At 61.1% G+C, this 52,971-nt stretch carries 43 protein-coding genes, 1 rRNA gene and 3 pseudogenes (1 of these 47 cut by a window edge); 29 read left to right on the top strand and 18 right to left on the bottom strand.

Features of this window, described 5'->3' with window-relative positions:
- Window positions 1-2: 2 nt before the first annotated feature.
- The 7 genes from rrf (at window position 3) to yfiB (ending at window position 11,926) form a co-directional block, all read left to right on the top strand.
- Window positions 3-118 (top strand): 5S ribosomal RNA (gene rrf, locus TX24_RS14370).
- Window positions 119-278: 160 nt separating this feature from the next.
- Window positions 279-3,731 (top strand): exodeoxyribonuclease V subunit gamma, encoded by a 3,453-nt coding sequence (recC, locus tag TX24_RS14365; RefSeq protein ID WP_057710559.1) that lies wholly within the window; start codon window positions 279-281, stop codon window positions 3,729-3,731.
- Entirely contained in the window at window positions 3,728-7,399 is a 3,672-nt protein-coding gene (gene recB / locus TX24_RS14360; protein WP_057710558.1) for an exodeoxyribonuclease V subunit beta, read from the top strand. The genes recC and recB overlap by 4 nt, the downstream gene beginning before the upstream one ends.
- Window positions 7,396-9,465, top strand: coding sequence for an exodeoxyribonuclease V subunit alpha (gene recD / locus TX24_RS14355; protein ID WP_057710557.1), 2,070 nt, complete (start codon window positions 7,396-7,398; stop codon window positions 9,463-9,465). Before recB ends, recD begins: the two co-directional genes overlap by 4 nt.
- A 141-nt stretch (window positions 9,466-9,606) precedes the next feature.
- Complete coding sequence (yfiR, locus tag TX24_RS14350) at window positions 9,607-10,173, top strand: regulatory sequestration protein YfiR (protein ID WP_044268525.1); 567 nt, start codon at window positions 9,607-9,609, stop codon at window positions 10,171-10,173.
- Window positions 10,170-11,432, top strand: a complete 1,263-nt coding sequence (gene dgcN / locus TX24_RS14345; RefSeq protein WP_057710556.1) for a diguanylate cyclase DgcN/YfiN — start codon at window positions 10,170-10,172, stop codon at window positions 11,430-11,432. The genes yfiR and dgcN overlap by 4 nt, the downstream gene beginning before the upstream one ends.
- A gap of 5 nt (window positions 11,433-11,437) precedes the next feature.
- Window positions 11,438-11,926 carry an outer membrane lipoprotein YfiB gene (gene yfiB / locus TX24_RS14340; protein ID WP_032895308.1) on the top strand — a complete coding sequence of 163 codons (489 nt, stop codon included), beginning with the start codon at window positions 11,438-11,440 and terminating at the stop codon, window positions 11,924-11,926.
- Between the two features lie 143 nt (window positions 11,927-12,069).
- Here the strand turns inward: yfiB and TX24_RS14335 are convergent, their stop codons facing one another.
- A complete protein-coding gene (locus tag TX24_RS14335; RefSeq protein WP_044268516.1) occupies window positions 12,070-13,017 on the bottom strand; it encodes a LysR family transcriptional regulator in 948 nt (315 codons plus the stop codon).
- A 131-nt stretch (window positions 13,018-13,148) separates the two neighbouring features.
- Here TX24_RS14335 and TX24_RS14330 point away from each other — a divergent pair, with 131 nt between their 5' ends.
- Together TX24_RS14330 and mmsB are read left to right on the top strand one after the other, a co-directional pair.
- Window positions 13,149-14,666 carry a CoA-acylating methylmalonate-semialdehyde dehydrogenase gene (locus tag TX24_RS14330; protein ID WP_044268513.1) on the top strand — a complete coding sequence of 506 codons (1,518 nt, stop codon included), beginning with the start codon at window positions 13,149-13,151 and terminating at the stop codon, window positions 14,664-14,666.
- Between the two features lie 15 nt (window positions 14,667-14,681).
- Window positions 14,682-15,569 (top strand): 3-hydroxyisobutyrate dehydrogenase, encoded by an 888-nt coding sequence (gene mmsB, locus TX24_RS14325; RefSeq protein ID WP_056845950.1) that lies wholly within the window; start codon window positions 14,682-14,684, stop codon window positions 15,567-15,569.
- A 47-nt stretch (window positions 15,570-15,616) separates the two neighbouring features.
- On the opposite strand, the gene TX24_RS14320 is transcribed toward mmsB, so the two are convergent.
- A complete protein-coding gene (locus TX24_RS14320; RefSeq protein ID WP_003230905.1) occupies window positions 15,617-15,961 on the bottom strand; it encodes a cupin domain-containing protein in 345 nt (114 codons plus the stop codon).
- A gap of 366 nt (window positions 15,962-16,327) precedes the next feature.
- Here TX24_RS14320 and kynB point away from each other — a divergent pair, with 366 nt between their 5' ends.
- On the top strand, window positions 16,328-16,978 hold the full coding sequence (gene kynB, locus TX24_RS14315; RefSeq protein WP_047711778.1) for an arylformamidase: 651 nt from the start codon (window positions 16,328-16,330) through the stop codon (window positions 16,976-16,978).
- Window positions 16,975-17,847 (top strand): tryptophan 2,3-dioxygenase, encoded by an 873-nt coding sequence (kynA, locus tag TX24_RS14310; RefSeq protein ID WP_044274392.1) that lies wholly within the window; start codon window positions 16,975-16,977, stop codon window positions 17,845-17,847. Before kynB ends, kynA begins: the two co-directional genes overlap by 4 nt.
- A gap of 142 nt (window positions 17,848-17,989) precedes the next feature.
- On the opposite strand, the gene TX24_RS14305 is transcribed toward kynA, so the two are convergent.
- The 4 genes from TX24_RS14305 to antA form a co-directional block, all read right to left on the bottom strand.
- Window positions 17,990-19,390, bottom strand: a complete 1,401-nt coding sequence (locus TX24_RS14305) for an amino acid permease (protein ID WP_005791366.1) — start codon at window positions 19,388-19,390, stop codon at window positions 17,990-17,992.
- Between the two features lie 71 nt (window positions 19,391-19,461).
- Window positions 19,462-20,469: an anthranilate 1,2-dioxygenase electron transfer component AntC gene (gene antC / locus TX24_RS14300; RefSeq protein WP_057710555.1), complete on the bottom strand. Its 1,008-nt coding sequence runs from the start codon at window positions 20,467-20,469 to the stop codon at window positions 19,462-19,464.
- A 149-nt stretch (window positions 20,470-20,618) separates the two neighbouring features.
- On the bottom strand, window positions 20,619-21,110 hold the full coding sequence (antB, locus tag TX24_RS14295; protein WP_057710554.1) for an anthranilate 1,2-dioxygenase small subunit: 492 nt from the start codon (window positions 21,108-21,110) through the stop codon (window positions 20,619-20,621).
- On the bottom strand, window positions 21,110-22,501 hold the full coding sequence (gene antA / locus TX24_RS14290; RefSeq protein WP_047711775.1) for an anthranilate 1,2-dioxygenase large subunit: 1,392 nt from the start codon (window positions 22,499-22,501) through the stop codon (window positions 21,110-21,112). The genes antB and antA overlap by 1 nt, the downstream gene beginning before the upstream one ends.
- A gap of 311 nt (window positions 22,502-22,812) precedes the next feature.
- Between antA and TX24_RS14285 the strand changes: the two genes are divergently transcribed.
- On the top strand, window positions 22,813-23,805 hold the full coding sequence (locus TX24_RS14285) for an AraC family transcriptional regulator (RefSeq protein WP_057710553.1): 993 nt from the start codon (window positions 22,813-22,815) through the stop codon (window positions 23,803-23,805).
- A 132-nt stretch (window positions 23,806-23,937) separates the two neighbouring features.
- Here TX24_RS14285 and TX24_RS14280 read toward each other — a convergent pair whose 3' ends face one another.
- On the bottom strand, window positions 23,938-24,813 hold the full coding sequence (locus tag TX24_RS14280; RefSeq protein WP_003194107.1) for a LysR family transcriptional regulator: 876 nt from the start codon (window positions 24,811-24,813) through the stop codon (window positions 23,938-23,940).
- Between the two features lie 114 nt (window positions 24,814-24,927).
- Here TX24_RS14280 and TX24_RS14275 point away from each other — a divergent pair, with 114 nt between their 5' ends.
- From TX24_RS14275 to catA, 3 genes are read left to right on the top strand one after another with little or no spacing between them, the layout of a single operon-like run.
- Complete coding sequence (locus TX24_RS14275; RefSeq protein WP_057710552.1) at window positions 24,928-26,055, top strand: muconate cycloisomerase family protein; 1,128 nt, start codon at window positions 24,928-24,930, stop codon at window positions 26,053-26,055.
- Between the two features lie 12 nt (window positions 26,056-26,067).
- The gene (catC, locus tag TX24_RS14270; RefSeq protein ID WP_003194105.1) at window positions 26,068-26,358 is read left to right on the top strand and encodes a muconolactone Delta-isomerase; all 291 of its coding nucleotides are present in this window, start codon (window positions 26,068-26,070) and stop codon (window positions 26,356-26,358) included.
- 39 nt (window positions 26,359-26,397) lie between these two features.
- Window positions 26,398-27,327 (top strand): catechol 1,2-dioxygenase, encoded by a 930-nt coding sequence (gene catA, locus TX24_RS14265; RefSeq protein ID WP_057710551.1) that lies wholly within the window; start codon window positions 26,398-26,400, stop codon window positions 27,325-27,327.
- Window positions 27,328-27,433: 106 nt separating this feature from the next.
- Here catA and TX24_RS14260 read toward each other — a convergent pair whose 3' ends face one another.
- On the bottom strand, window positions 27,434-27,907 hold the full coding sequence (locus TX24_RS14260; protein WP_003194103.1) for an Lrp/AsnC family transcriptional regulator: 474 nt from the start codon (window positions 27,905-27,907) through the stop codon (window positions 27,434-27,436).
- A gap of 144 nt (window positions 27,908-28,051) precedes the next feature.
- On the opposite strand from TX24_RS14260, the gene kynU reads away from it, so the two are divergent.
- Complete coding sequence (gene kynU / locus TX24_RS14255; RefSeq protein WP_003194102.1) at window positions 28,052-29,302, top strand: kynureninase; 1,251 nt, start codon at window positions 28,052-28,054, stop codon at window positions 29,300-29,302.
- A 132-nt stretch (window positions 29,303-29,434) separates the two neighbouring features.
- Window positions 29,435-30,841: an amino acid permease gene (locus TX24_RS14250; protein WP_057710550.1), complete on the top strand. Its 1,407-nt coding sequence runs from the start codon at window positions 29,435-29,437 to the stop codon at window positions 30,839-30,841.
- Here the strand turns inward: TX24_RS14250 and TX24_RS14245 are convergent.
- On the bottom strand, window positions 30,787-31,677 hold the full coding sequence (locus TX24_RS14245) for a LysR substrate-binding domain-containing protein (protein WP_057710549.1): 891 nt from the start codon (window positions 31,675-31,677) through the stop codon (window positions 30,787-30,789). The genes TX24_RS14250 and TX24_RS14245 overlap by 55 nt on opposite strands.
- Before the next feature lie 189 nt (window positions 31,678-31,866).
- On the opposite strand from TX24_RS14245, the gene TX24_RS14240 reads away from it, so the two are divergent.
- The 4 genes from TX24_RS14240 to TX24_RS14225 all read left to right on the top strand — a co-directional run bounded on the left by TX24_RS14240 (window position 31,867) and on the right by TX24_RS14225 (window position 36,211).
- Window positions 31,867-32,631: a sulfite exporter TauE/SafE family protein gene (locus tag TX24_RS14240; protein WP_003194099.1), complete on the top strand. Its 765-nt coding sequence runs from the start codon at window positions 31,867-31,869 to the stop codon at window positions 32,629-32,631.
- A gap of 42 nt (window positions 32,632-32,673) precedes the next feature.
- A complete protein-coding gene (locus tag TX24_RS14235; protein ID WP_003194098.1) occupies window positions 32,674-33,570 on the top strand; it encodes a LysR family transcriptional regulator in 897 nt (298 codons plus the stop codon).
- 103 nt (window positions 33,571-33,673) lie between these two features.
- Window positions 33,674-34,567, top strand: coding sequence for an NAD-dependent epimerase/dehydratase family protein (locus TX24_RS14230; protein WP_057710548.1), 894 nt, complete (start codon window positions 33,674-33,676; stop codon window positions 34,565-34,567).
- A 198-nt stretch (window positions 34,568-34,765) separates the two neighbouring features.
- Window positions 34,766-36,211 (top strand): SulP family inorganic anion transporter, encoded by a 1,446-nt coding sequence (locus TX24_RS14225; protein WP_034128761.1) that lies wholly within the window; start codon window positions 34,766-34,768, stop codon window positions 36,209-36,211.
- A gap of 141 nt (window positions 36,212-36,352) precedes the next feature.
- Here the strand turns inward: TX24_RS14225 and TX24_RS14220 are convergent, their stop codons facing one another.
- Window positions 36,353-36,727, bottom strand: coding sequence for a lysozyme inhibitor LprI family protein (locus tag TX24_RS14220; protein ID WP_057710547.1), 375 nt, complete (start codon window positions 36,725-36,727; stop codon window positions 36,353-36,355).
- Window positions 36,728-36,916: 189 nt separating this feature from the next.
- Here TX24_RS14220 and TX24_RS14215 point away from each other — a divergent pair, with 189 nt between their 5' ends.
- Genes TX24_RS14215 through TX24_RS14200 form a run of 4 tightly spaced genes read left to right on the top strand, consistent with a single transcriptional unit; the run spans window position 36,917 to window position 41,064 of the window.
- Window positions 36,917-38,320 carry a GntT/GntP/DsdX family permease gene (locus TX24_RS14215; RefSeq protein ID WP_057710546.1) on the top strand — a complete coding sequence of 468 codons (1,404 nt, stop codon included), beginning with the start codon at window positions 36,917-36,919 and terminating at the stop codon, window positions 38,318-38,320.
- A gap of 20 nt (window positions 38,321-38,340) precedes the next feature.
- Window positions 38,341-39,201: a MurR/RpiR family transcriptional regulator gene (locus TX24_RS14210; protein ID WP_003194093.1), complete on the top strand. Its 861-nt coding sequence runs from the start codon at window positions 38,341-38,343 to the stop codon at window positions 39,199-39,201.
- A 1-nt stretch (window position 39,202) separates the two neighbouring features.
- Window positions 39,203-40,666: an N-acyl-D-amino-acid deacylase family protein gene (locus TX24_RS14205; protein WP_057710545.1), complete on the top strand. Its 1,464-nt coding sequence runs from the start codon at window positions 39,203-39,205 to the stop codon at window positions 40,664-40,666.
- Window positions 40,667-40,695: 29 nt separating this feature from the next.
- Window positions 40,696-41,064 (top strand): glyoxalase superfamily protein, encoded by a 369-nt coding sequence (locus TX24_RS14200; protein WP_057710544.1) that lies wholly within the window; start codon window positions 40,696-40,698, stop codon window positions 41,062-41,064.
- A 640-nt stretch (window positions 41,065-41,704) separates the two neighbouring features.
- On the opposite strand, the pseudogene TX24_RS32940 reads toward TX24_RS14200, so the two are convergent.
- From TX24_RS32940 to TX24_RS14180, 5 genes and pseudogenes are all read right to left on the bottom strand, one after another.
- Window positions 41,705-42,301: pseudogene (locus TX24_RS32940) on the bottom strand (methyl-accepting chemotaxis protein); the annotation flags it as partial.
- 258 nt (window positions 42,302-42,559) lie between these two features.
- A pseudogene (locus tag TX24_RS32935) lies at window positions 42,560-43,624 on the bottom strand (methyl-accepting chemotaxis protein); the annotation flags it as partial.
- A 166-nt stretch (window positions 43,625-43,790) separates the two neighbouring features.
- Entirely contained in the window at window positions 43,791-45,620 is a 1,830-nt protein-coding gene (locus TX24_RS14190; RefSeq protein ID WP_057710542.1) for a CocE/NonD family hydrolase, read from the bottom strand.
- Between the two features lie 19 nt (window positions 45,621-45,639).
- Window positions 45,640-47,055 (bottom strand): YfcC family protein, encoded by a 1,416-nt coding sequence (locus TX24_RS14185; RefSeq protein ID WP_057710541.1) that lies wholly within the window; start codon window positions 47,053-47,055, stop codon window positions 45,640-45,642.
- A 107-nt stretch (window positions 47,056-47,162) separates the two neighbouring features.
- Window positions 47,163-48,059 (bottom strand): LysR family transcriptional regulator, encoded by an 897-nt coding sequence (locus tag TX24_RS14180; RefSeq protein ID WP_034133650.1) that lies wholly within the window; start codon window positions 48,057-48,059, stop codon window positions 47,163-47,165.
- Window positions 48,060-48,244: 185 nt separating this feature from the next.
- On the opposite strand from TX24_RS14180, the pseudogene TX24_RS14175 reads away from it, so the two are divergent.
- Window positions 48,245-49,468, top strand: a pseudogene (locus TX24_RS14175) (OprD family porin).
- Between the two features lie 103 nt (window positions 49,469-49,571).
- Entirely contained in the window at window positions 49,572-50,189 is a 618-nt protein-coding gene (locus tag TX24_RS14170; RefSeq protein WP_003194089.1) for a BamJ family beta-barrel-assembly machinery protein, read from the top strand.
- A 60-nt stretch (window positions 50,190-50,249) separates the two neighbouring features.
- Here TX24_RS14170 and TX24_RS14165 read toward each other — a convergent pair whose 3' ends face one another.
- The 3 genes from TX24_RS14165 to TX24_RS14155 form a co-directional block, all read right to left on the bottom strand.
- The gene (locus TX24_RS14165; protein ID WP_003194088.1) at window positions 50,250-50,507 is read right to left on the bottom strand and encodes a PA4570 family protein; all 258 of its coding nucleotides are present in this window, start codon (window positions 50,505-50,507) and stop codon (window positions 50,250-50,252) included.
- Between the two features lie 160 nt (window positions 50,508-50,667).
- Entirely contained in the window at window positions 50,668-51,009 is a 342-nt protein-coding gene (locus TX24_RS14160) for a zinc ribbon domain-containing protein YjdM (protein WP_057710540.1), read from the bottom strand.
- 170 nt (window positions 51,010-51,179) lie between these two features.
- A complete protein-coding gene (locus tag TX24_RS14155) occupies window positions 51,180-52,148 on the bottom strand; it encodes a polyprenyl synthetase family protein (RefSeq protein ID WP_003194086.1) in 969 nt (322 codons plus the stop codon).
- A 239-nt stretch (window positions 52,149-52,387) separates the two neighbouring features.
- Between TX24_RS14155 and rplU the strand changes: the two genes are divergently transcribed.
- Both rplU and rpmA read left to right on the top strand, forming a co-directional pair.
- Window positions 52,388-52,702, top strand: coding sequence for a 50S ribosomal protein L21 (gene rplU, locus TX24_RS14150; protein WP_007950961.1), 315 nt, complete (start codon window positions 52,388-52,390; stop codon window positions 52,700-52,702).
- A gap of 34 nt (window positions 52,703-52,736) precedes the next feature.
- On the top strand, window positions 52,737-52,971 hold the 5' portion of the coding sequence (rpmA, locus tag TX24_RS14145) for a 50S ribosomal protein L27 (protein ID WP_003176049.1). The gene runs 23 nt beyond the window's last position; 235 of the gene's 258 nt are visible here — the first part of the coding sequence; the start codon lies at window positions 52,737-52,739; its stop codon lies off the right edge, out of view.

Below are 52,971 nucleotides of genomic sequence, written 5' to 3'. Positions count from 1 at the left end.
TTCTTGACGACCATAGAGCATTGGAACCACCTGATCCCATCCCGAACTCAGCAGTGAAACGATGCATCGCCGATGGTAGTGTGGGGTTTCCCCATGTGAGAGTAGGTCATCGTCAAGATTAAATTCCGAAACCCCAATTGCGAAAGCAGTTGGGGTTTTGTTTTGGGCGCTCGAAAAGTGTCCACCTTGTCCCCGTACACTTGTTCGTCCTGTGTTCGCCCCGTGCACCACAGTGCTAAAGTCCATCCCTCGATTTTGCTTTTCCCAAGGAAGCCGTTATGCCGGACGCGACGTCCCTCAGCCCTGGATTCATGGTGGTTCATGGCAACCGCCTGGACGAGCTGCGAAGCCTGGTGGTCAGTTGGATGCGCCGTTACCCACTGGCGCCTTTGGAAAACGAAATCGCCCTGGTACAAAGCAACGGCATTGCCCAGTGGCTCAAGCTGGCCTTGGCCGAAGACCCGCAAGCCGATGATATGGGCGGCTGTGGCATTGCCGCAGCCATCGACGTGCAACTGCCTGGCAGCTTTATGTGGCAGCTTTATCGCATGGTCTTGGGCCGTGATGAGATCCCGCCCAAGTCCCTGCTTGATAAAGCCCCGCTGACCTGGCGCCTCATGCGCCTGTTACCCGAGCTGATCGACCAACCGCACTTCGAGCCGCTGCAACGCTTCCTGACGCAAGACACCGACCTGCGCAAACGCTACCAACTCGCCGAGCGCCTGGCTGACTTGTTCGACCAATACCAGGTCTACCGTGCCGACTGGCTGGAAGATTGGGCCGCAGGCCGGCACCAACTGCGCAATGGTCGAGGCGATTCCAAACCGCTCAACCCAGCCAACTGCTGGCAAGCCGAGCTATGGCGCGCGCTGCTGTTGGATGTAGGTGCAGCAGGCATGGCCGAAAGCCGGGCCGGCGTTCATCAGCGCTTCATCGAGCGCATCAACAGCCTTGAACAAGCACCTCCCGGCTTGCCTCCCCGGGTGATTGTCTTCGGCATCTCATCGCTGCCGGCCCAGGCGCTGGAAGCCTTGGCGGGCTTGGCCCGTTTCAGCCAAGTCCTGCTCTGCGTGCATAACCCCTGCCGCCATCATTGGTCGGACATCGTCGCCGACAAGGACTTGCTGCGTAACGAATACAAACGCCAGGCGCGCAAAGCGGGCATGCCCGTCACGATCGACCCACAAACTTTGCACCAGCACGCCCATCCGCTGCTTGCTGCCTGGGGCAAGCAGGGCCGTGATTACATCAGTCTGTTGGACAGCTACGACGACCCCAACAGCTACCGCGCGGCATTCCGCGACGGTCGTATCGACCTGTTCAGCGACAGCGAACCCACCACGCTGCTCAACCAACTCCAGGACGATATCCTCGAACTGCGGCCGTTGAATGAAACCCGTGAACGATGGCCCGCTGTCGACTTGCAACGCGATACTTCGATCCGTTTCCACATCGCCCACAGTGCCCAGCGCGAAGTGGAAATCCTCCACGACCAATTGCTCCATCGCTTCAGCGCCGACCCCACACTGCGTCCTCGGGACATCATCGTCATGGTCCCCGACGTCGACAGCTACGCGCCGCATATTCGCGCGGTCTTCGGCCAGCTCGAACGCCATGACCCACGCTTCATCCCCTTCACCCTCACAGACCAAGGCCAACGCGGTCGCGACCCGCTGTTGATCGCCGTCGAGCACTTGCTCAAACTTCCCGACAGCCGCTTCCCCGTCAGCGAAATCCTCGACCTGCTCGACGTCCCGGCCCTGCGCGAACGCTTCGCCATCAAAGAGCGTGACCTGCCCACCTTGCATCGCTGGATCGAAGGCGCCGGCATCCGCTGGGGCCTGAACGCCGAGCAACGCGCCGGTTTAGGTCTGCCCACGGAGCTGGAGCAAAACAGTTGGCGATTCGGCCTGCGCCGTATGCTGCTGGGCTATGCCGTCGGCACTGGCTCGGCCTGCGACGGTATCGAGCCGTATGACGAAATCGGTGGCCTCGATGCGGCCTTGATCGGCCCGCTGGTCGCCTTGCTCGATGCCTTGAACGATGCCCATCAGGCGTTATCAGAACCCGCCTCCCCACAGGCCTGGGGCGAGCGTCTACAACGCTTGATGCAGCTGTTTTTCCTGCCCAGCAGCGAGCACGATGACTACTTGCTGGGCCAGCTCGAACAACTGAGAGAGACCTGGCTGGAAACCTGCGAATCCGTTGGGCTGCAAGACGAGCTACCCCTTACGGTAGTACGTGAGGCATGGCTGGCCGGATTGGATCAGGGGCGCCTGTCCCAGCGCTTCCTGGCGGGAGCGGTCAATTTTTGTACGCTGATGCCCATGCGTGCGATCCCGTTCAAGCTGGTTTGCCTGCTGGGCATGAACGACGGCGATTACCCGCGGGCCCAGCCACCGCTGGATTTTGACCTGATGGGCAGCGACTACCGCCCCGGCGACCGTTCTCGCCGCGAAGACGACCGCTACTTACTGCTCGAAGCGCTGCTGTCGGCCCGCGACCAGCTGTATATCAGCTGGGTAGGCCGCAGCATCCGTGACAACAGTGATCGCCCGGCCTCGGTGCTGATCGGCCAACTGCGCGACCACTTGGCCAGCGGCTGGCAGCACACCAGCGACGATCAGCCGCTGATCGACGCAATGACCCAGGAACACCCCCTGCAACCATTCAGCGCCCGCTACTTCCACGAAGGCGATCCGCTGTTCAGCTATGCCCGCGAATGGCAATGGCTGCATCAGGCACCGGCGGTCATCACCCAAGAGCAAGGCTTGGCCCCTCACCAACAGGAAGAGCCCCTGAGCCTCGGCCAGTTACAGGATTTCCTGCGCAACCCGGTCAAGCACTTCTTCAGCCAGCGCCTGAAAGTATTCTTCGAAGCCGCCGAAGTGCCGCTGGCTGACGAAGAACCCTTCGTGCTGGACGCGTTGCAACGTTACAACCTCAGCGACAGCCTGTTGAACGCGGCCCTCACCCAACCCGATCAACTCGATCAGGCGCTCAACGCCCAGGCCCTGCGCCTGCAAGGCAGTGGCCTGCTGCCGATGGTCGGTTTCGGTGAATGCCTGCGTAACGAGCTGATCGAGCCGCTGCCGGACCTGGTGCAACGCTATCAAGACCTTCTGGCGCTGTGGCCCACCCCGCATACCGGCGCTGAACCGATCAGCTTTGCGTACCAGGGCATCCAGCTGGAAGGTTGGATCAGCGGCCTGCACCGACGCAGTGATGGCGGGCTGTTAAGCGTCACCACCATCCCCAACAGCATTGGCTCGATCAAGACACGCAAGTGGCACCGCCTCATCCGCCCCTGGGTCAATCACGTGGTGGCCTGCGCCTGTGGCCTGCCCTTGAGCACCGGTCTGGTAGCCAGTGACGACACCTTACTGTTGGCCCCGCTGGACAAGGCCAGCGCCGAGGAAATCCTCGGCAACCTGCTTTTGGCCTGGCGCACGGGAATGAGTACACCGCTACCTGTCGCGGTGAAAACCGCGTTCGCCTGGCTCGGCCAGACTGACCCCGCCAAGGCCCAAGCGGCTGCGAGCAAAGCCTATGAAGGCGATGGCATCACCACTGACGGCGAACGCCGCGAAACGCCAGCCCTCACGCGGCAATTTCCCGACTACGCGGCCCTGGTCGCCAGCGAAGAGTTCGAAGGCTGGTGCGAAACCCTGTATCGCCCGCTGATCAACGCCCCCTGGCGATCGCTTTCCAGCACGGAGGCCAACGCATGATCGGCAAACCCTTGGCCCTGGCGTTCCCGCTCAAAGGCAGCCAGTTGATTGAAGCCAGTGCCGGCACCGGCAAGACCTTCACCATCTCCGCCTTGTACCTGCGCCTGGTGCTCGGCCATGGCGGCGATGAATCCGGTTTCGGCCGCGAGCTGCTGCCACCGCAAATCCTCGTGGTGACGTTCACCGACGCCGCCACCAAGGAGCTGCGAGAACGCATTCGCATCCGCCTGGCCGAAGCCGCGCGCTTCTTCCGTGACGAAATCGAACAGCCCGATGCGCTGATTGCCGACCTGCGCGAGCACTATGATCCGCAGCAATGGCCGGCCTGTGCCAATCGCCTGGACATCGCCGCGCAATGGATGGATGAAGCGGCGGTTTCGACGATCCACAGTTGGTGCCAGCGCATGCTGCGCGAACACGCGTTCGACAGCGGCAGCCTGTTTACACAAACCCTGGAAACTGACCATAGCGACCTGCTGGGCGAAGTGCTGCGCGACTACTGGCGCTTGTTCTGCTACCCAATGCATGACGATGCGCTCAACTGGGTGCGCAATAATTGGGGCGGCCCCGCGGCGCTGATGCCACGGGTGCGTGCATTGTTCGGCAGTGAGCGGCCCACCGACGAAACCCGCGAGCCAGCCGAACTGATCAGCGCCTGTTTGCAAGAACGCCGCGCCGCGCTGGTTACCCTCAAGGCCCCTTGGCAACAATGGGCCGCCGAGCTGCGGGATATCTGCCTGCAAGCCGTCGCCGCCAAAGCGGTCGACGGGCGCAAGATGCAAGCGCGTTACTTCGAACCCTGGTTCGAAAAGATCAGCGCCTGGGCCGCTGACGAAACCCTGGAACAACTGGATATCGGCACCGGCTTTACCCGCCTGACGCCCGATGGCATGGCCGAAGCCTGGAAAGGCGAGCCGCCGCAGCACCCCGGCATCCAAGCCATGGCCGGCCTCAAAGCCAGCCTCGACGCCTTGCCAACGCCCGACGCGGCGGTGCTGCAACACGCTGCCGGCTGGGTCGGCAAACGCTTCGAGGAAGAGAAACGTCGCCGCGCCGAGATGGGGTTTGACGACATGCTGATCCGCCTCAACGCCGCCCTCCAGGCAGACGGTGGCGAGCGCCTGGCCAGTGTGATCCGCGAGCAATTCCCGGTGGCCCTGATCGATGAATTCCAGGACACCGACCCGGTGCAATACAGCATCTTCGACAGCATCTACCGCATCGAGGAAAACCACCTCGACAGCGGCCTGTTCCTGATCGGCGACCCCAAGCAGGCGATCTACGCCTTTCGCGGCGCCGACATCTATACCTACCTGCGCGCCCGGCAGGCCACCACCGGCCGCCATCACACCCTGGGCACCAACTTCCGCTCCAGCCATGCGATGGTCGAGGCGGTGAACCATGTGTTCCAGCGTGCTGAAACCGGCCGTGGTGCGTTTCTGTTTCGCCAACCCGATGGCAACAACCCGGTGCCGTTCCATTCGGTATTGTCCCAAGGCCGTAGCGAGCAGTTGCAGGTCGACGGCCAGACGCTGCCGGCCATGAACCTTTGGCACCTGCCCAGCGACCAGCCGATTTCCAACGCGGTTTACCGTCAGCAACTGGCCGCCGCCTGCGCCACGCAGATCGTTGCGTTGCTCAATGGCGGCCAGCAAGGCAGCGCAGGCTTTGTGAAAGCGGGGCGCTTGAAGGGCGTGTTGCCGTCAGACATCGCCATCCTCGTGCGCGACGGCAAGGAAGCCCAAGCCGTACGTGCCGAACTGGCCAGCCGTGGCGTGCGCAGTGTGTACCTGTCGGATAAAGACTCGGTGTTTGCCGCCCAGGAAGCCCATGACCTGTTGGCCTGGCTCAAGGCTTGCGCGGAACCGGACGTCGAACGGCCATTAAGGGCGGCCCTGGCCTGCGTCACCCTGAACCTGTCCCTGGCGGAGCTGGAGCGTCTGAACCAGGACGAGCTGGCGTGGGAATCGCGGGTGATGCAGTTTCGTGGCTACCGTGCCATCTGGCGTACCCAAGGCGTGTTGCCGATGCTGCGGCGCCTGCTCCACGACTTCAAGCTACCGCAAACCCTCATCGCCCGCAGTGATGGCGAGCGGGTGCTGACCAACCTGTTGCACCTCAGTGAGTTGTTGCAACAGGCCGCCTCGGAACTGGATGGCGAGCAGGCGTTGATCCGTCATTTGGCCGAGCATCTGGCGCTGTCAGGGCAGGCCGGTGAAGAGCAGATCCTGCGTCTGGAAAGCGACGAGCAACTGGTCAAAGTGGTGACCATCCACAAATCCAAGGGCCTGGAATACGACTTGGTGTTCTTGCCGTTCATCTGTTCGGCCAAGCCCGTGGATGGCAGTCGCTTGCCGCTGCATTATCACGATGAACAGGGCAAGTCCCAGGTAAGCCTACGACCCACGGCCGAGCTGATCGCCCAAGCCGATGACGAGCGCCTGGCTGAAGACCTGCGTTTGTTCTACGTGGCCTTGACCCGCGCCAAACATGTCTGCTGGCTGGGCATCGCCGACCTCAAGCGCGGCAATAACAGCAGCTCGGTCTTGCACCTCTCAGCGCTGGGCTATCTGCTGGGAGCCGGCGCGTCGTTGGGCGAATCAGCGGGTCTGGCGCGCTGGTTGTTGGACTTGCAGCAAGGCTGCGCGGCCATCCGTTATGACCTTGTGCCAGACGCCCAAGACATCTTGTTCCACCCGCCGCGCAACCAAGCGACCTTGCTTGCGCCGTTGCTGCCTGTACGCAAGGCCGCAGAAAACTGGTGGATTGCCTCCTACAGCGCCTTGCGCATCGGCGACAGCATGAGCGCCGCCAACCTCGAAGCGCCCGAAAGCCCACAGGCCCAGAAGCTGTTCGATGACGAACGCCTCGACCCCGATGCCCCTCGGGAAACGGTCGCGTCCGGCGGGGATATTCACCGTTTCCCACGCGGTCCCAACCCAGGCACCTTCCTTCACGGCTTGTTGGAGTGGGCCGGTGAAGAAGGTTTCAACGTGACTCCAGAGGCGATCGAAAAAGCCGTGGGCGCACGCTGTAACCGCCGCAACTGGGAAGGCTGGATCGTCACCCTCAGCGGCTGGCTGCAGCACCTGCTGCAAACGCCGCTGCCCCTGCACAACGAGCGCTTCACCCTCAGCGGCCTGCAGCAGTACCAGATCGAGATGGAATTCTGGTTCGCCAGTCACACCGTCGACGTGCTCGCCCTCGACAAACTGGTGTGCCAGCACACCCATGGCGGCATGTCCCGCGTGGCCGCCGAGCCCGTCCTGCTCAACGGCATGTTCAAAGGCTTTATCGACCTGACGTTCGAGCACGATGGCCGTTACTACGTGGCCGACTACAAATCCAATTGGCTTGGCCCTGACGACTCGGCCTACACCCAGGACGCCATGGAACACTCGATTCTCGAGCATCGGTACGACCTGCAATACGTACTTTACCTGCTGGCCTTGCACCGCCAGCTCAAGGCGCGCCTGCCCCATTACGATTATGACCAGCACGTCGGCGGTGCCCTGTACCTGTTCCTGCGCGGTAGCCAGTCGGTGAGCCAGGGCGCGTATTTCACTCGACCGCCCCGTGAGTTGATCGAAAGCCTGGACCTGTTGTTCCAGGGCAAGCCCATCCCACCCAAGGTTGAGCCTGCGTGGGAACAAGGAGTGCTGTTATGAGCCTGTCGCCGTTACCGCTGGAGGCGCTTTTGCCGCTTGATCGCGCCGCCGACCTGCTGCAGTTGCTTGCGCGTTGGGTCGAGCGGGGATGGCTGCGGGCCTTGGACAAAGCCTTCGTCGGCTTCCTGTACGAGTTGGATCCAAACGCCGATCCGCTGGTGCTGCTGGCGGCGGCTTTGACCAGCCATCAACTGGGGCATGGCCACGTCTGCCTGGATGTGTTCGAAACCCTCAAGGCGCCGGATTTCGCCCTGTCATTGCCGCCCGAAGGCGACCTGCACACCGGCGCCATGCTGCTGCCCTCGCAGTTGCTGCACGGCCTGGATGGCGGCCATTGGTGCCATGCTCTGGCTTCAAGCCCGTTGGTCGCGCTGGCCGTCGATGGCAGCGAGGAGGCCCGCAGCCGCCCGTTGGTGTTGTCCGGCAAGCGCCTGTACCTGCGCCGTTACTGGACCTACGAGCGGCGTATCGACCACGCCCTGCGCCTGCGCCTGGCCAGCGTGGAAGACGCCGCGGCCGATCTGCCGCAACGGCTCAATCGCCTGTTCGACCAGCCTGCGCCCGATGGGGTGATTGACTGGCAAAAGCTCGCCTGCGCCCTGGCGACCCGCGGCGCCTTCAGCATCGTCACTGGCGGCCCCGGTACCGGCAAGACCACCACCGTGGTGCGGCTGCTCGCGCTGTTGCAGGCGCCCGCCGTGGAGTCCGGCAGCCCGTTGCGCATCCGCCTGGCCGCGCCCACCGGTAAAGCCGCTGCCCGTCTGACCGAATCCATCAGCCAGCAAGTGCTGTCACTGACAGTGCCCGACAACGTGCGGGAAAAAATCCCGACCCAAGTCACCACGGTCCACCGCTTGTTGGGCAGTCGTCCCGGCACTCGGCATTTTCGTCATCACCTGGGCAACCCGTTGCCCTTGGATGTGCTGGTGGTGGACGAAGCCTCGATGATCGACCTGGAAATGATGGCCAACCTGCTCGACGCTCTGCCGCCTCACGCACGCCTGGTATTGCTGGGCGACAAGGACCAACTGGCCTCGGTAGAAGCGGGGGCCGTACTTGGCGATTTGTGCCGCGATGCCGAAGCTGGCTGGTACAGCCCGCAGACTCGCCACTGGCTGCAAGCCGTCAGCGGTGAAGACCTCAGCACCAGCGGCCTGCAAGAAGACCTCGATGGCAGCCATCCCCTGGCCCAGCAAGTAGTGATGCTGCGCTATTCGCGCCGCTTCGGTGAGGGCAGCGGTATCGGCCAACTGGCGCGTTGGGTCAACCAGCAAAATGCCGAAGAGGCCCGCCAGCTGCTAGCCGCAGGCCGTCACGACGACCTGTTCTGTGTCAGCCTCAAGGGCGAACATAACCACGCCCTTGAGCGCCTGGTCCTGGACGGGCAGGGCGATGGCGCCCAGGGTTACCGCTACTACCTGAACCTGCTGCAATCGGCGCGTCCCTCTGCCGACACACCGCGTGACGATCCAGCCTGGACCGCTTGGGCGCAACAATTGCTGCACGCCTTCGACGCGTTTCAGCTGCTGTGCGCCGTGCGAAAAGGCCCCTGGGGCGTCGAAGGGCTCAACCTGCGCATCACTGCCGCATTGCGCAAAGTACGCCTGATCGAAGGTGACGAGCAGTGGTACGAAGGCCGCCCCGTGCTGATGACCCGCAACGACTACGGCCTGGGCCTGATGAACGGCGACATCGGCATCGCGCTGAAATTGCCCGAAAGCGATGGCGGCCCCCACGTGCTGCGGGTGGCTTTTCCACGTAACGATGGCCAGGGCGGCGTGCGCTTTGTATTGCCCAGCCGCTTGAATGATGTGGAAACCGTGTACGCCATGACCGTGCACAAATCCCAGGGCTCGGAGTTCACTCACACCGCGCTGATCCTGCCGGATGCCCTCAACCCGGTGCTGACCAAAGAGCTGATCTATACCGGTATCACCCGCGCCAAGCGCTGGTTCAGCCTGATCGAGCCGCGCGGCGGCGTGTTTGAGGAAGCGGTGCGGCGCAAGGTCAAGCGTCTGAGCGGGTTGATGTTGGAGTTGGACCTTCCGTCTGAAAAAAATGACTGATAGGTCAGGCGATATTTCTCATTCAGACGTCTGATTTTTCTGAAAAAATAGCGAACCCCTCGAATGCTGTGCTTCGTGGGGATGTCCGCCGCTGTGCTATCGTTGCGGCATCACCCTGAAAACCCTTGAGAGTATCGCTGCATGAACGTGGCTGTCTCGCCCAAAGCGCGCAGTTTGAGTTGGAGACGCCTGTTACTGGTGACGGTGCTGTGCCTGCTTGCGCCGCGCGTATTTGCGCAGACGCCCAGCCTGGCCGAGCACCGTGCCCAGGCGGTGACCCAAGTGGTGCTCGGTATCCTCAGTTACGCCCGTTGGCCGGTTGAGCCTGCGCAATTGCGGCTGTGCATTGTCGGGCCGACTCAGTACACCGATGACCTGGTCAAAGGCACCACCCAGGCCACCGGACGTCCGGTGCTGGTGCGGCGCTTGCTGGTCGATCATCCGGATATCGTCAATGCCTGTGATGCCGTCTACATTGGCAAAATCACCTCCGATGAACGCAACCGCCTGTTTACCTCATTGATCGGCCATCCCGTACTCAGCATCAGCGAAGGGGGCGACCAGTGCACGGTGGGCAGCCTGTTCTGCCTGCGCGTCAGCGATGAGCAGGTGTCGTTCGAGGTCAACCTGGATTCCGTCGCTCGTAGCGGCGTGCGCATCCATCCCAGTGTGTTGCAGTTGTCCCGTCGTCGAGCGCCTGGCTCATGAGTCGCGATAAAGTGCGGCCGACCCTGCGCTCGGTAATTGCCCGCGGGCATATGATCCTGGCGCTGGTAGCAGTGACCCTGGCCAGTGTGTCCCTGACCCTGCTGGGCGTACTTGCCCTGCGGGTTTACGCCGAGCACAACCTGCACCTGATCGCCCGCTCGATCAACTACACCGTGGAAGCAGCCGTGGTGTTCAACGACAGTGCGGCGGCCACCGAAGCCCTGAGCCTGATTGCCTCGACCGAAGAAGTGGCCCAGGCAGAAGTATTCGATATCAACGGCAAGCTGCTGGCGCGCTGGGTTCGCCCGGAAACCGGCATGTTGTCACGGGTCGAGCTGCAAATAGCGCACGCCCTGCTCGAACAGCCCATCAGCCAGCCGATCCTGCGCCAAGGGCAAACCGTCGGCAGCATCCATCTGGTCGGCCACGGTGGCAGCCTGTTGCGCTTCCTGCTCAGTGGCTTGATCGGGATTCTGATCTGCACCGCCCTCAGCGCCTGGGTGGCGTTGCATCTGTCACGGCGTCTGTTAAATGGTATCACCGTGCCATTACAACGCTTGGCTGCCGTCGCCCACGCCGCCCGCAGCGAGCGAGACTTCGACCGCCGCGTACCCTCGGCGCAGATCGCCGAACTCGACAGCCTAGGCAGCGACTTCAACGCCCTGCTCGGCGAGATGGAGGCCTGGCAGAGCCACTTGCAAAGCGAAAACGAAACCCTGGCCCACCAGGCCAGCCACGACAGCCTCACCGGCCTGCCCAACCGCGCGTTCTTCGAAGGCCGGCTGATCCGCGCCTTGCGCAGCGCGGCCAAGGTCAATGAGCGGGTGGCGGTGCTGTTCCTCGACAGCGACCGTTTCAAAGACATCAACGACCGCTTTGGCCATGCCGCCGGCGACGCCGTGCTGGTGGCCGTTGCCGACCGCGTGCGGGCGCAACTGCGCGAGGACGACCTGGTGGCGCGCCTGGGCGGCGATGAATTCGCGGTATTGCTGGCGCCCCTGCACAAGGCCGAAGACGCCCAGCGCATCGCCGACAAAATCATTGCCAGCATGGACATGCCGATTCCACTGCCTGGAGACACCCAGGTGTTGACCTCCCTCAGTATCGGCATTGCGATTTATCCCGAGCATGGCGCCACACCCGGCACCTTGCTCAACGCCGCCGACGCGGCGATGTACCAGGCCAAACGACTGTCCTCGGGCGGCCAGCAAACGGCGGAGTCGGAGCACTCCGTCGCCAACGTTCAACACAGGAGTTGATTCCCTTGTTCGCTAACACACGCGTTTTATTTATTTCTTTGCTCGTGGCCTTCCTGGCCCTCAGCGGCTGCCAGACGCCACCCAAAGGCCTGACCCCGGCGCAAGTCGCCGTGCTCAAGCAACAAGGTTTCGAGCTGACCGATGAAGGCTGGGCCTTCGGCCTGTCCGGCAAAGTGCTGTTTGGCAGCGACGTCGAAACCCTCAACAAACCCAGCACCGACATCGTCGAACGCATCGGTAGCGCCCTGGTTGGCGCCGGCATCGAGCGCGTGCGCGTTGACGGCCATACCGACGCCTCGGGCAAAGAACCCTACAACGTGGCCCTGTCCCTGCGCCGCGCTAAAAGCGTGGGCAAGGTGCTGACCCGCGTGGGCATGAAAGAAGAAAACATCCAACTGCGCGGCCTGGGCAGCAGCGAGCCGGTGGCGTCGAACACGACCCCAGCAGGCCGCACCGAGAATCGCCGGGTCTCCATCGTTGTGATCGCAGACTAAGCGGGTTCACTTTCCCCAAGCTGAAACCCATTCAAAATGTGGGAGCGGGCTTGCTCGCGAAAGCGGTGTAACAGTAACGGCAAGGCTGACTGACCCACCGCATTCGCGAGCAAGCCCGCTCCCACATTTGTTTTGCGGTGACCTTAGTCCGCAAACCGCATCTCCCGCGTCTTCCCCATCAACAACCCCTGGTTCTGCTCCGTCACCCCCCTGATGTAATCCCACAACAGAGTAATCCGCTTCAACTTCCTCAAATCCTCCCGGCAGTACATCCAGAACTGCCGCGTAATCGCAATCTGCTCCCCCAACACCGGTAATAAGCGCGGGTCCTGCGCGGCCAGGAAGCACGGCAATATCGCCATCGACCGGCCTTGCTGGGCCGCCACGTACTGCGCGATCACGCTGGTACTGCGCAAACTCGCGCTGGCGCCGGGCACCACATTGGCCAAGTACAGCAACTCCGAGCTGAAGGCCAAATCATCCACATAGCTGATAAACGGATGCTCGGCCAAATCCGCAGGTTTGCCGATCGGCGGGTGTTGGTCGAGGTAGTCCTGGGTGGCGTAGAGCTGCAGCTTGTAGTCGCACAGTTTGCAGCACACATACGGCCCGTGTTCCGGGCGTTCCAGGGCGATGACGATGTCGGCTTCGCGCTTGGACAGGCTGATGAAGTGGGGCAGGGGCAGGATGTCCACCGAGATCGCGGGATAAGTGTCGACGAAATGGCTCAGTTGCGGGGTGACGAAAAAGCTGCCGAAACCTTCGGTGCAACCCATTCGCACGTGGCCCGACAGCGCCACGCCGGAGCCGGACACCTGTTCGCAGGCCATGTGCAGCGTGCTTTCAATGGATTCGGCGTAACCCAGCAACCGCTGGCCTTCGCTGGTGAGCACGAAGCCGTTGGTCCGGGATTTTTCGAACAGCAGCGTGCCGAGGGACACTTCCAGAGAGCTGATGCGCCGCGACACGGTGGTGTAGTCCACCGCCAGGCGCTTGGCGGCGACGCTGGCCTTGCGGGTGCGGGCCACTTCGAGGAAAAACTTCAGGTCATCCCAGTTCAGGGCGCCGAGGGAGGTGATGTTTTTTTGCATATTGGACCGGCTTTTATGTGCGTTCTTATTAGAGATTTGCACATCTATACTCCAAAAACAGTCCGAACGCCTCATTCTTCAAGGCGATTCACGCGCCTTGTCTCTGTATAAATATAAGAGTTGGAGACCACATGAACGCATCTGCCGATATTTCCGTGCAACCGGTCAAGTTGCTGATCAACGGCGAGTGGGTCGAGTCCAAGACCACCGAGTGGCAAGACATCGTCAACCCCGCTACCCAGCAAGTGCTGGCCAAAGTCCCGTTTGCCACCGCCGATGAAGTCAACGCCGCCATCGACGCTGCCCATCAAGCGTTCCAGACCTGGAAACTCACGCCGATCGGCGCGCGCATGCGCATCATGCTCAAGCTGCAAGCCTTGATCCGCGAACATTCCAAGCGTATCGCCGTGGTCCTTAGCGCCGAGCAGGGTAAGACCATTGCCGATGCCGAGGGCGATATTTTCCGTGGCCTGGAAGTGGTGGAGCACGCCTGTTCCATCGGCACCCTGCAAATGGGTGAGTTCGCCGAGAACGTGGCCGGCGGCGTGGATACCTACACCCTGCGCCAGCCTATCGGCGTATGCGCCGGCATTACCCCGTTCAACTTCCCGGCGATGATTCCGCTGTGGATGTTCCCGATGGCGATTGCCTGCGGTAACACCTTCGTCCTCAAACCTTCCGAGCAAGACCCGCTGTCGACCATGCTGCTGGTGGAGCTGGCGTTGGAAGCCGGTGTACCGGCCGGCGTGCTCAACGTGGTGCATGGCGGCAAGGACGTGGTGGATGCGCTGTGCACTCACAAAGACATCAAGGCGGTGTCCTTCGTCGGTTCGACGGCTGTGGGCACCCATGTCTACGACCTGGCTGGCAAACACGGCAAGCGTGTGCAGTCGATGATGGGCGCCAAGAACCACGCGGTGGTGCTGCCGGATGCTAACCGAGAACACACCCTCAACGCCCTGGTCGGTGCCGGTTTCGGCGCGGCTGGCCAGCGTTGCATGGCCACCTCGGTGGTGGTGCTGGTGGGCGCGGCCAAGCAGTGGCTGCCAGACCTCAAGGCCCTGGCACAAAAGCTCAAGGTCAACGCCGGCAGCGAAGCGGGCACGGATGTCGGCCCGGTGATCTCCAAGCGCGCCAAGGCACGTATCCTGGAACTGATCGAAAGCGGCGTGAAACAAGGCGCCAAGCTGGAGCTGGACGGCCGCGACATCAAGGTGCCGGGCTTTGAGCAAGGCAACTTTGTCGGCCCCACCCTGTTCTCAGGCGTGACCACCGACATGCGCATCTACACCGAAGAGATCTTCGGCCCGGTACTGGTGGTGCTGGAAGTCGATACCCTCGATGAAGCCATCGCCCTGGTCAACGCCAACCCGTTCGGTAACGGCACGGGCCTGTTCACCCAGAGCGGTGCGGCGGCGCGTAAATTCCAGAGCGAGATCGATGTGGGCCAGGTCGGCATCAACATCCCGATTCCGGTGCCAGTGCCGTTCTTCAGCTTCACTGGTTCGCGCGGTTCCAAGCTCGGCGACCTCGGCCCGTACGGCAAGCAAGTGGTGCAGTTCTACACCCAGACCAAAACCGTCACCAGCCGCTGGTTCGACGACAACACGGTCAACGATGGCGTCAACACCACCATCAACCTGCGCTGAACCTGGGAGACGACCATGAAGATTGCATTTATCGGCCTGGGCAACATGGGCGCGCCCATGGCCCGCAACCTGATCAAGGCTGGCCACGCGCTGAACCTGTTCGACCTGAACCAGGCCGTACTCAAGGAGCTCGCCGAACTGGGCGGCACTATCAGCAGCTCACCGCGTGACGCCGCCCAAGGCGCCGAATTGGTGATTACCATGCTGCCGGCCGCCGCCCATGTACGCAGCGTGTGGCTCAATGAAGACGGCGTGCTCGCCGGCATCGGCAAAGGCGTGCCGGCGGTGGACTGCAGCACCATCGACCCGCAAACCATCCGTGATGTAGCGGCTGCGGCAGCCAAACAAGGCGTGGCAGTGGCCGATGCGCCGGTGTCCGGTGGCACCGGCGGTGCCCAGGCCGGGACGCTGACCTTCATGGTCGGCGCCAACCCGGAATTGTTCGCCACCCTGCAACCGGTGCTGGCGCAGATGGGCCGCAACATCGTGCACTGCGGTGATGTCGGCACTGGGCAAATCGCCAAGATCTGCAACAACCTGCTGCTGGGTATCAGCATGGTCGGCGTCAGTGAGGCCATGGCCCTGGGCGATGCCTTGGGCATCGACACTCAAGTGTTGGCGGGCATTATCAACAGCTCCACCGGGCGTTGCTGGAGCTCCGACACCTACAATCCTTGGCCAGGCGTGATTGAGACCGCGCCATCATCGCGTGGCTATACCGGTGGTTTTGGTGCCGACCTGATGCTCAAGGACCTGGGCCTGGCGACGGAAGCCGCACGCCAGGCACACCAGCCGGTGATCCTCGGTGCGGTGGCCCAGCAGTTGTACCAATCCATGAGCCAGCGTGGGGAAGGGGGCAAGGACTTCTCGGCGATCATCAACAGCTATCGCAAGCCCAAATAAATACCTGTGGCGAGGGAGCAAGCTCCCTCGCCACAGGTTTTGCTGGGTCAGGCAAACACAAAATACTTACGCACCGTCTCGACCACTTCCCACGTTCCTTTCATCCCCGGTTCCACCACAAAGATATCCCCAGCCCGCAGGTGGATCGGCTCCATGCCTTCAGGCGTGATCACGCAGTAGCCTTCCTGGAAATGGCAGTATTCCCACTTCACGTATTCCACGTACCACTTGCCCGGTGTGCAGATCCAGGTGCCCATGATTTTGCTGCCGTCTTCGCTGGTGTAGGCGTTGAGGTTGACAGTGTGCGGGTCGCCTTCGAGCTTTTCCCATTTGCAGGCATCCAGGACCGGCAGTGGGTGGGTGTCGCGCAGTACGGTGATGGGCTTGGACATGATGACTCCGAGGCAAGGTAAGAAGATTCGAACCCTATAGCGTCGCAGCCAAGGCGGGTGGTCTGGACTCGACATCGGTATGCCCAGAAGCGCAGCAGAATGCGATCTCCGGGGCAGAGTGCAAATCCCTGTGGGAGCGGACTTGCTCGCGAAAGCGGTGTGACAGTCAAACAAATTATTGACTGACACACCGCCTTCGCGAGCAAGCCCGCTCCCACAGGTGGGCATCAAATGAATTTTTTAAGCGTGAATAAATCAATTCCTCGCAGTAACTGCGAAAGATTTCCCGTGTCGCGCCAGAATTCGCAAGAAAATTCAGAGCTGGCCCTCGTATCATTCACCTCAGTACCCCGTGAGAGCCTTGCAATGAACCCAATAAAAACGTGGTGGGATATCAGCCCGCCCTTGAGCACGTCCACCCCGACCTGGCCGGGCGATACGCCGTTTCAGGAAGAGCGTGTGTGGCAGTTCGGCCCGGAGTGCCCGGTGAATGTGGGGCGCGTGACGCTGTCGCCGCACACCGGCGCCCATGTGGATGCGCCGCTGCATTACAGCGCAGACGGTGCGCCGATTGGCGAGGTGTCGCTGGACGTGTACATGGGCCCTTGCCGCGTGTTGCATTGCCTGGGCAGCGGCGCGTTGGTCGAGCCCCATCAGTTGCAAGGGCGTGTGGATAACGTGCCCGAGCGCGTGCTGCTGCGCACTTATCCACAAGTGCCGCTCACCGAATGGGATTCGAATTTCACCGCCATCGCGCCCCAAACCATTGAGCTGCTGGCCAGCCTGGGGGTGCGCCTGATCGGTATCGATACGCCGTCTCTGGACCCGCAACAGTCCAAGACCATGGATTCCCACAACGCCGTGGCTCGTCATGGTATGGCGATCCTCGAAGGCATCGTGCTCGATGACGTACCGGAGGGCGACTATGAATTGATCGCGCTGCCGCTGCGCTTCGCCAACCTGGACGCGAGCCCTGTGCGCGCCATTCTCCGCCCGCTCAAGGAGCCCACGCGATGAGCCAATGTCCTTTCTCACCAGACTATAAGCCTGCCGATAACCAACCCCCGGAAGAATGGCATAACGCCGAATTGAATTTCTCCGAGTCCATGAGCTATGGCGACTATCTGGACCTGGGCAAAGTCCTCAGTGCCCAGCATCCGCTGTCGCCGGACCACAACGAAATGCTCTTCATCATCCAGCACCAGACCTCGGAGCTGTGGATGAAGCTGATGCTCCACGAACTCAAGGCCGCCCGCGAACATGTGCGCCTGGGTGAGCTGCCGCCGGCATTCAAGATGCTGGCGCGGGTGTCGCGCATCTTTGATCAACTGGTGCACGCCTGGGCGGTACTGGCCACCATGACACCCTCGGAATACAAGGCAATTCGCCCGTTCCTGGGGCAGTCGTCGGGGTTCCAGTCGTTTCAGTACCGCGAGATCGAATTCATCCTCGGCAACAAAAGCCCGGCGCTGCTGCGGCCCCATGCCCATCGCCCGGAATTGCTGCAGCAATTGCAGGTGGCGATTGCCACGCCGTCGCTGTATGACGAAGCGGTGAACCTGATGGTCAAGGCGGGGCTGGCGATTGATCCCAAGCGCGCCGAGCGCGACCCGACGGCGGCCACTGTGCATGATGACTCTGTGGAAGCAGCCTGGCGCGAGGTGTATCGCGACCCGAGCCGTTACTGGGATTTGTATCAGTTGGCCGAGAAGTTTATCGACCTGGAAGATTCGTTCCGCCAGTGGCGCTTCCGGCATGTCACCACGGTGGAGCGCATCATCGGCTTCCAGCCGGGCACGGGCGGTACGGAAGGCGTGGGTTATCTGCGCAAGATGCTCGATACGGTGTTGTTCCCCGAACTCTGGCGCGTACGCTCCACGCTTTAAACAAAAAGCCCCGGATTACCGGGGCTTTCATTTGGAACGCAATCCAAAATGTGGGAGCGGGCTTGCTCGCGAATGCGGTAGTTCAGTCAACGGATGTGTAGCTGACACTCCGCATTCGCGAGCAAGCCCGCTCCCACAGGGGTCACTGGGTTACGGCAACCTTCCCGTTTCTGATCCTAAACCGGTAGGCGATATAGATAATCCCCACCCACACCGGCATCGCGTACACCGACTCGCGAATCCCCGGAATCGCCAGCATCACGCCGATGATCATCACCATGAACGCCAGGCACAGGTAGTTGCTGAACGGGAACCAGAAGGTCTTGAACGACGGCGTCACGCCTTGCTCGCCCATGGCCTTGCGGAACTTGATGTGGGTCAGGCTGATCAGCGCCCAGTTGATCATCAGCGACGCAACCACCAGCGCGAACAGCAACTCCAGCGCACTGTGCGGCGCCACGTAGTTGACCACCACGCACAGCATGGTCACCAGCGCCGAAATCGCCAGCGCCCGCAGCGGCACGCCTTGTTTGTTGAGCTTCATCAGCGCCTTGGGCGCATCACCTTGTTCGGCCAGGCCGAACAGCATGCGGCTGTTGCAATACACGCCGCTGTTGTACACCGACAACGCCGCGGTCAGCACCACGAAGTTGAGGATGTGGGCGGCGGTGTCGTTGCCGATCAGCGAGAAGATCTGCACAAACGGGCTGCCGCTGTAGGCATCGCCTGACGCGCCGAGGGTTTGCAGCAGTTGATCCCACGGGTACAGCGACAACAGTACGGTGAGTGCACCGACGTAGAAGATCAGGATGCGGTACACCACCTGGTTGATCGCTTTGGGGATCACCTTGCGTGGCTCGCTGGCCTCGGCGGCAGTGATGCCGACCAGCTCCAGGCCACCGAACGAGAACATGATGAAGGCCATCGACATCAACAGCCCCATGCCGCCATTGGGGAAGAACCCACCGTGGCTCCACAGGTTGCTGACCGAGGCTTGCGGGCCGCCGGTGCCGCTGAACAGCAGGTAGCAGCCGAGCACGATCATGCCGACAATCGCCACCACCTTGATGATCGCAAACCAGAATTCGGCTTCCCCGAAGAACTTCACGTTCAGGGTGTTGATCAGATTCACCGCGACAAAGAACACCAGTGCGCTGACCCAGGTTGGAATTTCCGGCCACCAGAACTGGATGTACTTGCCCACCGCCGTCAACTCGGCCATGCCCACCAGCACGTAGAGCACCCAATAGTTCCAGCCCGCCAGGAAGCCTGCGTAACCACCCCAGTATTTGTGTGCGAAGTGGCTGAAGGACCCGGCCACCGGCTCTTCGACGATCATCTCGCCGAGCTGGCGCATGATCAGGAACGCGATAAACCCGGCCACCGCATACCCCAGGATCATCGACGGCCCCGCCGACTTGAGTACCCCGGCCGAGCCGAGGAACAAGCCTGTACCAATCGCCCCTCCCAAGGCGATCAGCTGAATGTGCCGGTTCTTCAGGCCTCGCTTGAGGCCCACCGGGTTAACCATGTCATCCGCCATTAACATTCCCTTCTACTTGTTTTTCTCAAGGGTGATTGCACGCCGCATCGGCCCCTCAGAACTGCTGAGGGTCAGATATTACTCTGGGTAAACTTTTCGTAATACAGCTGGACGCCATCAAGTGCCTGATCCGCCAGCCATTGTTGGATGGATTCGACCATTGGAGGAGGGCCGCACACGTACATATCCGCCGATCTGTCCCGCAATTCGGCCAGGTCGAAATGCTCGGTGAGGTAGCCGCGTTTGCCCGTCCAGTCGGTTGAGGCGTCGCTCAGCACTTCGGTGTAGCGAAAGTTCGGGATTTTCGCCGCGTAGGCGTGGATACGCGCCGCTTCACATAAATCCTCAGCGCCGCGCACGCCGTAGTACAGGTGCACAGGTTGTGTGCAGCCCGTGACGGCCAGCTCATCGAGCATGCCCAACAACGCCGACAACCCGGTGCCGCCCGCCACCAGTACCAACGGTTGGGTGACATGCCGCAGATAGAACGCACCCAAGGGCGCCTCCATCAGCATTTCATCACCCACCTGGCAGCGTTCACGCAGGTAGTTGCTCATTATTCCATCGGGCAGCAGGCGTACCAGGAACTGCAATTGACTGCCCGGCCGGTTGGCGAAGGAGTAGGAGCGCCAGCTATCGGTGCCGGGCACTGACAGACGCGCGTATTGGCCCGGCAAAAAATCCAGAGGCTGGTCCAGTTGCACCTGCAAAATGGCGGTGCTGGTCGAGACCTGCTGCACCGCGCTCACCGTGCCGCGCACCTGCACGGGGCCTGGGGTGTTGCACAGGCTTGAATCGAAGTCGAAATAGAAGGTGGCGTCGGACTTCACCCGGGTCTGGCAACTGAGCATCTTGCGTTGTTGCAGGTCGAGGCTGGAGAGGGCTTCCTCGTCGACGTAGTCCTGGGTGTACTCGCCGGACTCGCAACGCCCCTGGCAGGTGCCGCACACGCCTTCGCGGCAATCGAGTGGGATCTTGATGCCGTTGCGCAGGGCCGCGTCCAACAGGATTTCATGGGCGCCCACCGGGAAGAACAGGGTCTTGCCATCGGCGAAGCTGAAGGCCACTTTGTGATTCATTCACATAACTCCGTGAATAGGTATGAACCCCTTGTAGGAGCGAGCTTGCTCGCGAAGAACGTCAACGATGACGCGGGACATCCTGAATCAACGCGGCGTACTTACGTTTTTCGCGAGCAAGCTCGCTCCTACAGGGCAGTGCACCACCGTTACAGGTGATAGAAATCCAGCACCGAGTTGATGGTGTCGTTGAGCAACAAGGCGTGCTTGCGCATGATCAACCAGCCGTCGCCCGCAGGCTTGAGGCGGTAAGTGGCATGCCCATAGAACTGCTCGGAGGTGGCCAGGCGATAAAACAACGTGTGCCAGTTCAAACGCACCTCCAACGTGCCGTCGGCCTGCTCGGCTATGCGTACGTTATTGATCAGATGCAAGGTGCGCGGCATCGGCGCGGCGGAGGCGGCTTTGCCGGTGCGCAGGCGGAACACGCGGTCTTCCAGGCCCGAACGGTTGGCGTAGTAGATCAACGACATCTCGCGCTTGGGGTCTTGGGTGTAGACGTGTTCGGAATCCCATTGCGGCAGGTGGAATTCACTCTGTGGGTCAAATAACTCCACGTAGGCGTCCCAGTCCTGGGCGTCGCACAGCTCGGATTTGCGGTAGAAGAATTGCTCGATCTGGTACTGCAATTGCGCATTCATCACTTCACCTCCCGCAGTGCCAGGGCTCGCTGGTCCAAACCCTTGAGCAGGAACTGCTGCCAGTTGCGATGCTGGTTGACGTACAGGCCTTCATGGGTGAATTCGGTACCGGTCATCGCCGGTTGGATGCCGATGGCCTCGCTGTTGGGCGTCGGCCCGGTCTCCCAGCGATGGCTACCCCGTGAGATGTCGCTCCAGCGTTCCAGGCGGCCCTGGAAGCCGCGCTGGGCCTCGCGAAACTCCACCAGGTCATCGGGCGTGCCCATGCCGGAAACGTTGAAGAAGTCTTCGAACTGACGAATCCGGTTTTCGCGATCGGCGTCGGACTCACCCTTAACCCCCAGGCACTGGCTGATGATCTCGGTCTTGTTCCAGGCCACCGGGCGGATGATGCGCAACTGCGAACTGATCTGGTCGAGGAAGAACAGGCTGGGGTAGATGTTCAGGTTGCGCAGGCGGTGCATCATCCACTCGGCCTTCTGCTGGCCGTGTTCTTCTACCAGGCGCGGCATGATGGTGGCGTAGCCGGAGCGCACGCTGGGGTTGGGCATGTCGCTAAACAACACGCTGTGGCCGTTGTTGAAGGCGAACCAGCCGTCGTCGGTATTTGCGTCGCCCGCGCCGAGCTTGCTGTAGTCCAGCGTGGTGCTGGAACCTGCGCCGTTTTCGGTGTTGACCTGCTGGCGATGCTGCACGGTGGCCACGTAGTTGTAGTGCACGGTGCTGACGTGATAACCGTCCAGGCCGTTTTCGTTTTGCAGCTTCCAGTTGCCGTCGTAGGTGTAGGCGGACTTGCCCGGCAGCACTTCCAGCTCACCGGTGGCCGATTGCGCCACCATCATGTCGAAGAACACTTTGGCATCGCCCAGGAAGTCCTCCAGGCTGTTGGTGCCGTTCACGTCCAGGCTGATAAACACAAAGCCCCTGTAGCTTTCGATGCGCGCTTTTTTCAGGCCGCGGGTGGCCTTGTCGAAACCTTCCGGGTATTCCCCCGGCGCCTTGACCTTTACCAGTCGGCCATCGCTCTTGTAGCACCAGGCGTGGAACGGGCAGGTGAAGGTGGACTGGTTACCCTTGCCCACGCGGGTGAGGGTGGTACCGCGATGCTGGCAGGCGTTGATCAACGCGTTGAGTCGGCCTTCGCCGTCACGGGTGATGATCATCGGCTGGCGCCCGGCGCGCATCGTCACGAAGTCGTGGTTATTGGCCAGTTCGCTTTCGTGGCAGGCATAGATCCAGTTCTTCTCGAAGATCAGCTCCATCTCCAGGTCAAACAACTCGGGCTCGGTGAACATGTCGCGGGCGATGCGGAACACTTCATCCGCCGGGCGAAAGTCCAGGCAGCTTTCGATAAAGGATTTCCATTGCTCGACGGTTCTTGCACCACTCATGGGAGGCACCTTTTGATCATGGCTAAACGGTGAGCCATTAAGCGGCTGCAATGCGGTGGCGGGCTATCCGCTTAATGGGGGAACGTAGGCCGCAAAGTTGGGCAGCAAATACCCATGACGGTGCGCGCCGGTGACGGCATGCGCTACTGTGATGGCGGGCGATGGTCGCAAAACCCTGGGGTTTATCCACATAGTCGACTGTTGCTATCCACCCAGTGAGAACTGTGCTGGCGTGGCCTGGAACTTGCTGTCGAGGTTCAACGACGCGCCGTCAGAGCGCGCAAACGCCTAACCGCCGTGGGTGCACCCTGATGACTAGTCAGACACGCGATATTCATATTCAACGCTTCGACCTGGAAGGCGCGCGCAGCTGGATGTCCGGCATCTGCGGGCCCCATCGCCTGGCGACGGCAACGCCCGAGCGCCTGCGCTTTCACCACAGCGCCAACGTGTTCAAATCCCGCGCCACCACCCTGGGCGTGATCGAGTACGGCACTGACGTGACCATCGATATCGAAGACGCCGAGCACTTCAGCAGCTACAGCTTGAGCCTGCCGTTGGTGGGCGAGCAGGAGCTGAGCAAGAACGGTGAGCGCCTCAGCTCCAACCGCGACCAGGGCGTGATCATTTCACCCAATGAGCATCAGGTGCTGGCGATTTCCGGTGACTGCCGCAAGTTGCAGGTGGTGATCACCCGTGCGGCGATGAGCGAGTCGCTGGAAGGTTTGCTGCAACGGCCCATCGATGCGCCGCTGCGCTTTGAGTCGGTGATGGATGCGGTGGACGGCGCCCCGGCTTCGTGGTGGCGCATGGCGCGTTACTTCATCGCCGAACTGGAATGCAGCAGCGAACTGTACGAACAGGCGGCGTTTACTCGCGACCTGGAAAGCTCGCTGATCAAGGGCCTGATCCTGGCCCAACCAAATAACTACTCTGAAGAACTGCGCGACGTGCTGGGGGTGAAACTGCCGCACTACCTGATTCGCGCCCGGCAATTTATCCACGACAACGCCCGTGAAGCGCTGCACCTGGAAGACCTGGAAGCGGCGGCGGGCGTGTCGCGTTTCAAACTGTTCGATGCGTTTCGCAAGTACTTCGCACTGTCGCCCATGGCGTATTTGAAGAAGCATCGGTTGGGGGCGGTGCGCCAAGAAATTCTGGAGCAGGGCTCGATCCGCACCATCTCTGAAATCGCCCTGGGTTGGGGGTTTACGCATTTGGGGCGGTTTTCGGCGGAGTACCGCAAGCTGTTCGATGAGTCGCCCAGCCAGACATTGCAGCGCAAGCGCCTGCGCATTACTTGAACTGGATGAAAAACAATCTGTGGGAGCTGGCTTGCCTGCGATAGCGGCCGGCCGATCAACACGATGCCAACTGATCCGCCGCCATCGCAGGCAAGCCAGCTCCCACATGGAGTATGGGGTGCCTGGAGGATCTCAGATCAACTCTTCAACCAGTTGCAGGCAATGAGTCAGCCCCGGCGACTGGTCATTCACCCGCCGGCTGAGGATGATCGGCGAGCTCGCCGTCGCCTCCACCACCGGCGTATAGCCAATATCCGCCCGATGCAGCACCTGCACCGACGCCGGCACCAGCGTCACCCCCATGCCTGCACCCACCAGGCCGATAGCGGTCTGCAATTCGTTGGTCCACTGCGCCACCTTCACGCTCAAGCCATGGGCGTCGAACAGTGCGATCACATGGTCGGCATAACTGGGGCGCGGGTTGCCGGGGTAGAGCACAAAGGGTTCGCCGGCCAACTGGGCGAGGGTGGCCGGGGCGCCCAGCAACGGGTGACCGCTGGGCAGCACGGCCACCAGACGATCCTCCACCAGTACGCGCTGGACGATGGCCGGGTCGTCGATGCGAATGCGCCCGAAGCCCACGTCAATGCGGCCAGCCTTGAGCGCTTCGACCTGCTGCAAGGTGGTCATCTCCGACAAGCCCAACTCCAGCTCCAGGGCCTCGTGAGTGCGCAGGCGTCGAATCAATTCCGGCAGCACGCCGTACAAGGTCGACGGTGCAAAGCCAATGCCCAGCCAGGTTTTCTCGCCTTGGCCGATGCGTCGGGTGTTGTCGCAGACCTTGCCCAGTTGTTCGAGCAGCACATTGGCATGTTCATAGAAAAACCGTCCGGCCTCGGTCAGGCGCAAGGGCCGGCTGCGTTCCAGCAGCATCACCCCGAGTTCATCCTCCAGTTGCTGGATCTGCCGGCTCAACGGCGGCTGGGCGATATGCAAGCGTTCGGCGGCGCGGGTGAAGTTGAGGGTCTCGCCCAACACCTGGAAGTAGCGCAGGTGACGCAGTTCCATATCGACTCCTTTTATACCTTGAGGGTATTGCTTGAGACCAATTCTATATTGGAAGCCATAAAAAATGCGGCACAGAATCGGCGCAAATCTATAAAGAACCCAACGGGTATTGCCATGCCGATTTGCGCCATCGAGTCGATTGAAACTGTCATCGTCGATCTGCCCACCATTCGCCCGCACAAGCTGGCGATGCACACGATGCAAAACCAGACCCTCGTCATCATTCGCCTGCGTTGCAGCGACGGCATCGAAGGCATCGGTGAAGCCACCACCATCGGCGGCCTGAGCTACGGCAACGAGAGCCCCGACAGCATCAAGGTCAACATCGACCGCCACTTCGCACCGCTGCTGATCGGCCAGGACGCGAGTAACGTCAATGCCGCCATGTTGCGCCTGGAGCGCAGTATTCGCGGCAACACTTTTGCCAAGTCCGGTATCGAAAGCGCCTTGCTCGACGCCCTCGGCAAACGCCTCGGGCTGCCGGTCAGCGAGCTGCTTGGCGGGCGTGTGCGTGATGCGTTGCCAGTGGCCTGGACCCTGGCCAGCGGTAATACCGAACAGGACATCAACGAGGCCGAGAAGATGCTCGACCTGCGCCGTCACCGCCTCTTCAAATTGAAGATCGGCGCGGGCGAGGTCGACCGCGACCTGGCCCATGTGATCGCGATCAAAAAAGCCCTGGGCGAGCGCGCCAGCGTACGCGTCGACGTCAACCAGGCCTGGGATGAAGCCGTGGCCCTGCGGGCGTGCAAGGTGCTGGGCGAGCACGGTATCGACCTGATCGAACAACCGATCTCACGTAATAACCGTGGTGGCATGGCCCGGCTCAACCTGTCGAGCCCGGTGCCGATCATGGCCGATGAGTCCATCGAATGTGTCGAAGACGCCTTCAACCTGGCGCGTGAAGGCGCGGCCACGGTGTTCGCCCTCAAGATCGCCAAGAACGGCGGCCTTCGCGCCGTATTGCGCACGGCAACGATTGCCGAAGCGGCCGGCATCGGCCTGTACGGCGGCACTATGCTTGAAGGTGGCATTGGCACCCTGGCCTCGGCCCATGCCTTCCTCACGCTGGACAGACTGGCGTGGGGCACTGAATTGTTCGGTCCGCTGTTGCTCACCGAAGACATCCTCACTGAGCCACCGGTGTACCGCGATTTCCAGCTGCATGTGTCCACTGCGCCGGGCCTGGGCCTGACGCTCGATGAAGAGCGCCTGGCGTTCTTTCGCCGTGACAAACACTAAGAGGCCCTTGCCATGTTGTTCCACGTAAAAATGACCGTGAACCTGCCCCTCGACATGCACCCCGAGCGCGCTGCCAGCCTCAAGGCCGAGGAAAAAGCCTTGGCGCAACGCCTGCAAGAGGAGGGTAAATGGCGCCACCTGTGGCGCATCGCCGGGCACTACGCCAACTACAGCGTGTTCGATGTCGATAGCGTGCAGGACCTGCACGACCTGCTGATGCAATTGCCGTTGTTCCCCTACATGGCCATCGAAGTGAATGCGCTGTGCCGCCATCCGTCGTCGATCCATGCGGACGACCGCTGAGACGGCTTGCACCTATAACTACAAGATGAGGAATGCACCATGTCCATCCGTCTGTCCCAGACTGCCCACGCCCAACAGTTTCTCGAAGAAGTCAGCGGTAACCTCAATGACGCGGGCAACCCACGCACCAAGGCGCTGATTTATCGGATCCTGCGCGACACCGTGAACATCATCGAAGACCTGGAAGTGACCCCGGAAGAATTCTGGAAGGCGGTCAACTACCTCAATGAGCTGGGCAAAAACCAGGAGGCCGGCCTGCTCGCCGCCGGCTTGGGCCTGGAGCATTACCTGGACCTTTTGATGGATGCCGCCGACGAGGAGGCCGGCAAGTCTGGCGGCACGCCGCGTACCATCGAAGGCCCGTTGTATGTGGCCGGTGCGCCGCTGTCCAAGTACGAGGCGCGGCTGGATGATGGCCAGGACGACGCGGTGCCGTTGTTCATGCGCGGGCAAGTGCGCGATACCGATGGCAAGCCGTTGGCAGGGGCGATTGTCGATGTGTGGCAGGCCAATACGGGCGGCACTTATTCGTGGTTCGACCCGACGCAGTCTGAGTTCAACCTGCGCCGGCGCATCGAGACCGACGCCCAGGGCAACTACCGTTTTCGCAGCATCGTGCCTTCAGGCTACGGCTGCCCACCGAGCGGGCCGACGCAACAGTTGCTCGACCAGTTGGGGCGCCACGGGCAACGGCCGGCGCATATCCACTTCTTCATCTCGGCGCCTGGGCACCGGCACCTGACCACGCAGATCAACCTGTCGGATGACCCGTACCTGCATGATGACTTTGCCTATGCCACCCGGGATGAACTGATTGCCGAGATTCGCTTCAGCGACGATCCGCAGTTGGCTCGGGAGTTTGGCGTGCAGGGGCGCTTTGCGCAGATTGATTTTGACTTTGAGTTGCAGGTGGCGGATGCGCCAATAGAGCAGCAGCGCATGCAACGAGTGCGTGCTCTGGAAGACTGATCAACTCGGTCAACTGTGGGAGCTGGCTTGCCTGCGATAGCGGTGGAACATTCACCACCGCTATCGCAGGCAAGCCAGCTCCCACATTGGTTTTGGGGTGTTTGTGTTATTTGCGCAGGACCAGGTCCAACACCTCATCCCGGTCCTTGATCTTCTGCAGCACAATCTCCGAACGGATATCCATCACTCCCGCCGTGCGGTTCAGGTGGTTCACAATGAAATCCGAAAAGTGCTTGAGGTTGCGCGCCTGCACCCGCAACACATAGTTGCTGGCGCCGGTGATCACATAGGCGCTCGCCACCTCTGGCCAGCCTTGCACCTTCTTGATGAACGTCTCATGCCAGTCCTCCACATCCTGGCGCAACGACAGGTGCACGATGGCTTCCAGCTCGATCCCCAACTGCTCGGCATTCAATACCGCACGGTAGCCGCTGATGATTCCCTCGCTCTCCAGCAGGCGCAAACGGCGCAGGCATGCGGACGGCGACAGCGCGACTTTTTCCGCCAATTCCTGGTTGCTGATGCGGCCATCCTGTTGCAGGAAATGCAGGAGGCGCAGGTCGGTGGCGTCGAGAATCATGCTTGGAAGATATCCGCGTATTTGGAGGTTAAATTCGAATTTCCTACAGCTTAAATAGCCCTTTACCCACCACTTTGCACGAAAATTCTCTAAAAGTTCGTTCATTATTTGGTCCATCCTCACTTATAAAAACCAGGACGACCCATGACCACTCGAAGCCATTGCCAAGCCCTCGACGCCCAGGACCCGTTGGCCTCCCTGCGCGCCCAATTCGCCTTGCCCGAGGGGGTGATCTACCTCGATGGCAACTCCCTCGGCGCGCGCCCGGTGGCGGCGCTGGAGCGGGCACAACAGGTGATCGCCGAAGAGTGGGGCAATGGCCTGATTCGCAGCTGGAACAGCGCCGGCTGGGCGGATTTGTCCCAGCGCCTGGGCAATCGCCTGGCGCCATTGATCGGTGCGCGTGACGGCGAGGTGGTGATCACCGATACCACCTCCATCAACCTGTTCAAAGTGCTCAGCGCCGCCTTGAGTGTGCAGCGCCAACGTACGCCGGCGCGTAAGGTCATCGTCAGTGAAGCGAGCAACTTTCCCACCGATTTGTACATCGCCGAAGGCTTGGCCGAACTGCTGCAACAAGGCTATTCCCTGCGCCTGGTGAACAGCCCGGCCGAACTGCCCCAGGCCATCGATGCAGACGTGGCGGTGGTGATGCTCACCCACGTCAACTACAAGACCGGCTACATGTACGACATGGCGGCGCTGACCGCACTGAGCCACGAGTGCGGCGCGCTGAGCATCTGGGACCTGGCGCATTCGGCGGGCGCGGTGCCTGTCGACCTGCACCAGGCCAATGCGGATTATGCGATTGGCTGCACCTACAAATACCTCAACGGCGGCCCGGGCTCCCAGGCGTTTGTGTGGGTCAACCCGGCGTTGGTGGATGTGGTGCGCCAGCCGTTGTCCGGGTGGTTCGGGCATACCCGGCAGTTCGCCATGGAGTCCACCTACGCCCCCAGCGCCGGCATCGCTCGCTACCTGTGCGGTACGCAGCCGATTACCTCACTGGCCATGGTGGAATGTGGCCTGGAGATTTTTGCCCAGACCGATATGGCCCGCCTGCGGACTAAATCCCTGGCCTTGACTGACCTGTTCATTGCCTTGGTCGAAAGCCGCTGTGCCGCCCACGGCCTGGAGCTGATCACCCCGCGTGAGCACGCCCGGCGCGGCAGCCACGTCAGCTTTGAACACCCTGAAGGTTACGCCGTGATCCAGGCCTTGATCGCCCGAGGCGTGATCGGCGATTACCGTGAACCGCGGATCATGCGTTTTGGCTTCACGCCTTTGTACACAAGCTTCACCGAGGTATGGGACGCCGTGGAAATCCTCGGAGAAATACTCGACAAGCGCACGTGGGACCAGGCGCAATTCAAAGTGCGCAACAGCGTCACTTAAGAGCAATACAGACCAAATGTGGGAGCTGGCTTGCCTGCGATAGCGTCGGTGCATTCACTACCGTTATCGCAGGCAAGCCAGCTCCCACAGGTTCAGCGTCAGCCACCATCACAATAATAAAGGGGCACACCAGTGACCACGCCAGACAACGGCTTTGCAGAGATTACCCACCGTGAACTGGGCCTGAGGCGCCAGCTCACTTCCGGCCAGATGAGCATGATCGCCATCGGTGGCGCCATCGGTACCGGGCTGTTCATGGGCAGTGCCTACGCCATCGGCTATGCCGGGCCGAGCGTGCTGGTGAGCTACGCCATCGGCGCGTTGATCACCTTGCTGCTGATGGGCTGCCTGGCGGAGATGACGGTGGCCCACTCCACCTCAGGCTCCTTTGGCGCGTATGCCGAGTTCTACATCAGCCCATTGGCTGGGTTCCTGGTGCGGTATGCCTATTGGGCGGCGATTGTGCTGGCGGCGGGCGCCGAGGTGACGGCGGTGGCGATGTACATGAAGTACTGGTTCGCCAACGTGCCGGAGTGGGTGTGGATCGTGTCGTTCTCCAGTGTGCTGATTGTGCTCAATGCGATCAGCGTGAAGACCTTCGGCAACTTCGAATACTGGTTCTCGACGATCAAGATCAGCGCCATTGTCGGTTTCATCATCCTGGCAGTGTATGTGGTGTTCGGCTCCGGCAACCCTGACTACGGCGTGCAGAACTACACGGCCCACGACGGCTTTTTCCCCCATGGCTTGAGTGGCATGTGGATCGCGGTGATCGTGTCGATCTTCAGCTACCTCAGCGTCGAGATGATCGCCGTGGCCGCCGGTGAAGCCGCCGACCCGGAGCAGGCAGTGAAGAAAGCCTTTCGCGCTACCATCGTGCGGTTGGTGGTGTTCTACCTGCTGACCCTGGCACTGATGCTCGCGATCGTGCCCTGGAACCAGGCCGGCCAGGCCCAGAGCCCGTTTGTCACGGTGATGCAGACCATCGGCATTCCCGGCGCCACTGGAGTGATGAATTTCGTGATCCTGATCGCGGCGCTGTCGGCCATGAACAGCCAGCTCTATATCACCACGCGCATGATGTTCAGCCTGTCGCGCGCAGGTTTTGCACCCAAGTCCATGGGCGCGTTGAGCAAGAACGGTATCCCGCTGAACGCCTTGTTGCTTTCCAGCTCGGGCATTGCCCTGGCGACCTTGCTGAATGTGGTGTACCCGGAAAGCTCGTTCACCCTGATGATGGCGATCTCGATGTTTGGCGCGATCTTCACCTGGTTCATGATCTTCCTCACGCACCTGTTTTTCCGCCGCTATCGCAAGCGTCATGGCGGGGCGAAGTTGTCGTTCCAGTTGCGCCTGTTTCCCTACAGCACGTTGCTGGGGTTGGTGCTGATGGGGGCGGTGATGATCACCACCTATTTCACCGACGCCTTCAAGATGACACTGGTGTTTGGCGTGCCGTTCCTGCTGATTCTGTCGGCTGTGTATTACGGGTTCTTCCGCAAGGGCAGGGCCAAGGCCTCGAACAAAGCCCTGGCATAACTCGGCAGGTGCTCGAACGAGCGTGCGCATAACAGCAACGTGCGGCAGGCCCACTCCTCTTGCAGGAGGTGGGCCTTGAAACGGCGTTCTGACGGCCAGCGGTCCAAGGCGGCCTGAGGCACGATGCCCAGGCCCGCGCCGCCGGCGACCATGCGAATCAACCCATCAAAACCGTCGGCGCGAATGCGCGTCTGCAAGCGAAAGCCTGCATGCAATGCCTGTTCTTCCAGGTATACCGCCAACGCGCTGTTGGCCCCCAGGCCCACGTAGTCGTATTGCAAGCTGTCGATAAAACTCGCGCTGGTCAACGGGTGGTCCAGGGGCATGATCAGCACCAGCGGGTCGTCGCGAAACGCCAGGGTCTGCAAGCCGTGGGTGTCCACTGCATCGGAAATAATCCCCAGGTCGGCCGTGCCCTGGCGCAACGCGTGGGTGATGCGCAGGCTGGGCAGCTCTTGCAGGTCGATATCGAGGTTGGGGTGTTCGCGCAAAAACTGCGCGAGCAGTTCCGGCAGGTATTCGCTGAGGGCGGTGGTGTTGCACAGCAGGCGTACCTGGCCTTTGACGCCATTGGCGTATTCGGCCAAGTCCTGTTGCAGGTGGTCGGCCTGTTGCAACAGCAGGCGAGCATGCCGGGCCAGGGCTTTGCCCGCAGGTGTCGGGATGACGCCACGGCGGCCGCGCTCGAGAAACGCAATACCCAGTGAAGATTCCATTGCCCGGATGCGTGCACTGGCGGCAGCCAGGGACAGGTGGCTGCGGGCCGCGCCGGCGGTGATATTGCCGGTGTCCAAGATGTGCAGGTAGAGGCGCAGGTCGATCAGGTCAAAGTGCATGGCTGCAGGTTTCCGGTGACTGGGCGGGCCTCATCGCAGGCAAGCCAGCTCCCACATTTTGAACTGTGAATACATTCAAATGTGGGAGCTGGCTTGCCTGCGATAGCGGTATCAGCCTCACACAAAACAAGAGGCTGCCTCAGTATATGGCGAATTTCACAAGCTATCGAAAAGCACCAGAATGCAGCCATGAATACCTTCCTCGCGTTCTACCAAAACCTCGGCCCCGCCCTGACCGCGTTGGTCATCACTACCTTCCTACTGGCCGGTACGGTCAAGGGCGTCATCGGCCTGGGCCTGCCCACCGTGGCCATGGGCATGCTTGGCCTGGCTATGTTGCCCGCGCAGGCTGCGGCATTGCTGATCATTCCTTCGACGGTGACCAACCTCTGGCAACTCACCTGTGGCGGCCACTTGGGTGCCTTGCTCAAACGCCTGTGGCCGATGCTGTTGCTGATTTTTCTCGGCACCGGGCTGGGCACCTTGTGGCTGGGCATGGGCAGCGGGCCTTGGGTGGTACGCGCCTTGGGCGCGGCGTTACTGGTGTATGCCTTGAGCGGGTTATTCCTGCCGACCTTCAGGGTCGCACCCCGCACCGAGCGCTGGCTGGGGCCTTTGTGCGGTGTGGTCACCGGCATCATCACCTCGGCCACCGGTGTCTTCGTGATCCCTGCGGTACCGTATCTGCAAGCCCTGGGCTTGAGCCGTGATCAGTTGGTGCAGGCGCTGGGGCTGTCATTCACCGTGTCGACACTGGCGCTGGCCGCCGGGCTGGCTTGGCGTGGTGCGTTGGGCGGTGCTGAAGTCGGTGCATCTGTGTTGGCGCTGTTGCCGGCCTTGCTAGGGATGTGGCTGGGCCAAGTGGTGCGTCGGCGCATCAGTGCCTTGTGGTTCAAACGTGGATTTTTCACCGGCATGGCGTTGTTGGGAGGCCATTTGTTGCTGGCTGGTTAATAATGACCGGGCATTTGTCAGCCGTTTAATGAAGGACTGCCCGTGAAAGCCCGATCTGATGAGCTACAGATTTTTGTCAGCGTGATCGAGTGCGGCTCGATTTCCGCCGCCGCCGAAAAAGTCGGGCAAACGCCATCGGCGGTCAGCCGCACGTTGTCGCGCCTGGAAGCCAAGCTCGACACCACCTTGATCAACCGCACCACGCGGCGCATGGACCTGACCGAAGAGGGCAAGTACTTCTTCGAACAGGCCAAGGTGATCCTGGCGCAGATGGACGAGCTGGAAGAGCGCCTGTCCTCGCGCCAGAAAAAACCGGCCGGGCGCCTGCGTATCAACGCCGCCGTGCCGTTCATGCTGCATGGGATCGTGCCGTACATCGCCGAGTTTCGCAGCCTCTACCCGGATATCCAGCTGGAGCTCAACAGCGATGATTTGATCATCGACCTGCTGGAGCAAAGCACCGACATCGCCATTCGCATCGGCGCCCTGGCCGACTCGACCCTGCATGCGCGCTTTTTGGGCAGCACGCCGCTGCATATCCTGGCCAGCCCCGGCTACCTCAAGCAGTTTGGCACGCCGACGACCGTTGCCGAGTTGGCTGATCACACCTTGCTGGGCTTCACCCACACCGAAACCCTCAACCACTGGCCGCTGCGCCATGGCGAAGGTGACCGCTGGCTGATCCAGCCCGGCGTCAGCGCGTCCAGTGGTGAAACCTTGCGGCAATTAGCGCTGGAAGGGCAGGGCATTGCGTGCCTGTCCAATTTCATGACGGCCCAAGACCTCGACGCCGGACGCCTGGTGCCCTTGCTGGAGGCGTTCAACAGTGGCTATCGCCAGCCGATCCACGCCGTGTTCTACCGCAACTCGCAATTGGCGTTGCGCATCCAGTGCTTCCTGGACTTCATTCAGGCCAAGCTGGCGCGGTATGCGAGCTGATTCGTGATCTGAGCGCAAGAGTGAATTGGGCCGCACGGGCTTATTCGACAGCGGTGTGGGTTGGATACTGGGCGCATTACTTACCCAGTCAGGAGCAACCTCCATGAATGTATTCGTTACCGGCGCCGCAGGGTTTATCGGCGGTTCCATCGCTACCGGCCTGGTCAACGCCGGCCATCACGTCACCGGCCTGGTGCGCAGCGCTGAACAAGCCACCGAAATGACCGCCCTGGGCATCACGCCCGTGATTGGCACCCTCGACGACGCAACGGTGTTGACCGAGCAGGCGCAGAAGGCTGATGCGGTGATCAACGCCGCCAGCAGCGACCATCGCGGCGCCGTGCAAACCTTGCTGGCCGCTTTGAAAGGTTCGAACAAGCCGTTCCTGCATACCAGCGGTTCGAGCATCGTAGGGGATGCGTCGGGCGGTAAGGCCAGCGATGTCATCTACTTCGAAGACAACCTGCCTGAGCCGACCGTCGACAAGGCCGCCCGTGTGGCCATCGACAACCTGATCCTCGCGGCCGCCAACGACGGCGTGAATTCGGCGGTGATCTGCAACACCCTGATCTACGGCCACAGCCTGGGCGTGAAGCGTGACAGCGTGCAATTGCCGCGCTTGCTCAAGCAGGCACGCAAAAGCGGGGTGGTGCGCCATGTGGGCCCTGGGCAGAACATTTGGTCCAACGTGCATATTGAAGACGTGGTGGCCTTGTATCTGCTGGCGTTGACCAAGAACGTACCGGGCACTTTCTATTTTGTGGAAAGCAGCGAAGCGGCGTTCATCGACATGACCACGGCGATTGCCCAAGCCCTAAACCTGGGCAAGCCACAGGATTGGCCATTGGCCGAGGCTGAGGCCGAGTGGGGCTATGAAATGGCCAACTACGGGTTGGGCTCCAATAGCCGAGTGCGTGGCAAGCAGGCCCGTGAATTGTTGGGGTGGGCACCTAAGCGCACTTCGGTGGTGGAGTGGATTCGCGACGAGATGGTGTGATGTTCGCTTAGCACCGCGGTGCGGCCTTCGCAGGCAAGCCAGCTCCCACATTGTTCAGGTGTGAACCCTGTCAAATGTGGGAGCTGGCTTGCCTGCGAAAGGGGCGACTCGGTGCATCGGACCAGACACTTCACTAGCCCCACCCGCCGCAATTCCGTACCATTCCCCGCCTTATCCCCCGCAATTCCCTGGTACTCCATGAACCTCACCCGTCTGCGCGCCGACGCCCTGGCCGGCCTCACCACGTCTTTCGCCTTGCTGCCCGAATGCATCGCCTTTGCGCTGGTGGCCCATCTCAACCCGCTGATGGGCCTCTACGGCGCCTTCATCATTTGCACCCTCACCGCATTGTTCGGCGGCCGTCCCGGTATGGTGTCCGGTGCGGCAGGTTCGATGGCAGTGGTGATCGTCGCGTTGGTGGTGCAGCACGGCGTGGAGTATTTGCTGGCGACGGTGTTGCTCGGCGGGTTGATCATGGTCGCTTTCGGCCTGCTGCGCCTGGGCAAGCTGGTGCGCATGGTGCCGCATTCGGTGATGCTCGGCTTCGTCAACGGCCTGGCGATCATCATTGCGCTGGCGCAACTGGAGCATTTCAAGAGCGGTGAAACCTGGCTCAGCGGCACGCCGCTGTACGTGATGGCCGGGCTGGTGGCGGCGACCATGGCCATTGTGTACCTGTTGCCCCGCCTGACCCGTGCCGTGCCGCCCGCGCTGGTGGCGATTCTGGGGGTGGGCCTGGCGGTGTACCTGCTTGGTTTGCCGACCCGTACATTGGGGGATATGGCGCACATTGCCGGTGGCTTGCCGACCTTCGCGCTGCCGCAGATCCCCTGGACCCTGGAAACCCTTGGCATCATCGCGCCCTACGCGTTTTTGATGGCGATGGTCGGCCTGTTGGAAACCCTGCTGACCCTCAACCTCACCGACGAAATCACCGAGACCCGTGGTTATCCTGACCGCGAAAGCGTGGCCCTGGGCGCGGCGAATATGGTCTCGGGCCTGTTCGGCGGCATGGGCGGTTGCGCGATGATCGGGCAAACCGTGATCAACCTCAGCTCCGGCGGGCGTGGGCGTTTCTCCGGGGTGTTTGCCGGGGTGATGATTCTGTTGTTCATTCTGTTTCTGTCGCCACTGATCGAGCGGATTCCGCTGGCGGCGTTGGTGGGCGTGATGTTCGTGGTGTCGCAACAGACCTTCGCCTGGGCGTCGTTGCGGGTGATCAACAAGGTGCCGCTCAATGATGTGCTGGTGATTATGGCGGTGACGATCATCACCGTGTTCACCGACCTGGCCACCGCCGTGCTGTGCGGTATCGTCATCGCCGCGCTGAACTTCGCCTGGCAGCAGGCGCGGGAACTGTACGCTGATGAACATCTGGAGGCCGATGGCAGCAAGCTCTATCGGCTGCACGGCACGTTGTTCTTCGCCTCGACCACGCCGTTTTTGAATCAGTTCGACCCAGCCAACGACCCGGCCCAGGTCACGCTGGATTGCCGTCACCTGAGCTTTGTCGACTATTCGGCAATTGCCGCGCTGATGACCCTGCGCGAGCGCTACACCAAGGCCGGCAAGCACCTGCGGGTGCTGCATTTATCCGAGCGCTGCAAAAAGCTGCTCAAGCGCGCCAAGGTTCATCACGACTGAACCTTTACCTCTGTAGGAGCGAGGGGGACGCCTAGTTCTTGCTCGCGAAAATCGTCAACGATAACGCGGGCATTCTGATGCACTGCGGCGTTCTCGGGTTTTTCGCGAGCAAGCTCGCTCCTACAGGGGGCAAGGTCGCGATTACGGGCCGACCAGGTCTTCCAGCTCCTGGGCACGGGTTTGGGTCATGTCCAGCACGCAGCCTGTGCCATTGACCTGATCAATCGTGCCGCCGGTGGCGCTGCCTGCGAAGGCGCAATTGGCGTCGCGGTATTTGATCCACAGGCGCTGCACGTCTTGCAGTTGTTGTTTGCGCGCGCCTTCCTGGGCGGCGAGGGCGGTCTTGTAGGCGCGGTTCAGGCGGTCGTCCTGCACCTTGGTTTGCTTGGCATTGCAATTGACCATGTCTGCGGTGGTATTGGCGCTGTCCATGCATTTTTTCAAGGCAGGGTTGTCGGCGGCATAAGCACTGCCGCACAAGAGCAGGACGCTGGCGGCAATTGTGGTGCGAATCATGAGCGGTTTCCTGGGCAGTGGATGCGCAGTCTATGACTCAAGGGCGGCGTTTGAGTTTCCGCCTTCTCTGATCTTCATGTAAGAACACCCCTCGAATTTTCATCCGTTAACGTCGGGCATATCCCCAAGCGACAGCGCTTATCCGTGGGCGAAAATTACTTTCATAAAAATTGAAAATCCTCCTCGGGAATGATTTATGAGTTTCACAACCTATTCGACGTGACCCTTTCCGAGGAGTACCGCATGGCCGCATTACCGGGCTTCGGGCTGTTGGCATACGCTGCCATCGCCATCATTGCATTGATCGTGCTGATTGCACGCTACCGACTCAATCCCTTTATCGTGATTACCCTGGTGTCCATCGGCCTGGCGCTGATGGCCGGGATGCCAGCGGACACCATCATGGGTTCGTACGAGGCGGGTGTCGGCAAGACCCTGGGGCATATCGCCCTGGTGGTGGCGCTGGGCACCATGCTCGGCAAGATGATGGCCGAGTCGGGCGGCGCCGAGCAGGTGGCGCGCACGCTGATCAACCGCTTCGGTGAGCGCAATGCCCACTGGGCGATGGTGTGTATTGCATTCCTGGTGGGGCTGCCGCTGTTTTTCGAGGTCGGCTTTGTGTTGCTGGTGCCGATTGCCTTTACCGTGGCGCGGCGCGTGGGCGTGTCGATCCTGATGGTCGGGCTGCCGATGGTCGCTGGCCTGTCGGTGGTGCATGCGTTGGTGCCGCCGCACCCAGCGGCAATGATGGCGGTGCTGGCCTATAACGCCTCGGTCGGGCAGACGGTGCTGTATGCGATCCTGATTGGCATCCCCACGGCGATCATTGCCGGGCCCGTCTACGCCAAATTCATCGTGCCGCACATTCACTTGCCAGCGGAAAACCCGCTGGAGCGCCAGTTTATCGAGCGTGAACCGCGTACGCGCCTGCCCAGTTTTGCGCTGACCATGGGCACTATCCTGTTGCCGGTGGTGTTGATGATGATCGGCGGCTGGGCCAACGTGATTTCCACGCCGGGCAGCGGGTTCAACCAGTTCCTGTTGTTTATCGGCAACTCGGTGATCGCCCTGTTGGTGGCGACCCTGGTGAGCTTCTGGACCTTGGGCCTGGCCCAGGGCTTTAACCGCGAGTCGATCCTCAAGTTCACCAACGAATGCCTGGCGCCGACCGCCAGCATCACCTTGCTGGTGGGCGCGGGCGGCGGGTTGAACCGCATCCTGGTGGATGCCGGGGTCACCCATGAAATCCTCGGCCTGGCCCATGCGTTCCAGTTGTCGCCGCTGGTGATGGGCTGGTTGTTCGCCGCGTTGATGCGCGTTGCTACCGGCTCGGCCACGGTGGCCATGACCACCGCGTCCGGGGTAGTCGCGCCGGTCGCCTTGGGCCTGGGTTATCCACACCCTGAATTGCTGGTGCTGGCGACCGGTGCAGGCTCGGTGATCTTTTCCCACGTGAACGACGGCGGCTTCTGGCTGATCAAGGAATACTTCAATATGACGGTTATCCAGACCTTCAAGACCTGGACCGTACTGGAGACCTTGATTTCGCTGGTCGCCTTCGGCCTGACCTACGGTCTGTCCCTTGTTTTATGAGCCTGTAACCCGGAGCCCCCATGGACATCCTCTATCAGATCCGCGCCCGCCAGGACGCTTTCAGTGCCGGCGAAGGGCGTATCGCCAAGCTGATGCTTGAGGATGTGGGCTTTGCCGCCTCCGCCAGCCTGGAGGAACTGTCGCAACGGGCTGAGGTAAGTACCGCCACCTTGTCACGCTTTGCCCGCAGCGTGGGCTGCCGTGACTTGCGCGATTTGCGCCTGCAATTGGCCCAGGCCAGTGGTGTGGGCAGCCGCTTTCTCGACCCGGCGGGCAAGCCAGAACAGTCAGCGTTTCATCGGCAGATCCTGGGGGACATCGAGGCGACGTTGCGTCAGCACCTGTCGGGTTTCAACCAGCGCAGTTTTGGCGATGCGGTCAAGCTGTTGGGCAAGGCGCGGATGATCCATGCGTTCGGCATGGGCGGGCCGTCGAGCCTGTGCAGCGATGAGTTGCAGGTGCGCCTGGTGCGGCTGGGTTATCCGATTGCCGCCAGCCATGACCCGGTGATGATGCGTGTCACGGCGGCGACCCTGGGGCCCGAACATGCCGTCATTGTCTGCTCGCTCACGGGCCTGACCCCTGAATTACTTGAAGTGGTGACGCTGGCGCGCAACTACGACGCGCGGATCATTGCCATCACCCTTGCCGATTCGCCCCTGGCGCAGTTGGCAGATGTCGTGCTGCCGCTGCAATCGGCGGAAACCAGTTTTATCTACAAGCCTACTGCGGCCCGCTACGGCATGCTGCTGGCTATCGACCTGCTCGCCACTGAGTTGGCGCTGGCCCTGCCGGACGATAACCAGGAACGCCTGCGCCGGATCAAACTGGCCCTGGACGATTACCGCGGCGGCCCTGGCAGCCTGCCGCTTGGAGACTGATATGAAGTACGACACGTTGATTCGCCAGGCGCTGATCATCGATGGCAGTAACACCCCAGGGTATGTCGCCGATGTGGGCGTGCACGCAGGGCGCATCCGCACGATTGGCGACTTGTCCACAGCCCAGGCCGAGCAGGTCATCGACGCCCATGGCCGAGTATTGGCGCCGGGCTTTATCGACGTGCACACCCACGATGACACGGTGGTGATCCGCCAGCCGCAGATGCTGCCCAAGCTCAGCCAGGGCGTGACCACGGTGATTGTCGGCAACTGTGGCATCAGCGCCGCGCCGGTCAGTTTGCGCAGCGACCCGCCAGACCCGATGAACTTGCTGGGCAGCCGCGAAGCGTTCTCTTATCCACGGTTTGCCGACTACCGCGCCGCGGTGCAACGAGCCTGCCCGGCGGTGAACGTCGCCGCGTTGATCGGCCACACGGCGCTGCGCAGCAACCATATGGACGACCTGCACCGCACCGCCACACCCTATGAAATCGCGGCCATGCGCGTGCAGTTGCAGGAAAGCCTGGAGGCCGGTGCCCTGGGTTTATCCACAGGCCTGGCCTACGCCAGCGCGTTCAACGCCGAGACCGATGAAGTGCTGCAACTCACCCAAGAGTTGACGGCCTACGGCGCGGTCTACACCACTCACCTGCGCAGCGAGTTCGAACCGGTGCTGGAGGCGATGGATGAAGCGTTCTTGATCGGCCGAGAGGCGAGGGTGCCGGTGATCATTTCCCATCTTAAATGCGCCGGCGCCGGTAATTGGGGGCGCAGCCCACAGCTGTTAGCGGCCTTGGAAGCGGCGGCCAAAGATCATCCGGTGGGCTGTGATTGCTATCCTTATGCAGCCAGCTCCTCGACTCTGGACCTCAAGCAAGTGACCGACGCGTTTCGCATCACCATTACCTGGTCGACACCGCACCCGCACATGGGCGGGCGCGATTTGCAGGACATCGCTGGCGAGTGGAACGTTTCGCTGTTGGAGGCCGCTCGCCGTTTACAGCCGGCAGGGGCGGTGTATTACGGGATGGATGAGGCCGACGTTCGGCGCATCCTCGCGCATCCGTTGTCGATGGTGGGCTCGGACGGCTTGCCTGAAGACCCGTTTCCTCATCCACGCTTGTGGGGGGCCTTCCCACGGGTACTCGGGCATTTCAGTCGGGATGTCGGTTTGTTCCCTTTGCACACGGCGGTGCACAAGATGACCGGCTTGTCGGCGGCGCGTTTTGGGCTGGCCGAGCGTGGCGAGATCCGTGAAGGCTACTGGGCTGACCTGGTGTTGTTCGACCCCCTGCGGGTGCGGGATGTGGCGGATTTCACCGCACCGCAGCGCGCAGCTGAAGGGATTGATGGCGTGTGGGTCAATGGCGTATTGAGCTATCGCGATGGGCAGGCGAACGGCGCGAGAGCAGGCCGGTTCCTGGCGCGCAACGGGGATTTGCGTGGCGGGTTTTCGTCTCTATAGTTGGGGTTCTTTTAGATGGAGCTGTTGCCATGCACTTAGGAAAAGTCACCCCCATCCTGCGGATTTTCGACGAGGCCAAGGCGTTGGAGTTCTACGTCGATTTTCTGGGGTTCAAGGTTGATTGGCAGCATCGCTTCGAGGCGAATTTCCCTTTGTACCTGCAAGTGTCGCTGGGGGAGTGTGTGCTGCATTTGTCCGAGCATCATGGCGATGCTTCGCCAGGGGCGGCCGTGCGGATCCAGGCCCAAGGGGTCGACGTGTATCAGCAGCAGTTGCTGGGCAAAGCGTACCGTTATGCCAAGCCAGGGGTTGAAGATACGCCTTGGGGGACGCGGGAAATGAGCATCCGCGATCCGTTTGGGAATCGGCTGGTGTTTGTCGAGGACAGCGAGGGCTGAGTGGCAAATGGCAGGCAATAAAAAACCGCCTTAGTAGGGCGGTTTTTTATTGCAAACCCAGTGAGTGGCTGGGGTTTGCTATCTCAAAGGACGCATTGACCCGCACGTGGATACTACCGCCGGTCACGTCTTCACGCAACACGGAACGATGGCCGGCATGGATACTTTAGGCATCTTTCTCTTGCCTGACTTGATTGCAAAAGCTTGCAATGAATCTATCGGGCGATACTGGATATTTGACCACTGTTGGACACACCTTAGACGGGAATGTTGGTTAGGATCTTCCCCGTTCTGCGTTTGTCGCTTTTGGGTGGGCCGGGTATGCGCGCGAATTCTGGACCGACCGCCACGGGCTAGTAATCCGTGCCGGATTGATGCGGAAGGACCACTGGCCCGGCCACCTCAAAGGACGCATTGACCCGCGTCCAAAGGCTCACGTGTTCCGGTAAGTGCGCTGGAGGTAAGGCCCAACTCAAGGAGGGCCGAGTATGTCTAAGTTTGCACGACGTACGTGGAACCTCGTAGTGAATGCTCTACGTGTTTATCACGTGTGGACATTCCTGCGGGACAGCTTTGATGACCTGTAAGGTCTGAGAAGTGGAGCCGCCTCGGCTTAAATTGAGGCGGCTTTTTTGGTTTTTTAAACCCGGAAATGACTGACCATCTGCTGCAACTGGCTACCCAACCGTGCCAGCTCCACACTCGATTTGGCCGTCTCATCACTGGCCGTAGCGGTCTGCTCGGACACGTCCCGCACATTCACGATACTGCGGCTGATCTCTTCCGCCACGGCGCTTTGCTGTTCGGCGGCCGCTGCGATCTGCTGGTTCATCGACTGGATATTCGACACGGTGCGGGTGATGTTTTCCAAGGATACCCCGGCCTTGCGCGTCAGTTCGACGCTGCTGTCGGTCAGGCTGCGGCTGTTGTTCATCACGCTGGCGACTTGTTGGGTGCCGTTCTGCAAGCCTGCCACCAGGCCTTCGATTTCCTCGGTGGATTTCTGTGTACGCTGGGCCAGGCCGCGTACTTCGTCGGCGACCACGGCAAAGCCACGGCCGGCTTCACCGGCACGCGCAGCTTCAATGGCGGCGTTGAGGGCCAGCAGGTTGGTCTGTTCGGCCACGGCCTTGATCACGTCCATCACGCTGCCGATCTTGTTGCTCTCTTGTTGCAGGTGCGTCATGGCGTCGGTGGAGCGCGCCACTTCGGCCGCCAGGCGTTCGATCTGGGCGATGGCTTCAGCCACCACTTTATCGCCTTCGCGGGCTTGGCCGTCGGCGTCGGAAGCGGCTTGGGAAGCCTGCTCGGCATTACGCGCGACTTCCTGCACGGTGGCGGTCATTTCATGCATGGCGGTGGCGACCTGATCGGTCTCGATCTTCTGGCTGTTCACACCGGCGCTGGTTTGCTCGGTCACGGCTGACAACTCTTCGGCGGCGCTGGCGATCTGAGTGACGCCGTCGCGAATGCCGCTGATCAGCTCGCGCAGGGTGGTGCCCATGCGCTGGATGCCTTGCTGCAACACGCCCAGTTCGTCACGACGGGTCACCTGGATGTTGTGGCTCAGGTCGCCCGAAGCGATGCGTTCCACCACGGCCAGCGTTTCCTGGATCGGACGGGTGATCTGGCGCGTGATCACCCACGCGGCAATCACGCCGACCAACAGGGCCAGCAAGGTGCTGATCAACTGCAGGCTGCGGGCCTGGGTGCTTTCAGCGTCGCGACGTTCCAGTTGGATGTCGTACAGCTTGTCGCTGATCGTCACGATATCGGCGCCCTGGGTGGTCATTTCGGCACGGGCGGTGACGATATTGGCGTTGGCCGCTTTGTAGCTCTGTACCGCACTGCGATAAGCAACGAGGGCGGTTTCCAGTGCGGACAATGCGCTTTGCTGTCCAGTACCGAATGCAACGCTGAGGCCTTTCAAACCCGCAACAGCTTTCTCCAGCTGTGTAGCCGCGCGCGCTTCGGTTTCTGCGTTGGGGCTATTGGTATAGCCGCGCACTTCGTAGCGAGCCTGCAGGAATTCGTTCTTGGCCTGGGTCACGGCCACAAACTGCGTGAAGCGTTCCGGGCTCTCGGGTGACTGCTGCACACTAGTTTCCAGCGCATTGATTTGTGCGTTGGCGATGTCGGCCTTGGCGCCCATGACATCGCGCGCAGCGTTGCCATTGCGATAGGCCTCGCGCATTTTGCTCAGGGACTGGCGGTAGGCGGTGATCACGTCTTTCTGCTCATTGAGCAGCTTGAGGTTTTCCGGGCTCTTGAAGCTGTCCAGCAGCTTCTGTTGCTGGGCGGCGAAGGCATCGAGGCTGGTCTGCACGTTCTGCGCCACGGCTTCGTCGCCATTGGCCAGCATGTATTGCAAGCGCACGATACGCAGCTTGGTCAACGAGGCGTTGAGCTGAGTGATGTCGCTCATCCAATTGCTACGGTCGATCAAGCCGCCCAGGCTGGTCCAGCCCGTCAGCGCCAGGACTGAAGTGAGGACCAACACCAGGCCGAAGCCCAGGCCGAGTTTGAGATTGACACTGATGTTACCGAACCAGCTGTTCATCGAAAGCTCCTTGAAGAGTGATGTCTGTCTGCTGGACGGTGTGTTGTTGTTTGAGCCAGCCAAGATGTGTAGGGCTGTATCGGCGGCAAAGGATGATTCTGAAGTACTTTTCTTGCGGGGTGACGAAGGGGCGCCATTATCGTGCCGCAATGGCGATCCGATGCGCTCAGGACTCCGCCGTGTTGGGCACCACGGTAAGCCTGAGGCAGGAGGCGGCGGCGTGGCTCAGGTGCACCCTATTGTGGGCAACCCGAGGGTGGCTGGCTTGGCCTGAAGGCTCGCCGCTGTTGGGGTTGACGTCAAAGCGCGGGAAGTTGCTGCTGGCGATATCCAGGCGCAACCGATGGCCGCGCTTGAACAGGTTGCAGGTGGCGAAAGGTTCGATCAGCACCTTGACCCGTTCGCCGGGATTCAGGGCCGTCGGCTGTTCCCATGAGTCGCGATAACGGCAGCGGCGGATGCCGTCGGTGATGTTCATCGCAAAGCCCTCGGGGTAGTCGGCGCTGGGCGGGTACACGTCCACCAGCTTGGCGGTGAAGTCGGTGTCGGGAGCATCGCTGTCGATCCACAGCTCGATCTGCACGTCACCGGCGACGATCAGGTCGTCGTCCAGAGGCTCGGTCTGGAACACCAGAACGTCATCGCGCTGAGCCAGGGGGCGGTTATCCCCTTGGGTGCCGAAAAAGTCGGGACGCTCCCGTTGGTCGAAGGCCCCGCCAACAAACACAGGGGCGCCGGAGGTCAGCGCGCCGCCGATGGTCGGGACCGGGTGGGCGGGGTCGGCGCGGTAACTCAAGTGGGCGTCAGCCTCGACAGGTGCCGTGCGGCTCAACTGCCTGTGTGCATTCAGGTAGAGGGTCAATGTCTGGCTGCCGGGGAGTGGCCATTGCGTGGTGTGCAGCCAGCGGCCGCCATGCTGCAAACGTCCGTTCTCATCGCGGTTACCGCTGCCACCGCCCATCAGGAACACCTGCACGCTGGCCGTCGTGGTGTGAGGCGATGGTTTGAGGGAATGCTCGAACCACGCCAGGCGGCAACTGAGCCAATCCTGATCGACCTGCCCATCGAAGGTGGCTTGCTGGCCGAACTCCACATCGCCGCTGTGGCTGATATTGCGGTCGCCATGCAGCCATGGGCCCATCACCAACCGCTGGCGGGCAGTGCCGTTCTGGGTGAAGGCGCGGTAGTTGGCCAGGGTCGAGCTGACGTAGGCGTCGTACCAGCTGGACATGAACAGTACCGGGATATCGGGCAGTTGCGCGTAGTGGCCTTCGGCGTAGATGCCGGACTGTTGCCAATATTCACTGAAGGTGCCCTGGGCCCATTGGTCCAACACATAGGTTTCGTATTCCGGCACGTGGCGAAGCGGCGATTGGCCGGGTTGCCATGGCATGCGCGTGAACCACTGATGGATATCCTCTTGCTCTAACGCCTCACGAATCTGAGGGTTGGCCAGGGCCGCCGGGCTTTCCTTGGCCTGGCGAAAGGCCCAGGTCGCTTGCTTGAGTTCAAAGGCGCCGCCTTGGCGAATCCCGCACTGGTAAGCATTGGCGAAGCCGCCGCTGTCCAGCACCATGCTGCCAAGGCCCGGTGGGTGCAGGCAGGCCATCGCCAACTGCGTGTGGGCCGCGTAGGACAGGCCCATGCTGCCGATCCTGCCGTTGCACCAGGGCTGTTGGACGATCCAGGCCAGGGTGTCGAAACCGTCCTCACCCTCGGCCGTGTATTTGGTGAACGTGCCTTCGGAGGCGTAGCGCCCACGGCAGTCCTGGAAGATCGCGACAAAGCCCTGCTCGGTAAACCGTGCGGCTATTTGTGCACGGGAGATGTGTTGGCCGTCGAGCTGTTTTTCCGAGCGCGAGGGCTTGCTTTTGTCGTAGGGCGTGCGTTCGATCACTACCGGAAACGGCCCTTTGCCGCCCGCTGGCAGGTAGATATCGGTGGCCAGGTAGATGCCGTCACGCATCGGGATCATTTGGTCAGGCAGAATTTGCATGCAGATAACACTCATCGATTCAGTACCCGCTCGTCACCGCAATGGCCAGCAACACCATCGCCAGCACGGCGTAGATCAGGAACAGCGGCAGGATGTAACGCGCCCATTGGCCCCAGCCGACATTGGCGGTGGCCAACAGCACCAGCAGGCCGCTGGAGGTGGGGGTGATCATGTTGGTCAGGCCGTTGCCCATCAAGAATGCGAACACCGTGGTCTGCGGGCTGACGCCGGACAACTGGCCCAAGGGCCCGAAGATCGGCATGGTCACCGCCGCCTGGCCTGAGGTGGATGGGATCAGTACATCGAGCCCCAGTTGCGCGAAGAACATGCCATAGGCCGACACGATCGGGCCGTGGTCGCCCACCAGGTTGGCCAGGCTGTTGACGATGGTGTCCAGTACCTGGCCGGTACTGAGGATGATCTCTACGGCGGTGGCCAGGCCGATCAACACGCCGGCGATCAGCACCTTCTTCATTCCATCGACAAAGGCACTGGCAGCAGTGCTCGCGCCGAGCCCGGCGATCACACTGAAGGCCAGCGTCAGCAGCAGGTAGAACGCCGACAGCTCATGGTATTTCCAGCCCCAGCGGTTGGAGGCGTAGACCAGGAAAGCGATGCCCGTCAGCAGTACGATCAGGTTGATCAGATGGCGAAGGGGCAACGGCGTACTTTCGAAAGTGATCTGCGCCGTGGCATCGTAACCGTGCTTGCGAATACTCCACAGCACGAAGGCAATGCCCACCAGCAGGAAGCTGCAGTAGGCGAGCACACGCATGCTCAGGCCACTGAAGATCGGCAGCCCGACCATCGGCTGCGCCACGGGATTGGAAATAGAAGCCAGGTAGCCGATCTTCACCGAGATCGTGACGATGGCCAGCCCGATCAGGTTCGACAGCCCCAGCCGATTAGCCATGGCAACCATCAACGGCACGATGAGGATAAATTCCTTGGCCAGCCCCATGAAGGTACTGCCGGCGGAAAACACCAGCATCAGGCATGGCACCAGCACGTAGATATTACCCCGGGTCAGCCCCAGCATGCGTTCCAGCCCGGCGTCGATCACTCCGGCCTTGTTCAGCACCCCGAACATGCCACCGATGAACAGCACCATGAAAATCAGCGCCGCACGTTTCTCGATGCCCTGGGGAATGGCCATGAAACCTTCCACCAAGGACACCGGGCGGGCCACGGTGTCGCCGGCTTTGCGCGGCTCCAGGCTGAACAGTTGGCCCAGGGAGTCGTGTTTTTCCAGCACCTGGTAAGAGCCCGGTATCACCAGGCCATTCTGGCGCTGGAACGTGCCCGAGTTCACCGCGTAGGTAAACGCCACTGCGAGCAGGACGATGCTCAGCAGGATGATGGCGGGATTGATCTGCTTGCGTTGCGTGGTATTTCCCACCGCTGCTTGGGTAGGGATGCTCTGGGATTCGCTCATGCTAGTGGCCCCGGCGTGCGCCGTTATTGTTATAGGGGTGACACGTGTGGGGCGGACACTAGGGCAAAGTTTTCGCGACGACAACGTTATGCGTGGGGTGGGTTGGGCTATGCGTTTTGTGCGGCCAGACCCTGCTTGAGGTGCTCGGCAAACGCGTGTACCAGTTGCGAGCGCGGCTCATTGGCGCGAAACGCCAGGCCGAATGCGTAGGGCAGCGCCGGGCGAAACGGGCGGGTGACGATGGGCAAATGCCGGAAGTGGCTGGCCAGCAGACCATTGACGATCGACACCCCCAGGCCCTCGGCAACGAAGCTGCACGCTGCCCCGACCGAGTGCACCTCGACCCGCACCTGCGGTGTGAGGTTGGCGGCACGAAACACCTGGTTCAGCTCGGCCCGCAATGCGCGTTGCCGGCCGAGCATCACCAACGGCACATCGCGCAGGTGCTGCACTTGGATGCAGGCGTGACGGGTCAGCGGATGGTCGGCGGGCATCACGCAGACGCCTTCGGTTTGTAGCACCGGCTCGACATCGAAGTCAGGTATTTCCGTGGGCAGGCGTACAAAGCCCAGGTCGGCGGAACGGTCCAGCACCGCACGCTCGATCGTGTCGTAAGAACCGGTCAGCAGTTCCACGACAATGTCGTCATGCTCCTTGAGAAACTGCGCCACGATGCGTGGCAACAGCTCCTGGGTCATGCTGGTGGGTACCGCGACCTTGAGCAGGCTTTTGCGCGAACGCCCTACACGCATCTCGTCAGCCAGGCGCTGGATACGCTGCATCCCATCGACCAGTCCGGCGACTTCGGTGAGCAGTTCCTCGGCCTCTGGCGTGGCCATCAGGCGGCCTTTCTTGCGCAGGAACAGGGCAAAACCCACATGCTCTTCCAACTGGCTCAGCAGGCGGCTGACCGCCGATTGCGAGAGGCCCATGCGTGTCGCGGCACCGATGGTCGAGCCGGTAGACATGATCGCTTTGAAAGCTTCGAGTTGCTTGAGATTCACCGTGTTCTTCCTGTCGGTTGGCAAGGGCGGCGGGTGCTTCACGCATAGCCTGATGCGCTTCTCGCATAACGTTGTGGGGCAGTTGATGAGCCGTTAGTGTCCGCTGCAACGCGACATGCCGTCCAGCCTGTCGCGCCTGCGCAACTGCCCATAAAAAAACACAACACGGCATTGAGGAACGGTTTATGCGTGATTTTTTCACGAGGGGGGGAATAGTCTCCGCGGGGTTGCTAGCGAGCTTGTCGCCTGCAGTAATGGCCCAGGGGTTCTGGGAGGATTCCCAAGGCCGATTGACCTTGCGTAACTTCTACTTCAACGACGGCTACCGCGACGGGGGCGAAGACCGCAAGGAGTGGGCCCAAGGCTTTCTGCTCAATCTGCAGTCAGGTTATACCGAGGGCACTGTTGGGTTTGGCCTGGATGCCCTGGGGCTGGCGGGCTTGCGTCTGGACTCCAGCCCGACCCACGCCGGCACGGGTTTGCTGCCGGTGCATGACGATGGTCATGCGGCCAGCGAGTTTTCCAGCCTGGGAGTCACGGCCAAGCTGCGCTGGGGCGACGCGGTGGTGAAAACCGGTACGTTGCTGCCAAAGATCCCGGTGCTGGTGCACAACGATGGCCGCCTGTTGCCGCAGACCTTCCAGGGCACTCAAGTGGAATACACCGGCATTCGCGACCTGTACCTGCACGCCGGGTAACTGGATAAATTCAAGCTGCGTAACTCCACCGACAGCGTGGATATTTATCCCCAGGGCTACAGTGGCAAGAAGGGCAGTGACTTCGATTTCGCTGGCGCCACCTACGCCTTTACGCCAAAGCTCAGTGGCACGTGGTACTACGGCGAAATGCGCGAATTCTACCGCCAGCAATTCTTCGGCCTTGTGCATAAGCAGCCGTTGGGCCGGGGCACGCTGACCAGCGACTTGCGCTATTTCATCAGCAGTGAAGCCGGTGAGGCACGTAACGGTGCAGTCGACAGTGACATGTTCAGCGGCCTGTTTACCTATCGCCTGGGTGCGCAGGCGCTGGGTGTGGGCTATCAGAAAGTCAGTGGCGAGACGGCGTTGCCATATGCAAGTGTGTCGACGTTGTATTCCTTTAGTAACGCGGGTGTGGGCAAGTTCATCCAGGCGGGTGAGCAAACCTGGATGCTGCGCTACGACTATGACTTGGCGGCGGTACTGCCTGGCTTGAGTTTCATGACCCGCTACTACAAAGGGCAAAACGGCGACTTCAAAGGGCGTGAGGCACGGGAGTGGGAATCCGACACGAATCTGCGGTACGTGGTTCAGGACAGCACCTTCAAAGGCCTGGGTGTGGAGGTGCGCAAGGCCACTTATCGCTCAACCTATGCCAGTGACCGGGACAACTACCGGTTGTACCTGACCTATGATCTGGCGCTTTGGTAGCCGGGGTGGGGCTGATCACGGCCCGCTCATGTGTGCTAGTCTGCGGGCCCTTTTAGTTCTGGGCGGCGCGGGAAACTGTGGCGTCCTACAGCGGAGCCTCTTCATGTCCGAAGTTAATCTGTCCACCGACGAAACCCGCGTCAGCTACGGTATCGGCCGTCAGTTGGGCGACCAACTGCGTGACAACCCGCCACCGGGCGTCAGCCTGGACGCGATCCTGGCCGGCCTGACCGACGCGTTCGCAGGCAAGCCTAGCCGTGTTGACCAAGAGCAAATGGCGGCCAGCTTCAAAGTGATCCGTGAAATCATGCAAGCCGAAGCCGCTGCCAAGGCTGAAGCTGCAGCAGGCGCTGGCCTGGCTTTCCTGGCGGAAAACGCCAAGCGTGATGGCATCACCACCCTGGCTTCCGGCCTGCAATTTGAAGTGCTGACGGCTGGTACCGGCGCCAAGCCGACCCGTGAAGACCAAGTGCGTACTCACTACCACGGCACCCTGATCGACGGCACTGTGTTCGACAGCTCCTACGAGCGCGGCCAGCCTGCAGAATTCCCGGTTGGCGGCGTGATCGCCGGCTGGACCGAAGCCCTGCAACTGATGAATGCCGGCAGCAAATGGCGCCTGTACGTGCCGAGCGAACTGGCTTACGGCGCTCAAGGCGTTGGCAGCATCCCGCCGCACAGCGTTCTGGTATTCGACGTCGAGCTGCTCGACGTTCTGTAAGACCCGCTGGTTACCTGTTGGGACGAACGCGTTCGCCCCAACAGGCATTTGCCAGTTTCTTCATGGATGGAACTTGCCATTAAGCTCCGTCGCCGGGCGCAACGCTCGTGCATAGCAGAACAGAAACAGATTCCTCACCACTTCCTTCAGCACCCCAGGCTCACTGGAACTCAGGCCATTGACGTCCAGATCGCCCTGGTCCTGCAGCTCGTTCAGCGCTTCTTCTTCAAGCACCGCACAGACTTCACCGGTTTCCCGATGCAGGATTCGCAGGTAAGGGTGAGGGCGATCCAGCCAGGCATCTATCAAATAAGTCATGGTCGTTCTCCTTGATGGGTTTCAATGAGAATAATTCTTATTCGTAGAATAGCAAGCGTCTATTGGCAGTTTCTGTTTTTTTCTGTGTGGGTATTGCGTTCGATCAACGCAGAGGGCAAAACGCCACCCCGCGGCGGGCGCGGGATGGAATGCAGCAGGATCAGACTTTGCGCACGAACTCGGACTTGAGCTTCATGGGGCCGATACCGTCGATCTTGCAATCGATATCGTGGTCGCCGTCGCACAGCCGGATGTTCTTGACCTTGGTGCCGACTTTGACCACCAGGGAAGTGCCCTTGACCTTGAGGTCTTTGATCACTGTGATGGTGTCGCCGTCCTGCAGGACGTTGCCCACAGAGTCTTTCTTCACGGTTTCATCGCCAACCACTTCGGCCTCGCCAGTGGCGGACCATTCATGGGCGCATTCCGGGCAGATCAGATGGGCGCCGTCTTCGTAGGTGTATTCGGAATTGCATTTGGGGCAGGGAGGCAACGTGCTCACTAAAGCTCCTAGAAAGTCAGGGATGGCTAAAAGTCGCACATTATATAGGGTTTTAAACGCGGATGGGGTTGGACTCGTCCTAATGTGGGAGCTGGCTTGCCTGCGATAGTGGCAGTGAATTCACTCCAGTTATCGCAGGCAAGCCAGCTCCCACATTAAACAGCGCGGAATCAGTGAGTACGGGCGACCGCAAACTCACTCAGCTCAACCAGGGCATCCCGGTATTCACTGGCCGGCAGGGCTTCCAGACACGTAATCGCACGGGCCACGTAGTCACGCGCCAGTTGCGCGGTGTACTCCAGGGAACCCGAGGCTTCCACGGCGGCACGGATGGCTTCCAGGTCTTCGATCCCGCCTTTCTGGATCGCCTTGCGCACCAGAGCGGCCTGTTCCGGCGTGCCTTCGCGCATGGTGTAGATCAGCGGCAAGGTCGGCTTGCCCTCGGCCAGGTCGTCACCGACGTTCTTGCCCAGGGTTTCGGCGTCGCCCTTGTAATCGAGCAGGTCATCCACCAGTTGGAACGCCACGCCCAGGTGGTCACCGAACGTGCGCAGCGCCTCGGCCTGTTCGGCGGTGGCGCCACACAGCGCGGCGGCACTGTGGGTAGAGGCTTCGAAGAGCATCGCGGTTTTGCCGCGAATCACTTCCATATAGGTTTCTTCGGTGGTGCTGGCGTCGCGGACTTTGGACAGCTGCAACACTTCGCCTTCGGCGATGATGCGTGTGGCCTGTGAAAGAATCTTCATCACGGGCATCGAGCCCAGCTCGACCATCATTTCGAACGAGCGCGAATACAGGAAGTCGCCCACCAACACGCTGGGCGCGTTGCCCCACATCGCGTTTGCGGTCTCGCGACCACGGCGCATGCCGGACATGTCGACCACGTCGTCATGCAGCAGGGTGGCGGTGTGCAGGAATTCGATGGTGGCAGCCAGCAGGCGCAGGTCGTCGCCTTGACGGCCCAGGGCCTTGCCGCACAGCAACACTAATAAAGGACGCAGGCGTTTGCCGCCCGCCGACGTAATGTAGTCGCCAATTTTGGAGACCAGCGGCACTTTAGACGTCAGCTGCTGCTTGATGATGCCGTCGACGGCGCTAAAATCGTCCGCGACCGCGCGGTAGAAAGCTTGGGGTTGCATCAGCGACAGTCGCTCCAGAAGGGTTGCGCGGCATGCTAGGACCCTCACCCCGCAGTGTCAAGGCGCGATAGACGGCCCCTTGCAACACCTCTTTACCTTGCGTACAATCGCGCACCCTGAACTTCCTGGGCAGCACCTGCCTTACGCAATTGCATTAGGGACGTCCATCCCATGCAGCCATGCCAGCCAATACCTCTTCTTATAAAGCGCTGGGTGAGCAGGATTATCGGAGAAATACCATGTCGTACGCAGTAATTGTTACTGGTGGCAAGCAATACAAAGTCGCCCCAGGTGAATACCTGAAGATCGAGAAACTGGAAGTCGCTACTGGCGAATCCGTTACTTTTGATCGCGTTCTGTTGGTCGCCAATGGCGATGACGTGAACATCGGCGCTCCAGTTGTTGCTGGCGCTACCGTTGTGGCTGAAGTGATCTCCCAAGGTCGTCACGATAAAGTCCGCATCATCAAGTTCCGTCGTCGTAAGCACCACATGAAGCGTATGGGCCACCGCCAGTGGTACACCGAGATCAAAATCACCGGTATTCAGGCTTAATTTCAGCCTAATTCCTCACTAGGAGAATTGACTCATGGCACACAAAAAAGCTGGTGGTAGTACCCGTAACGGTCGCGACTCAGAAGCCAAACGCCTTGGCGTGAAGATGTATGGCGGCCAGAAAATCATTCCGGGCAACATCATCGTGCGTCAGCGCGGCACCCAATTCCACGCCGGTTACGGTGTTGGCATGGGTAAAGATCACACCCTCTTCGCTAAAATCGAAGGCGTGATCAAGTTCGAAGTAAAGGGCGCGTTCAACCGCCGTT

This window comes from Pseudomonas lactis, assembly GCF_001439845.1.
Taxonomy (GTDB): domain Bacteria; phylum Pseudomonadota; class Gammaproteobacteria; order Pseudomonadales; family Pseudomonadaceae; genus Aquipseudomonas; species Aquipseudomonas lactis.
This window is presented reverse-complemented; position numbering and strand designations above follow the sequence as displayed.

What these genes read in the sequence shown, in the direction of transcription:
- recC (WP_057710559.1), top strand. Translation starts at nt 279, where the DNA reads ATGCCGGACGCGACGTCCCTCAGCCCTGGATTCATGGTGGTTCATGGC.
- recB (WP_057710558.1), top strand. Translation starts at nt 3,728, where the DNA reads ATGATCGGCAAACCCTTGGCCCTGGCGTTCCCGCTCAAAGGCAGCCAG.
- recD (WP_057710557.1), top strand. Translation starts at nt 7,396, where the DNA reads ATGAGCCTGTCGCCGTTACCGCTGGAGGCGCTTTTGCCGCTTGATCGC.
- yfiR (WP_044268525.1), top strand. Translation starts at nt 9,607, where the DNA reads ATGAACGTGGCTGTCTCGCCCAAAGCGCGCAGTTTGAGTTGGAGACGC.
- dgcN (WP_057710556.1), top strand. Translation starts at nt 10,170, where the DNA reads ATGAGTCGCGATAAAGTGCGGCCGACCCTGCGCTCGGTAATTGCCCGC.
- TX24_RS14335 (WP_044268516.1), bottom strand. Translation starts at nt 13,017, where the DNA reads ATGCAAAAAAACATCACCTCCCTCGGCGCCCTGAACTGGGATGACCTG.
- TX24_RS14330 (WP_044268513.1), top strand. Translation starts at nt 13,149, where the DNA reads ATGAACGCATCTGCCGATATTTCCGTGCAACCGGTCAAGTTGCTGATC.
- mmsB (WP_056845950.1), top strand. Translation starts at nt 14,682, where the DNA reads ATGAAGATTGCATTTATCGGCCTGGGCAACATGGGCGCGCCCATGGCC.
- TX24_RS14320 (WP_003230905.1), bottom strand. Translation starts at nt 15,961, where the DNA reads ATGTCCAAGCCCATCACCGTACTGCGCGACACCCACCCACTGCCGGTC.
- kynB (WP_047711778.1), top strand. Translation starts at nt 16,328, where the DNA reads ATGAACCCAATAAAAACGTGGTGGGATATCAGCCCGCCCTTGAGCACG.
- kynA (WP_044274392.1), top strand. Translation starts at nt 16,975, where the DNA reads ATGAGCCAATGTCCTTTCTCACCAGACTATAAGCCTGCCGATAACCAA.
- TX24_RS14305 (WP_005791366.1), bottom strand. Translation starts at nt 19,390, where the DNA reads ATGGCGGATGACATGGTTAACCCGGTGGGCCTCAAGCGAGGCCTGAAG.
- antC (WP_057710555.1), bottom strand. Translation starts at nt 20,469, where the DNA reads ATGAATCACAAAGTGGCCTTCAGCTTCGCCGATGGCAAGACCCTGTTC.
- antB (WP_057710554.1), bottom strand. Translation starts at nt 21,110, where the DNA reads ATGAATGCGCAATTGCAGTACCAGATCGAGCAATTCTTCTACCGCAAA.
- antA (WP_047711775.1), bottom strand. Translation starts at nt 22,501, where the DNA reads ATGAGTGGTGCAAGAACCGTCGAGCAATGGAAATCCTTTATCGAAAGC.
- TX24_RS14285 (WP_057710553.1), top strand. Translation starts at nt 22,813, where the DNA reads ATGACTAGTCAGACACGCGATATTCATATTCAACGCTTCGACCTGGAA.
- TX24_RS14280 (WP_003194107.1), bottom strand. Translation starts at nt 24,813, where the DNA reads ATGGAACTGCGTCACCTGCGCTACTTCCAGGTGTTGGGCGAGACCCTC.
- TX24_RS14275 (WP_057710552.1), top strand. Translation starts at nt 24,928, where the DNA reads ATGCCGATTTGCGCCATCGAGTCGATTGAAACTGTCATCGTCGATCTG.
- catC (WP_003194105.1), top strand. Translation starts at nt 26,068, where the DNA reads ATGTTGTTCCACGTAAAAATGACCGTGAACCTGCCCCTCGACATGCAC.
- catA (WP_057710551.1), top strand. Translation starts at nt 26,398, where the DNA reads ATGTCCATCCGTCTGTCCCAGACTGCCCACGCCCAACAGTTTCTCGAA.
- TX24_RS14260 (WP_003194103.1), bottom strand. Translation starts at nt 27,907, where the DNA reads ATGATTCTCGACGCCACCGACCTGCGCCTCCTGCATTTCCTGCAACAG.
- kynU (WP_003194102.1), top strand. Translation starts at nt 28,052, where the DNA reads ATGACCACTCGAAGCCATTGCCAAGCCCTCGACGCCCAGGACCCGTTG.
- TX24_RS14245 (WP_057710549.1), bottom strand. Translation starts at nt 31,677, where the DNA reads ATGCACTTTGACCTGATCGACCTGCGCCTCTACCTGCACATCTTGGAC.
- TX24_RS14240 (WP_003194099.1), top strand. Translation starts at nt 31,867, where the DNA reads ATGAATACCTTCCTCGCGTTCTACCAAAACCTCGGCCCCGCCCTGACC.
- TX24_RS14230 (WP_057710548.1), top strand. Translation starts at nt 33,674, where the DNA reads ATGAATGTATTCGTTACCGGCGCCGCAGGGTTTATCGGCGGTTCCATC.
- TX24_RS14225 (WP_034128761.1), top strand. Translation starts at nt 34,766, where the DNA reads ATGAACCTCACCCGTCTGCGCGCCGACGCCCTGGCCGGCCTCACCACG.
- TX24_RS14220 (WP_057710547.1), bottom strand. Translation starts at nt 36,727, where the DNA reads ATGATTCGCACCACAATTGCCGCCAGCGTCCTGCTCTTGTGCGGCAGT.
- TX24_RS14215 (WP_057710546.1), top strand. Translation starts at nt 36,917, where the DNA reads ATGATTTATGAGTTTCACAACCTATTCGACGTGACCCTTTCCGAGGAG.
- TX24_RS14210 (WP_003194093.1), top strand. Translation starts at nt 38,341, where the DNA reads ATGGACATCCTCTATCAGATCCGCGCCCGCCAGGACGCTTTCAGTGCC.
- TX24_RS14205 (WP_057710545.1), top strand. Translation starts at nt 39,203, where the DNA reads ATGAAGTACGACACGTTGATTCGCCAGGCGCTGATCATCGATGGCAGT.
- TX24_RS14200 (WP_057710544.1), top strand. Translation starts at nt 40,696, where the DNA reads ATGCACTTAGGAAAAGTCACCCCCATCCTGCGGATTTTCGACGAGGCC.
- TX24_RS14190 (WP_057710542.1), bottom strand. Translation starts at nt 45,620, where the DNA reads ATGCAAATTCTGCCTGACCAAATGATCCCGATGCGTGACGGCATCTAC.
- TX24_RS14185 (WP_057710541.1), bottom strand. Translation starts at nt 47,055, where the DNA reads ATGAGCGAATCCCAGAGCATCCCTACCCAAGCAGCGGTGGGAAATACC.
- TX24_RS14170 (WP_003194089.1), top strand. Translation starts at nt 49,572, where the DNA reads ATGTCCGAAGTTAATCTGTCCACCGACGAAACCCGCGTCAGCTACGGT.
- TX24_RS14165 (WP_003194088.1), bottom strand. Translation starts at nt 50,507, where the DNA reads ATGACTTATTTGATAGATGCCTGGCTGGATCGCCCTCACCCTTACCTG.
- TX24_RS14155 (WP_003194086.1), bottom strand. Translation starts at nt 52,148, where the DNA reads ATGCAACCCCAAGCTTTCTACCGCGCGGTCGCGGACGATTTTAGCGCC.
- rplU (WP_007950961.1), top strand. Translation starts at nt 52,388, where the DNA reads ATGTCGTACGCAGTAATTGTTACTGGTGGCAAGCAATACAAAGTCGCC.